A 54,333-nucleotide genomic window follows, 5' to 3' on the forward strand; every position below is an offset into this window, starting at 1 on the left:
AACGTCACGTGCCGTTCGATCGGGACGGGGCGCTCCTCGAACTCGATGAGCGTCGCGCGGAGGCGTTCGGCCAGCGATTCGGGGTTACCGACCGTCGCCGAGAGATAGACGTACTGCGCGCCGTCGTAGTTGTCTCGACCCTTCGCCCGCTCCTCGTTGTAGTATTTCAGCCGGCTGATGAGCCCGTCGAGTCGGTGCCCGCGCTCCTCCTCTTTGAGCGTGTGGACCTCGTCGATGACGACGGTGGCGACGTCGCCGAGGTCCTTGCCGGTCCGCAGCGCGTGGTCGATGCCCTCGTAGGTGCCGACGACGACGTCCGCGTTCGGGTTGAAGCGGTTCCCGTCGTCGTTGATCCGCGAGGCCCCGACGCGGATCGTCACGTCGAGGACGTCGCCGTAGCGCTCCTCGAAGTCCTCGTGCTTCTGGTTCGCGAGCGCGACGAGCGGGACCAGAAAGAGCAGTTTGCCCTTCCCTTTCAGCGCCCGATCGATCCCGGCGAGCTCGCCGACGAGCGTCTTGCCGGTCGCCGTCGCGCTGACGACGAGCTGATCGCGGCCCTCGAAGAGGCCGTTCTCGGCCGACAGCGACTGGACGGGAAGCAGCGTGTCGAACCGCTCTTCGACCCGCCGCTGGAGTTCGGGGTGGAGATCGAGCGTCGACGTCCCGACGAGGTCGACCTCGTCGGTCGTCGCGCTGACGGTGTCGAACTTCGTGAGGTCGGGGTCGAGCCCGCCCGAGAGGAGACTCGAGATCCGATCGAGGTCCCGCGTCTCCAAGAGCAGCTCTTCGAGTCGGTCCTGCGCCGCGCCGGTGAGCCGTCCCGACGCCGAGAAGTCGAGTTCGCGCTCCAGTTCGCGCGTCGCGCAGTCGGGACAGATGTACTCGCGGTCGGTCTTGATGGCCGTCTCCTCGGTGATTGGCGAGTAGCGCCCGTCGGAGGCGCAGTAGCGGCACGTCCGGACGACGAGCGCCTCGAGCTGGTAGCCGTCGAGCATCTCTTGGATCTCGTCGCGGCGCGGCTTCGACGTCTGCTGAGAGATGCGGATCCGCGAGGCGCGGCGCGCGAGTTCGACGAACTGGCTCGGATCGCGGGGCTCCTCGGTCGATCCGCGCTTGATACGGAACTTCGCGGGGCGCGGCCCGGCGTCCGTCTCCTTCAGTTCGAGCACTGCGCGAACGACGCGCTCGCCGTCCCGCTCGACCACGACGAGGACGTCGTCGCCGGTCTCGTGCAGGAAGAGCGTGTCCGCGCGACCGACCTGTTGAGACACGCTCGGCGCTACGTCGAGGAGGTATTTCAGCGGTTCGTCTGCGGCTGGACTTAAGTCCCGCCCGCGACAACCCCCTGCTATGCGCGGAATCCGCATCGGTAGCGCGTTCGGTATCCCGATCAAACTCGATCTCACGTTCCTGCTCGTTCTCCCCCTGTTCGCGTGGCTCATCGGGGCCGACGTCGGACAGCTCGTCGTCGTGATCAACGACCTGTTCGGCTCGGCGATCGACGAGGTACCGCTGACGACCGGGTCGATGCAGTGGGTGCTCGGAGCCGCCGCGGCGATCGGGCTGTTCTTCTGCGTCCTGCTGCACGAGTTCGGCCACTCGCTCGTCGCGATGCGCTACGGCTACGAGATCGACTCGATCACGCTGTGGCTCTTCGGCGGCGTCGCGAGCTTCGCCGAGATGCCCGAGGACTGGCGCCAAGAGCTCACGATCGCCGTCGCCGGACCCGTCGTCAGCGTGGGACTCGGCGCCGTCTCCTACGTCGCGTTTCTGGCGCTTCCAACGTCGCTCGATCCGGTGAAGTTCGTCGTCGGCTACCTCGCGCTGACGAACGTCGTCCTCGCGGTGTTCAACATGCTCCCGGGCTTTCCGATGGACGGCGGACGGGTCCTCCGCGCGCTTCTCGCTCGGACGCGACCGCACGCCCGCGCGACGCAGATCGCCGCGGAGGTCGGCAAGGTGTTCGCGCTCCTGCTCGGCCTGTTCGGGCTGTTCGCCAACCTGTTTCTCGTCGCGCTCGCGTTCTTCATCTACATCGGAGCCTCCTCGGAGGCCCAACAGACCGTGATGAAGGCGGCCTTTCAGGGAGTCACCGTCAGAGACGTGATGACGCCTCGCGGTGACCTCGACGTCGTGACCGAGTCTACGAGCGTCGCGGAACTCCTCGAACGGATGTTCACAGAGCGGCACACGGGCTATCCCGTGATGCGCGGCGGTCGGCTCGTCGGGATGGTCACGCTCGACGACGCCCGGTCGGTCAAGGAGGTCGAACGCGACGCCTACCGCGTCGAGGACGTGATGTCCGACGACCTCACCACCATCTCCCCGGACGCCGACGCGATGTCGGCCATCGAACAGATGCAGAAGAACGGCGTCGGACGATTACCCGTCGTCGACGAGGCCGGCGAATTCGTCGGACTCATCTCCCGCTCGGACCTCGTCACGGCGTTCAACATCATCCAGTCTCGCGGGACGCTGTCGCTCGGCGGCCGAGAGCGGTCGAGCCTCCCGAACGCGCGATAGGATCCGCGGTCGCGGAGCGCTCACCACAGACGGCCGGTCCCCGCTATCGGTTGTCGGTCCCCGCTATCGGTTGTCGGTCCCGGTCGACGCGTCGGGTCCGTTCGATCCGCCCGCGTTCTCGCCGTCCGCGTTCTCGCCGTCGTCAGTGGAAAGCGCAACAGCCGTGTGTTCGCGGAGCCACCGCTCCGCGTCGGCGAGAACTCCCCCGTCGTCGCCGCTGAGCTTGAGGCGCGTTCGCCCGGCCTCGCGGTTCGGATAGCTCCCGACGCGGACGCCGAACCGGTCTGCGACCTCGCCCAGCGGGGCCGCGAGCGCGCCCTCCGGCTCCGGCGAGTAGAGGATCCGCGTCGCGACGTCGCCGCCGAACGACTCGGCGACGTTCCCGAAGACGGCCCTCATCTCCTCTGGAATACCCGGGAGGACGTACACGTTGTCGGCGACGCAGCCGGGGGCGAGCCCCTCGGGGTTCGGAATCGACGTCGCGCCGGCCGGCATCGACGCGTACCACTCCGGCCGCAGCTCGAAGTCGAGGTCGGGGTTCTCCTCGAAGATCCGATCGAGCGTCTCCCGCACGTCGGCTTCCGCGACCGGGTTGACGACGAGTTCCCTATCGAGCCCGGCCGCGACGCCCTCCATCGTCAGGTCGTCGGGCGTGCCGCCGAGGCCGCCGGTGACGATCACGGCGTCGAACTGCTCGGACCACGAGCGGATCGTCTCGGCGATGATCGGCTCCTCGTCGGGGACGACGAGGACGCGGACCACCTCGACGCCGCGCTCGGTGAGTTCCTTCGCCAGCCACGTCGCGTTCGTATTCTCGATATCGCCCGCGAGGAGTTCGTTCCCCACCGTGACGATCGCAGCGTTCATATCCGTTCGTGGGCGCGGAAGCGGCTTAAACACCGTCCCGTTCGGCCGAAGCGAACGCTCGGCGCCCCTCATATGAACGCGTCAGAGACCGAGACGAGCGAGTGGCTGGGTATGGAATATAGTAGCGTTTGCAACTGATTGCTCGTTCGATCGCACGCAGTCGTGCGATCAGATGAGCGAAGACTTGCAAACGCTACTATAGTAGCAGTTGCAAACGCTACTATATCCGTTGCAGACGCCGCGCTAGTCGTCGGCGTGCGATTCGTCGCGCGTGAACGTGACGCCGTCGATCTCGATAGCGTCGGGGACGCTGCTCGTATCGTGCGTGCCGACCGGTGGCAGGTTCACGTCCGCGGCGGCGGACGCATCGAGGTCTGTTTCGGCGTCGAGCGCGCTCATCTCACCATCGGCGTCCCGTGCGTCCTGATCGATGCGCATCGAACAGAACTCGACGCCACACATCGAACAGAAGCGCGCCTCTTTGTAGTTGTCACCGGGCAAGGTCTGATCGTGGTACGCTTTCGCTCGGTCCGGATCGAGCGCGAGATCGAACTGCCGCTGCCAGTCGAAGTCGTACCGCGCCTCTGAGAGCGCGTCGTCCCAGTCCCGAGCGCCCGGGAGGCCGGTCGCGACGTCCGCGGCGTGGGCCGCGATCCGATAGGCGGCGAGACCGTCCCGCACGTCCTCTTTGTCGGGCAGGCCGAGATGCTCTTTGGGAGTCACATAACACAGCATTGCGGCTCCGGCCCGACCCGCCTCGGCGGCCCCGATCGCGCTGGTGATGTGGTCGTAGCCGGGCGCGACGTCCGTCACGAGCGGGCCGAGCACGTAAAACGGCGCCCCGTCACAGACCGCTTGCTGACGCTCGACGTTGTCTCGGACCCGGTCCATCGGCACGTGCCCGGGTCCCTCGACCATCACCTGTACACCGTGGTCCCGAGCGGTTCGCGTGAGCTCCCCGAGCGTGTCGAGTTCGGCGAACTGGGCGTCGTCGCCGGCGTCGGCGAGGCAACCGGGGCGGAGGCCGTCCCCGAGTGAGAACGTTACGTCGTGCTCGGCGAAGATCTCACAGATCTCCTCGAATTGCGCATAGAGCGGGTTTTGCATCCCGTTTTCTTCGATCCACTGCGCCAGAATGGACCCTCCCCGGGAGACGATCCCGGTTTTTCGACCGTCCGTGAGCGGGAGGTGTTCCAGTAACACGCCGGCGTGGATCGTCATGTAATCCACGCCCTGTGCGGCCTGTTTCTCGATAGTTTCGAGCAACAGATCGTGGGTGAGATCGGCCGGACTGTCGACGCGTTTGATGGCCTCATAGAGGGGGACTGTCCCGATGGGAACCGGTGAGTGGGCGATATTCGCTTCGCGGATGGCATCGAGATTTCCGCCCGTCGAGAGGTCCATCACCGTGTCGGCGCCGTAGTGCACGGCAGTGTGGAGTTTCCGCAGTTCTTCTCGGATATTGCTGGTCGTTTCGCTGTTCCCGATGTTCGCGTTGACCTTCGTGGCGAACTCCCGACCGATACCCATCGGATCGAGCGACTCGTGCGCGTGATTGTTCGGAATGACAGCCTGCCCATCCGCGACCTGCCGACGGACGAACTCCGGGTCGCGGTTCTCTCGCTCCGCCACGCGCCGTATCGCGGGTGTCACTTCGCCGTTTCGTGCTCGCTGAAGCTGTGTTGCTGTCATCAATTACCCAGTTATATCACCAGATAATAAGTGTGGGTGGAGACAGCGAGTACTGTCTTCTTATGCGACACGACAGCGCGCCTGCGTGATCAGCGTCGCGCTCCGAGTTGACCGGGGCGCCTCCATTGTACGTGCGGATACGCCTCGCCTTCCGGTCTCGCCGCTCTGCACTTCGGTCGTCGGGAAAAAGGTCCGGGTGCGAGAATCGAACCCGCGTCTCAGCCTCCACAAGGCTGAAGGATAGTCCACTACCCTAACCCGGACACGCACCTTCAGCTACCCCCGTCGAAGGCAAATACGTTACGACTCTGCGACGGGGTGCGCCGGTTTGACACGGTTCGGTCAGCGATCGTCGAGCGGCACAGACCGATCTGCGGGTGTCGGGCGCTACGGTCACGGAACGCCGGACGCCGAGGTCGATGGCGCAGAAACGGCATCGGGACGCTTTTGCCGCCGACACCCCTACGAGACGCCAACCGTGGCCATCACGGACAAGGTCTACCTCAAGAACCACCGGCAGATCGTCTCCCAGATCGACGTGAACGTCCCGAAGGGCGCGTTCAAGGGGGCGACCATCGACGTCCTCTACTCCGGCGAGGGGCTCGCGAAGCTCGACGACGCCACCCGCGAGCGCCTGCTCGACTTCGCGCAGGACTTCCTCGACCCGAAGAATCCCGACGATCTCTACACGGGCTACCCCGAGCGGCAGTTCGTGCGGTACCTTCTGGAACTCCGCGCGCAGGGGCTCGGCCCGGACGCCATCGTCGACGTGATGAGTGACGAGTACATGCTGTATGCGTACCCCGGCGACATCCTCTCGTTTCTCGACAGCGCGGTCCGAACGCTGGAGGCGGCCGAGACGCTCGCGGGCGTCGACGGCAACGAGGAGATGGAAGCGAAGATGCGGCGGGCGCGGAAGTCGCTCTCGCGATAACGATGGCGGCCGCACGGAGCCGACTCACCGATCGGCGAACTCGACGCCGGTTACCTCGAACCGCGCGCCGCCGGCCTTCCCCTCGTCAATGCGGAGCTCCCAGCCGTGGGCCCCGACGATCTGTGCGACGATACTCAAGCCGAACCCGCTCCCCGTCCGCGACGTGGAGTAGCCGGCTTCGAGCACGTCGCGCCGGATGTCTTCTGGAATCCCGGGACCGTCGTCCTCGACGTAGAACCCGGTGTCGAGCGCGTCCACGGTGACCCTCGGCTCGTCTCCGCCGTGTTCGACGGCGTTCCGAATCAGGTTCTCCAGCAACTGCTGGAGCCGGGATCGATCCGCTAACAGCATCCTCTGGGGAGGTGCCACAACCGTTGCGTCGCCCGTTTCCACGTTTCGCCAGCAGTCGGAGACGACAGACCGGAGTTCGACCGGTTCACAATCGAGAACCGCCTCTCGGTTGCGCGCGAGCGCCAGCAGTTCTTCGATCAGCGTTTGCATTCGGTCGTGCGCCCTGTCGACGGCGGGGAGGTGTTCGCTGTCGCAGTCCTCGATCGCGAGCTCCAGTCGCCCCCGAGCCACCTGCAGGGGATTCCTGAGGTCGTGAGAGAGCGCCCGGGTGAACTGATCGAGGCGCTCGTTCGTCTCCCGGAGCGTTCGTTCCCGCGCCTTCTGCTCTGAGATCTCTCGGGTGTTGACGACGTAATACCCCTCGGGAGTGGTGCTCGCCGAAGACACGGACTCGACCCAGCAGTACGTTCCGTCCGCCTTCCGGTGTCGATATTCGACCGATTCGACCGTCCCCTCCTCGCCGGAGACGACGGCCTGAAACGCGTCGGCCACCCGGGTTCGGTCCTCAGGGTGGAAGTAATCGGCCACTTGTTCGTGTACCAGATCCCCCTGTTCGAACCCGAAGACGTGCTCGATTGCGGGGCTCTCGAACTGGATGACGCCGTCCTCGTCGAGGACGGTGAGGAGGTTCGTCGAATGCAGCGGAATCGCCTCGAGAGAAACGCGTTCGCTGGGTGTGGTGGGAGACGGCGGACCGTTCACGTCGTCTACCATAGGAAGTGCTCAGATCGGTCGTATTTGATACCATCGCCCGAACCGACGGGCCCGCACGATGAACGGATCTGACGGAAGGTCCGCGAGTGCGTATTCACCCACCGTTCCCGACGCGGCCGACGACCTCGACGCACCTCAACCGAGCCGAAACGACGGCTCGTCCGCCTCCTCGGCGTCGAGGTCTTCGAGGTGGATGACCTCTTCGTCCTCGGTTTCGAGCTGTTCGCGGAGGTGGTTCACGTACTGTTTGTGCTCTTCGAGCTGCTCGCGGAGGTGGTCGGCCTCTAACTCGAGACGCTCGTGCTCGCGGATGAAGCTCTTGGGGACTTCGACCGTCGGCGGGAAGCGCTCGCCGTCCCCGCCGTTGCGTACCTGTTCGAGTTCGTGCTCGGGGACGACCTGCACTTGGCCGTCGTGGGCAACGAGCGTGTCGACGTAGTCGCGGAAGACCGCCGACAGCGAGATGTCGCGCTCCTCGGCGATCTCGCGGAGCGTCTCGAAGGCGTCTTCGTTGACGCGAAACGAGATGGTCTTGTTCTTGTTGCCCATTGTCTCGCTCACACGTCGTTCGCCGACGTACTTAACGCTTCGTCAGACGCTACCGAGGTTCGGCTCGAGCGTCGTTCGAAAAAAGCGACGGAAGAGGGAGAGACGGGCCGAGACGGCGGACTACTGTTCGGGCTGCAGGTCGGCCGCCCCGTCGCCCTCGTCGTCGATCACGTCCTCGTCACCGGACTCGCCCTCGTCGTCGCTCACGCCACCGTCGAGGCCGAGTTCGTCGCTGTCGGACTCATCGAGACTCTCGAGCGCCGACACCGCCGACTGCTTGTAGCGGTCGATCGGGAGGTCGTACTCCTCGCGGGCCATCCGCGCGTACTCGTTGCCCTCCTGCTCGAACGCCCCGATGCGATCGAGGGTCCGCTCTGCGGTCTCGACGACCCACCGATCCCGAGTCGCGGCGTCGACGACTTGGATCGACTCCGGCCTGACCGAGACGTTGACCGACCCGTCGTCGGTCTCGTACGTCCGCGGCTTGCCGACGACGGCGACGTACGCCGGCGCTTCGAGTTCGCGAAGCGTGCTCGCGGCCTCGGGCTGGTACTGGCCGGCGTAGACGAAGAACGTTCCCGTGGGGTCGACGATGCGCCCGCGCCAGTACTCGTTGTCCTCGCCCACGTCGTCTTTCTCGGTCAGCGTGCCGACGAAGAAGACGCGGTTCGCCTTCTCCCCCGTCGGGAGCAGGAGATACACCGGCGCGCGGTCGTCGTCGGACTCTTTGAAGGTGAAGGCGGCGTCGTTGAACTCGTCTGCGAACACACGTCGTGCGACTTCTCGGGACGGAATCTCGTTTGCGCTCATCTCAGATCGACCTCGCTTTGATCAGCACCGCTTCCGGATCCGCCGGCTCGGCGAGTCGCTCCACGTCGTCGGCGAGGACGTACCGACCGAGTTCGGGGCCCGAAACCCGGTAGTACCGGCCGATGAGGTCCTCGCGCATCTCCTCGACGACGACCGTCGTGTCGAGGGCGTCCATCGCCATCTGCTGGGCCTCGTCGAGTTCGATCCCGGTGAGCGCTTCGGTCATCTCGCGGCCGAAGATCACCTCGTGGACCTCCGCGCCGTCGTCGAGGACGCCCTTGATCCGCAGGTCGAACTCGCCGTCGACGTCGCCGTGCTCAGAGCAGCGGCCGTTCTGGAGGACGCGCGTGCAGCCCTCCTCGGGGCAGCGCTTGATCAGTCCGCTCCCGGACTGGATGTCGACGAGCGCGCCCTCGACAGTGACGGCGTCGTCGCCGACCTCGATGTCCTCGTCGAGTTCTTCGATGGACGTCGTCTTGTTGAGCTTCACCGAGAAGTTACCCTGGTACTCGTCGGTGACGACGTTTCCGAGGCGGTAGACCGCGCCCTCCTCGAGTTCCGGCAGGTCTGAGGTCTCGAAGGCGACGAACTTCGTGCGGCCCGACTCGTCGCCGAGCAGCCCCACCTGCGCGATGGAGTCGCTCCGGGGCTCCCAGAGTTCGACGACCTTCGCGGTCACGTCGATCCACTGCTCGTCCTCGTCGATGTCGGCGAGGCGGACCTCGTCGTTGCCGCCGCGTCCGATCTCCTCGCGGTCGAGGCCGGCCTCGTCGAGGTAGCTGTTGATCACCGATCGACGCGCCTCCTCGACCGGGACCCGGTACTCGTCGACGAGGTTCCGCAGTCGCTCTTCGACGTCGTCGTCGTCCACGTCGAGGTGCTCCGAGAACTGTTCGGCTATCTCCGCTGCGTGTGTTCGCAGGTCTGACATAGTTTCACTCGCCTCCACCTTGTTTTCCGTTGGGAGGCACAGGGCAGTTGGTTCCCGATGAGTAATAAAGTGTCGTAACCGGGGTGAAAGTGAAACGTCGGGGCGCCCGAGTAGTCCATACCGCCGCATTCCACCACACAACCGCCACGCCGCCGCATTCCACCGCGCCGCCGCACATCCGCCCTCGCCACCAACGGACCTATACCGGTCGCGACCCCATCTCCCGGCGATGAACGACCGCCTCGAACGGCTCTTCCGGCGTCAGTTCCGGGAGGCCGGCCGCCAGTACGCACGCGTCAGAGACGCCTACCGGGCGGGGCGGGACGGGTCCGATCGTGCTGCGGGGAGCGGAGACGAGGGGGCAGCGGAGAACGGGGGCAGCCACGCGGTCCCGGACTCGATCCCACGCGACGGCGCGGGGAACGTCCGAATCGTCTGTCGACGCGATGCCGAGCGCCGCGCCGCCGCCGTCGACGACGCCCGTCCGGCGTGCTTCGAGGCGGGCCACCCGGACTGTGAGGGCTGTGTCGAGGACCTCCGAGACGGCATTGTGGAGACGTGGTGATGCCGACGGAGTCCCTTCCCGTCGTCGCCGTCGTGCTCGCGGGCGGCACCGGCTCGCGACTGTACCCCGCCAGCCGCTCGGACCGCCCGAAGCAGTTCCTCTCGCTGGCTGGTGGGGCGCGCGCCGAGGCCGATGCCGACGCCGATGACGACACCGATGCCAACTCCGATGACGACACCGATGCCGACTCGGGCGCGTCGCTCCTCGAACGGACCGTCTCCCGCGCCCGCGCTGTCGCCGACGAGGTCGTGGTCATCACCCGCGAATCGTACGCCGAGGGCGTCAGGTCCCGCGTCCCCGATGCGGCGGTTCTCGTCGAACCCGCCGGACGCGATACCGGGCCGGCGCTCCTCTACGCGACACACCGGATCGGTCGGCGGTACGACGACTGCGTCGTCCTCGCGCTGCCCAGCGATCACCTCGTCGGCGAGGGGTTCGCCGAGGCCGTCGGCCGCGGCACCGACGTCGCCGCCGCGGTGGACCGACTCGTCACCTTCGGCGTCGAGCCCACGCGGCCCGAGACCGGATACGGGTACATCGAGCCCGCGGATCCGGACGGGGACGTCGGCCCGGACGGAGACACCGACTGGCTGCCCGTCGCGTCGTTCCACGAGAAGCCCGACGCCGAGACCGCCGAGGCGTACGTCGAGACGGGATACTACTGGAACGCCGGCCTCTTCGCCTTCCGGCCGGCGGTCTTTCTCGACGCCGCGTCGTCGTCGCCGCTCTCGCCACTGCTCGACGCGCTCCGGTCGGCGGAGAGCGGCGGACCGACCGGGGAAAGCGGACGTACCGAGGGGAACGGATCGATCCCGGAGGGCGAATCGGCCGCGGCCGCGGCGTTCAGATCGACTGACGCCGTGAGCGTCGACTACGCGATCTTCGAGACGTCGGAGGAGGTCGCGGTCGTTCCGGTCTCGTTCCCGTGGGACGACATCGGATCGTGGGACGCGCTGGAACGCGCCGCCGACTTCGACGCGGCAGCGGGTGTCGATGCCGACGACGCTGAGAACGTCGCGGTCGGCGACGTGACCGTTCGAACGCTCGACGCCGCCGACAACGTCGTGGCCGGCGACGGCGCACACGTCTCGCTCGTCGGCGTCTCCGATCTCGCCGTCGTCAGCTGGGACGATCGCGTGCTGGTCGTCCCGAAAGACCGCGCCCAAGACGTCAAATCCCTCGTTCGGTCACTGGAAGACCGCGGCGAGTTCTGAACTACTCCGCGGAGCGTCGCACCTGCACGCGCCCGCTGGCGGTCACGCCCACGAGCAGCGGCTCTCGGACCTCCCGCCCCTGAACCGCGTCACCGGCGGCGTCGGAGACCGACTTCATCAGCTCCGGGGCGGTCCGGTTCGCCTTCACGCCGGCCGCGTCGCACGCGTCGTACACCTGCTTCGGCACGTCGTAGAGGTCGGTCCCCTCCTCGACGGAGACCTGTACCGGCGCGGCCAGCGCCTCGGCGAAGGCGACGGTCTCGCGGGCCTTCTCGACGTTCCGTCGGGCGCTCGATTCGACGCTTGAGACGTTCGCCCGCGAGGTCCCCAACATCGAGGCGATCCGGGACTGCCGGAGGCCTCGTTCGCGCAGCGCCAGCACCTCCGCCTGCCGACGCGTCAGCACGCTCTCGTCGGGGTCGAATCCGGTCTCCGAGAGCACCGCGTCGACGTCGATCTCCGCATCGGCGTCGGCATCGCCGTCGACCGGTGCCGTCGACGCCGATTTCGATGCTGACGACGACGCTGACGACCCCCCCGACGACCCCTCGTCATTGACGTCCGACTCGTCGGCGTCGTCGACCGCCCCGCGTTCGTCGCCGTCTCGGTCGGCCTCGTCCATATGGGCTCGTCGACGGCCACCCGCAAAAAGCCTACAGAAGCGCGGCCTCGTCCGGAGGGGAAGCAGTCGATCGTCGACACCGCCGAATATCGCGGGACAAAAAGCGAACCCACCGAAAAACGCCCACCAGCAGTATGACTGTCCGTACCGCCTCGAACCGCCGCTCGCGCGTCGTTACCCGCCCCAGAAGTTGTCGCGGCTGCCGAGCGCCGTCGGTCGTCCCGGCCCGGTGTCGTCGCGACTGTCCGCGTCCTCGGTGTCGTCAGCGCTCGCGTCCGCGCCTCCGTCCTCGCTCGCGTCCTCTTCGGCGTCGCCCTCGCCGTCGAGGGGCAGCCGTTCGACGACCTTCTTCGCGGTCGCGTGGTTCGACTTCACGCGGTCGATTCGGACGACAGCGCGCGCCTCCGGCAGGAGGCCGTCGACGAGCACGATGAACCCGTCGTCCGTCCGGCCGACGCCCGCTCCGCTCTCGTGGATGTCGTCGACGTCGACGACGATCTCCTCGCCGGGCTTGACGGGTTGGGCCTTCAGGTCGCGGATGGGCTGCTCGTAGTTGTTACACCACTCCGCGCCGCCGCGGTCGCCGTAGTACTGACACCCCATCCCATCGATTCGCTCCGAATACCGGGGGCAGTCGTCGGCCAGCGGACAGTCAGACATAGCAAACTGTAGTTCGCGGCCTGTCTAAACGCTTGCGGGTTCGTGGATCGATCTCCCGTGTCAGCGCGTGTTCGCCGCCACCCGCAACGCTTTCGGGCGTCTCGAACCGACCCCGACTATGACCCGCCGCGTCCCCGAGTTCGCCGTCCTTATCGGCGTCTTCCTCGGGGTCTCCGTCGTCGTCACGGGAATCACCCTCGGCTGGAGCCTGTACGACACCGTCGTCGTCGCCGCGCTCGTCTCGTACCCCTTCGTCGGCTTCGGCGTCGTCCGCGACGACGACCCCGCGGCGACGATCCGACCGCGCTGGGTACTCGCCGCGGGCGGGACCGTCGCGGGACTCGGGGCGCTCTCCGTGCTTCTCGACCGGCCCGCGCTCGCCCCCGAAACGCCGCTCGTCGCGTGGCTGGTCGGGCTCGTGCTCTTTGCCCCGCCCGCGGCCTACGCCGTCCGGTACGGGGCAGACGTCAATCCGTTGTCGCCGGAGACGACCGTCCTCGTCGGTGCCGCCGTCGGTCTCGCGCTCGCCGTCGCCGGACTGCTCGTAGACAGTCCGCTCACGGGCGTCGCCGCCGGCGCCGTCTCGGGACTCGGCGCCGCGCTCTACGGGACCGCGCGCGGCGTCGACCCCGACGCCCGAACGAAGCGGCTCGCCGCGTCGGGCGGCGGGCTGATCGGCCTCGGAATCGTCGCCATCGGCGTCGTTCGCGGTGGCGCGCTCGGCGAGTGGCTGCTGGTGGGCGCGGCGGCCGCGCTCGTTCCGAGTCTCTATGCGGCGCTGACGGCAGAGTCGGGGCGGAAGCGAGCGAGTCGGCGCGGGGGGAACTGACGCGTAGCGAGCGGGAGTCCTCCCGCTCACGGTCGGCCGCTCGCACGCGACGCGCGATCGAGAACGGAGCAAGCACGTCCGCTATGCCAGCCGTTACAAGCGCATCCGCTACGCCAGCGGCGTCCGCTCGACGACTGTGCCGTCGGCCGTCGGATACTGCTCGACGATCTCGCCCTCGGCGACGTCGCCCGCCTCGATCATCTCCTCTAAGAGCCACCACGCGACCTCGACGTGGTTCGATTTGACCGTGTAGAACTCCTCGGCGACGCCGAGCGCGTCCAGCTCCTCGGGCTGGATCCACGTCTTCCCGTAGACGAGCGTCCCGTCGTCGGTGACCTCGTCGAACGGCCGGCGGATCGAGCGTGCCATCCGTTTGAGCCGGTTGCGGTGCTGGGCGGCGTCTTTGAACACCGACGTACAGAAGTACACGCGCTCGTGGTCGCCCATCGAGTCGAGAATCTCCTCTTTCGATCCGTCGACCGCGGACATGTGGCCCTCTTGGAGTTCGTACCCCGCCTCCTGCATCCGGCGGTAGTTGCCGTCGCTCATCTCGAACTCGTTGACGTTGCAGAAGTCCGCGGCGCCCTCGTCGAGGAACTCGAGGAACTCCGATTCCGCCCGGATCCCGGGGATCTCGAACGCGGGCGTGAGCCCCTCCTCGCGGGCGACGTAGAGGATCTCCTCCCACTCGGTGCCGTGGAGGTCGCCCCACAGCTCGTACGGCGGGTGGAACCGGATCTCGTCGAGGCCGGCTTCCGAGAGCCGTCGCATGTTCTCTCTCCCCCCCGTGATCCCGGTGTAGAGGTGCGTGTGGTGGTCCTCGCCGAACTCGTCTTTCAGAAGCGAGAGGTACCGACAGGTCTTCTCCATCGCCTCCTGGGGCTCTCCGCCCGTGATCGAGGTCCCGAGGGCGTCCATCCGCCGCGCCTCCTCGATGACGTCGGCGTCGGATTCGACGAGGCGCTCGTTCGCGTAGACGTCGGTGACGTTCTTGCGGTTCTCGCCGAGCGGGCAGTAAAAGCAGTCGCGCTGGTCGCAGTAGCCGTAGACGAAAAGCACCATCTTGCCGCCTTTCGCGCACTGCTCACAGCCCTTCGAGATCATTCGTTCTCCTACGGTACCGTCCCGAGACTCAAAAGTCGTGCTACTTGGACCGACGCCGATCGGTCGACCGTCTCCCGGGGCGGCCGGGCGCCCGTTTTTGGCGGCTTCTGAGTCCTGTCTCCTCCTGTCCGCGGCCGCGAGCGTCCCGAAAACAAATATACTCCGGCGGCGAAGGTCCCACAGATGCTGTTGGTCCTCTGTGTCGACCTCGACGACGACCTCGGCCGCAAGACCGGGCTGGACACGCCGGTCGTCGGCCGCGACGCCGTCGAGACCGCGGCTGTCGAACTCGCGACGGCCGACCCAGAGGACTCCGACGTCAACGTGCTGTTTCAGGGGATCCACGAGTACGACGACCTCAGCGCGGACCCCGGCGTCGAGGAGGACGTCGAGGTGGCTGCCGTCACCGGCACGCAGGGCGGCGACGTGAAGGCCAACCGGGCGATCGGCGAGGAGATCGACCGCGTGCTCGCCGGGCTGTCGACCGGCGAGAACGTCAGCTCGATCGTCATCACCGACGGGGCGCAGGACGAGTCGGTCCTGCCGATCGTCCGCTCGCGCGTCCCCATCGACAGCGTCCGCCGCGTCGTGGTCCGGCAGGCCCAGGACCTCGAATCGATCTACTACACGATGAAGCAGGTCCTCGCCGACCCGGAGACCCGCGGGACGATCTTGGTGCCGCTCGGCATCCTGCTTCTCATCTACCCGTTCGTCACGATCGCCAGCTTCTTCGACATCCCCGGCGCGGTCGTGCTGGGCGTCATCTCCGCGCTCTTGGGTCTCTACACGCTCTTTCGGGGACTCGGACTGGAGGACGCCGTCGACGACACGGCCGCCCGCGTCCGCGATGTCCTCTATGAGGGCCGCGTGACGCTCATCACCTACGTCGCCGCCGCCGCGCTGCTCGTCGTGGGCGGATTCAGGGGCTACGCGCTCGTCGAGACGCTCCGTGCGAGCCCGGCCGAGACGACGCCCCCGCTGGTCTTGGCCGCCCTCGTCCACGGCGCGGTCCAGTGGTTCGCCGCCGCCGGCGTCACGTCCAGCCTCGGGCAGGTGACCGACGAGTATCTGGCCGACCGGTTCAAGTGGCGCTATCTGAACGCCCCGTTCTACGTCGTCGCCATCGCCGTCGTCCTCTACGTCGTCTCGGGGTTCTTCCTGCCGCCGGGGATCGCGGGCGTCGAGTCGTTCTCGATGACCCAACTGGCGGTCGGCCTCACGGCGGGCACGCTCCTCGGCGTGTTCAGCACGCTCGCGTTCGCGATCGCGGAGTCGCGGTTCCCGACCGCCGCGGAAGCGACGCAAGGATAGCGTAGACCGCTCGCGGAAGGGCCGATCGAGAACCGAAGACGGGCTATCGCTCGCGGACGACGACGAATTCCGCGAGGTCCTGCAGGTAGCCGAGCGGTTCGCTCTCGTCGACGTCCGACGACGCGAGGGCCTCGAGCGCCCGGTCGGACTGCTCGTGGGCCCGCCCGTTGGCCTCCTCGGCCGACAGCTCGGTGACTTGGACCAGCGACGGCCGGTCCATCTCGGCGTCCTGCCCGGTCGGCTTGCCGAGTTCCGCCGCGTCGGCGGTCGCGTCGAGCACGTCGTCGCGGATCTGAAACGCCACGCCGACGCGCTCGGCGTACTCGCCGAACGCCTCGATGGTGAAGGGGTCCGCGTCGGCGGCCACGGCACCGAGTTCGGCCGCCGCCCGGAACAGCGCGCCGGTCTTCCGGCGGGCGAGCTCGACGTACTCGCGCTCGTCGGTCGGTCGAGCGACCAGTTCCGTCGCCTCGCCCTCGCCGAGTTCGACCATCGACTCCGCGACGATCTGGGTGGCGTGATCGTTCCGAGAGAGGAGCGCGAACGCCTCGCCGAGCAGCCCGTCCGAGGCGATGATCGCGGGGCCGTAGCCGTACGCTGCCCACGCGCTCGCCGTTCCGCGCCGGACGTCCGAGCGGTCGATGATATCGTCGATGACCAGCGAGGCGTTGTGAACGAGCTCGATCGCGACGGCGAAGTCGACAGCGTCCGCGGGGTCGCCGCCGCAGGCCTCACAGGCGAGGACCGTTACCGCGGGCCGAACGCGCTTTCCGCCCGCCAGCGCGACGTGGGCGACCTCGTCGGATAGCTCCGGAGGATCGATCGCCTCGATAACCTCTTCGAGGCGCGTTTCGACCATCGATACCCGACGCTCCAGATACTCCATTACCCGGTTCTCCGGATGGGACGGCAAAAGAGGTTCCGAAACCGAGGCTTCGAACGCGCCGACTGCGCGGGCCGGAGCGGGCGGTTAGTCCGTTCCGTCGGCGTCGGAACCGCGCCGATGGGCTTCCGCGTCGCCTTCGGACGGCCCTTCGAGGCCGCTTCGACCGGCTGCGGTATCGGCGGATTCCGCGTCGTCGGTGTCCGCCCCCTCGGGCAACGAGATGAGGTTCTCGCGGCCGAGCCGGAGCTTTTCGACCCGGCCCTCGTCGGCCATCGCCGACAGCAGCTGCGAGACCTTCGCGTCGGACCACCCGGTCTCGTCGACGATCGTCGCCTGCTTCATCCGCCCGCCGTTTCGACCCAGCAGGTGTTCGACGCGCTCCTCGTCGGAGAGCAGCGAGAGGTCGACGTCCGCGGCCGTCTGATCGGCGGGCGCTTCGTCACCGGAGCCCGCCGATCCGGCGGCGCCGTCTGCGCCCGCAGTCACGGAAACTGATCCGCCGGCGCCCGACGCGTCCACCGTCCCCGTTCCGGCGTCGGGGGCGGTTGCCTCCGATCCGGCGGCCCCGTTCGCCCCCGAGAACTCCTCACCACCGTTCTCGCGCGCCTCGGCGGCCGGTCCGTCGACCGCCGGGCCGCCGGGGTCCTCGGGTGAGGACGGCACCGAGTCCCAGCCGCCGTCGCCGCGGCGCCGGAACCACCACGCGCCGGACAGGAGCGCGAGGACGACGATCCCGCCGCCCGCGAGGAGGCCGATCGGCAACTGATCGGCCGGCCCGACGGTTGTGTAGGTGATCCGCAGTTCGCTGTCGCCCTCGAAGTCGGAGGGCTGTGCGAGGACGACCGCACTCTCACGCTGCTGGACGGGGATGCTCGTCCCCGTCACCGTGTAGCCGTCCGGCGGGTGGATGGCGATCTCCTGATCGGCGTCGAAGATCGACAGCCACGTCCGCTGTTCGTCGCTCTCGGCCGTCGGGAGCCTGAACACGTCGTCGAGGACGAGCGTCTCGTTGCCGCCCGCGCGGAGGAAGTTCGTCCAGCGGAACGAGAGCGCGAGCGTCCCGCGGTCGCCGGACTCCGAGACTGAACTGTGATACGCCACGTCCTCGATGGCCATCGACCGACCGGTCGCATCGCTCGCACGCTGCATCAGCGACTCGAAGAGCCGCACGTCGGGCCCCGCGTCGCCCTCGCCGTCTTCGTACTGCGCCGCGAGGGATCTGAACGCGCGCGTCTCGTTCTGCGATTCCAGCGAGTAGCGCGTCTGGACGCGCCACTCCGCGCTCCGATCGGGGCGTAGAGCGATCCTGACCGTAGTCCGGGGCCCTTCGTCGTCCCCGTCGTCCAACTGCGGATAGGCGGCCGAGTCGGTCAGCGCGTCGGAGACGCCGGCGCCCGGGTCGACAGCGAACGCCGAGGCTGGCACGACAGCGACGACGACGAGGAGGAGGGCAAACCCCAGCGCGGGCGTCCGCATTTGACGTGCAGTGCACGTGGAACGCTCAAAACGCTTTCCATCGGACCGGCTCACTGCGGGAGGCGACAATGACGTCGTTTTTAGTAACGCGCCGGCGTAGGCCAGTCGTATGCGTGCCGTTCCGATCGCAGTCGCCCTCCTCTTGATCCTCTCTTCGGTCGCCGGCGTCGTCCCGGCGCTCGGGGACACCGACACCGGCGGGAGCGCTGACACGCTCGCGTCGGAGACTCCGCCGGCGCTGGGACCGTCGGTTCCGGCGGGTCAGCTATCGACCGCGACCACGACGCCACCGGCGCAGGTGTCGGGACCGGACGGCGGTGAGACGCCGATCCACGTCCTCGGCATTCCGTCCGAGGAGGCCACCCGAAGCACGCTCGAAACCGAGTACGTCGAACTCGGGAGCGGTCTCTCCTTCGCCACCTCGACGGCCGACGTCCACCTGTCGACGGGGGCCGTGGTCGAGCGGGTCGAATCCGCGGAGTCCCCGGAAGCGCGCCAGCAGTTCCTGTTACAGGAAGTCAGCGCCGTCGAACAGCGGCTCGTCACGCTCCGCTCACAGCAGCGGCAGGTCGTCGAGGCGTACGGCGCCGGGGAGTTGCCGCCCCGACGGCTTCTCTACGAACTCGCACTGATCGACGCCGAGGCGAGGGACCTCGATGCGCGCCGCGAACAGCTCCAGTCGCTCGCGGACTCGACGCCGGAGTTCAGCATCTCGTCGTCCCGGTTCGGCAACATCGAACTCGAACTGAACACGCTCACGGGACCGGTGCGCGGGCACGCGGCGGCGGTCCTCCGCGGCGAGGCCGCCTCGGGGCGGTTCTTCGTTCAATCGGGCCCCGACAGCGTCACGCTGAGCGTCATCCGCGATGGGACGTACGTCCGCGAAACGTACCGCGGGACCCTCCGCGAGGGGAGCGGCGACTCGTTCTCGCTGGGCGACGCGGTGAACGCGACCGAGCAGGCGTACCCGACGATCGCGGCCCAGCGCCTCCGCGACGACACGCTCGGGAACCCCGACAGCGACAGCACGCGGGTGACCATCGAACACGAGCGCGGCCGGCTGGTCTCGTTCGTCGACAGCGGGAGCGCCCGCGTGTTCAAAGAGTTCCAGTACCGCCCGATCGATCAGGTGGCGACGCGCTCGCCGACCTCGGCGGTCAAAGACGGCCTCGAGCTGACCGCGCACCGGACCTACCCCGGCGGCCCCGTGCGCCTGCAGCTCAACAGCACCGCGACCGACGAGCCCGTCGACGCGCAGATCACCGTCGGCCCCGCCGGCGGCCGGAGTTCGGTCGTCGGGCGGACGGGACCGGACGGGTCGCTGTGGACGGTCGCCCCGAACGGCACCTACCAGGTGACCGCGATCGACGGCAGTTCGGTCGTTCTCCTCTCGGTCGATCCGACGCCGACTCCGTATGTCTACGGTAACATCAACGACAGTACGGGATCGAGCGGCGAGGGGACGGCGACGCCGACCGCGTGAGGCCGACTCGGCGCTGAGCGGTCGCAGTTCGAGACTGGACCGCGAGTCCGTCGGCGGCGAGCGTTTTTCCCCGATGACGGACCAGACGCCACGTGACAGCGCGCGCGACAGCACCCGTGATCGGTGTGGTACTGCTGCTCTTCGTCGGCGTCGCCCTCGGCGGCGTCGTCGCCGCCGGCGCGGAGGCCGTACAGGCGGCCGCGGGCGACGAACGGCTCGCGGGCGGCCCGGACCGCGGTGGGGGGTCGGGATCGGTCGCACTGTCGCTCCGGCTCGACGGCCGGACGGTCTCTCTCACGCACGAGGCGGGCCCGACGCTTCGGATGGCCGACGTTCGACTCGCCGTCGCGATCGACGGGGAGTCGCTCCGTCACCAGCCGCCGGTCCCGTTCTTCGCGGCGCGGGGGTTCCGCGGCGGGCCGACGGGGCCGTTCAACGTCGCGGGCGACGGGCGTTGGTCGGTCGGCGAGACCGGGTCGTTCCGGCTCGCGGCGACGAACGACCCGCAACTGTCCCCCGGGAGTGTCGTCTCCGTCACCGTCTCCGTCGAGGGGCGCCGCGTCGGCCGGGTGAGCGGGACCCTCGACTGACTGGGTATATTACGCGAGAAGAATCGGGCGTCACTCGTCCGCTCCGCGTCGGGCGCCACTCGTCCGGTTCGGATCGCCGAACTCAGTCGCCGCTCTCGTCTGACGCTTCCTCGGGAACGCGCGCGATGGTCGTGATCGCCCGCGGGCTCCACGGGTAGGCCTGCTGGATGTGGTGTTCGATGTCGACGAAGCCGGCCTCCTCGAACATCCGCTGGGCCTCCGTCTCGTCGTAGAAGAGCATAATCGCGTCCGCGAGGTGCTGGAAGACGCGGTTGTTCGGGTAGTCCGGCCCGACGACGAGGACGCGGCCGCCCGGTTCGACGACCCGGCGGAACTCCCGGAGCGCTTCGACCGGGTTCGGCCAGTACTCGATCGACCCCGACGACCAGACGACGTCGAAGGCGTCCTCGCGGAAGGGGAGCCGCTCGGCGTCGCCGCGGTAGAACCGGACGCGGTCGTTCGGGCCGAACTTCGCGAACGCCTTCTGCAGTTGGTGTCGGCTCTGGTCGAGCCCGTGAACGTCGTCGGTGTAGCGGAGCAGTCCCTCGGTGGCGAATCCGGTGCCGCAGCCGACGTCGAGGACGCGCTCGTCGGCCTCGATGGCGAGCCACTCCAGCGCCGCGTCGCGCATCTCCTCGTTCCAGATGAAGGGGTTGATCCGGTCGTAGACCTTCGAGAGGTACTTGTAGAACAGGCGCGCGTTGGCCTTGTCTTCGAGGACACCCATCGCGTCGCCGTTGGACCGGGTGATGCATAACGGTGCGGATCCGACGCGGCAGCGCCCCGGTTCCCGAGGGTGTTTCGCAAACACCTTATACGGCGTTGCGCAACGTTTCGGTGATACGAGTATGCCGAGACCAGAGGTTCTCGAACGGATCAAGGCGGCTGAGTCCGAGGCCGACGACATCGTCAGCGAGGCCGAGGAAGATCGCGACGAGCGAATCGAGGCGGCCCGTCGCGAGGCCGAGGAGATCCGCAGCGAGGCAGAACAAGCGGCCGACGAGTACGCAGCGGAGCGGCTCGCCGAGGCCCGCAAGGAGATCGAGGAGGAGCGCGAAGCGCGCCTGGAGGAGGGTCGAGAGGCGCGAAAGAAACTGGTCGCGTCGGCCGAGGAGAACACGGAGGAGGCGATCGAGTACGCGATCAGTCAGTTCGAGGAGGCGGTACATGCTCAGACCTGAGCAGATGAGCAAGGTCTCGGTGACGGGATCGAAGGCAGTGATGGACGAGGTCATCGAGACCGCCCACGACCTGCACCTCCTGCACGTCACCGAGTACGACGGCTCGTGGGACGGCTTCGAACCGGGGAGCCCCGTCGAGGGGGCCGAGGAGTCCTCGGACCGACTCGTCACGGTCCGCTCGCTCGAGAGCATCCTCGACGTCGACGCCGACGACGCCGGGCCGACCCGCATCGTCACCGACGACGCCCTCGACGCGGAACTCGAGGAGATCCGCACGCGAGTCAACGAGCTCGACGACCGCCGGGCGGACCTCCGACAGGAGATCAGAGAGGTCGAGGACCGACTCGACGCGCTCGATCCGTTCGTCGACCTCGGGATCGATCTCGACCTCTTGGGCGGCTACGACACGCTGCAGGTCGCCGTCGGTAGCGGCGACCGCGACGCGATCGAGCGCGCCACCATCGACGCCGAGGACCTGCGCTCCCACGAGATATTCGCCGGGGACGGCGTCCTCGCCGTCTTCGCGTACCCGACGTCCGGCGCCGACGACTCGGCGCTCACCGACGCGCTCGTCGGCGCCGACTTCGCGTCCGTCGAGGTCCCGGACGCTGACGGGAGCCCAGAGTCGTACGTCCGAGAGCTCGAACACGAGAAACAGCAGCTCGAATCGAAGCTCTCGACCGTCGAGAACGAACTCGAAGCCGAGAAGCGAGACGCCGCCGGCTTCCTCCTCGCCGCCGAGGAGAAGCTCTCGATCGACGTCCAGAAGACCGAGGCGCCGCTGTCCTTCGCGACGACCGAGAACGCGTTCGTCGCCGAGGGGTGGATCCCTGCCGAACGGTACACCGAGTTCAAGGGCGCGATCAAAGACGCCGTCGGCGAGCGCGTCGACGTCGAAGAGATCGAGCGCGCGACGTTCTCGCGGGACGGCAGCGACAACGTGCGCGAGGAGTACCCCGCCGCCGGCGCTGGCGGGGCAGCGGCCGCTGACGGCGGCTCCGACGTCGCGGCCCGCGCCGACGGCGGCAGCCCGGTCGTGATGAGCGACGACGAGCCGCCGACGGTACAGGACAACCCGGGCGCGGTCAAGCCCTTCGAGATCCTCGTGCAGGCGGTCAATCGCCCGAGCTACTACGAGTTCGACCCGACGATCATCCTCTTTCTCACGTTCCCGGCATTCTTCGGGTTCATGATCGGCGACTTCGGGTACGGAGTCATCTACACGGCGATCGGTTACTACCTCTACACGAACTTCGCGGACCGTCCGGCGTTCCGGAGTATGGGCGGCGTGACGATCGCCGCGGGGATCTTCACGGTCATCTTCGGAATCCTCTACGGCGAGATATTTGGACTCCACTCGATCTCGACGTACTTCTGGGAGGGAATGCTCGGGTGGTCACACCCGCCCATCGAGAAGGGGCTCTCGCCCGCCGGCGTCGACTGGGCCCGCGGGTGGCTCGTCGTGAGCGTCCTGATCGGCATCTTCCATCTCAACGTGGCGTGGATCTTCGGCTTCGTCGAGGACTTCCAGCTTCACGACCTCAAGCACGCGGTCTACGAGAACGGCTCGTGGCTGCTGATGATGAACGGGCTGTGGGTGTGGGTCTTCAGCGACGCGCTCAGCAGCGTCGCCCCCGGCTTCATCTACACGACGTTCTCCAGCGAGGGCGTGATCCCGCTCGGCTTTAGCGGCTTCCCGGCAATGGAGCTGTTCACCATTCCCGGCGTCGGCCCGTTCACCCTGCCGCTTCTCGTGTTCGTCGTCGGGCTTGTCCTTCTCGCGGTCGGCGAGCCCATCGAGGTCGTCGAGTTCCTGAACGTGCTCGTCAACGTCCTCTCGTACACCCGTATCGCCGCGGTGCTGCTCGCGAAGGCAGGGATGGCCTTCACGGTCAATCTCCTCTTTTTCGGCGTGTACGTCGACGACCACGGCGGCTGGCACTTCGGCCTCGGCGGGATGCCGGACGCCGCCGCCGTTTCGGCGCTCGGACCGAACGAAACGCTGAGTTATCACGGCTACGAGGTGACCGAGATCATGTTCGGCGGGCTCGTCCACGGGGACGCCGCGACGATCCTGATCGGCCTCCTCGTGCTCGTGCTCGGCCACCTGCTCGTGCTCGCGCTCGGCGTCACGAGCGCCGGCCTGCAGGCGGTGCGTCTCGAGTACGTCGAGTTCTTCAACAAGTTCTTCGACGGCGGCGGCCGCGAGTACGAGCCCTTCGGCTACGAGCGGCGCTTCACCACCGAAGACTGAGAGCGGGTCGGACGACGAACGCCCCGCGTCGATTCGGGTTTCGATCCCCCGCACACCTCGGCGGGGACAGCCGTGTTACTAATTCCCAAATCGCACGAATACCGGCGAGTCCGGGCGCTTCGCACCGATATGGCGAGTCAGTTTGGGAAGCTTTATGAGACGCGTACCTCCAATTACGCACGTTCGGAGACGAATCCGGTCAAACACACCAAAGACAATGTTCGAAGCACTCCTACAGCAGACACAGGCAGCTGCCCCGGCTCTTGAACCAACCGCCGCCGCCGCTATCGCAGTCGGTCTCGCCGCGTTCGGTGCGGGGTACGCAGAGCGCGGAATCGGCGCGGCCGCGATGGGCGCCATCGCGGAGGACGACAGTCTCTTCGTCAACGGTCTGATCCTGACCGTCCTGCCGGAGACGCTCGTTATCCTCGCGCTCGTCGTCGTATTCCTGGTCTGAACGCCTCTCCGACCTTTCCATTATGAGTTTGGACAACGTCGTCGAAGACATCCGAGACGAAGCCCGCGCGCGTGCGGAGGAAATTCGCGAGCAGGGTGAGCGCCGCGCCGACGAGATCACCGAGACGGCCGAGACCGACGCCGAGGAACTCCTCGAGGCGCGCAAGGCGGACGTCGAGCGCCAGATCGAACAGGAGCGGGAACAGGCGCTGTCGAGCGCGAAACTCGAAGCGAAGCAGGAGCGGCTCGAAGCCCGCCGCGACGTCCTCGAAGACGTCCGCAGCGGCGTCGAGGACGCGCTCGTTTCCCTCTCCGACGAGAAGCGCGAAGAACTGACGAGCGCGCTCCTGGCGGCGGCCGCGCCCGAATTCGAGGACGAGGAATCCGTGTCGGTGTACGGTCGCGCCGACGACGAAGCGATGCTCGAGGAGCTCCTCGAGGAGTACGACGGCTTCGAGTACGCCGGCGAGTACGACTGTCTCGGCGGTGTCGTCGTCGAGGGAATCGATTCCCGCGTTCGGGTGAACAACACCTTCGACTCCGTGCTTGAGGGCGTCTGGGAGGACAGCCTCAAGAACGTGAGCGAGAAACTGTTCGACCAATGAGTACCGCCGGCGGTTCCAACCCCGAGTACGTGACGGCTCGCGTCAGAGCGCGCCGAAGCGCCCTGTACGGGGACGAGGAGTACCGCAAGCTGATTCGGATGGGGCCGGCCGAGATCGCGCGGTTCATGGAGGAGTCCGACTACGAGGCCGAGATCAACGCCCTCGGCTCGCGTCACTCGGGCGTCGACCTCATCGAGTACGCGCTCAACCGGAACCTCGCAAAGCAGTTCGAGGATCTCCTTCGGTGGGCCGACGGCCGTCTGTACGACCTCATCGCCCGCTACCTGCGGAAGTTCGACGCGTGGAACGTCAAGACCGTCATCCGCGGCCGCTACTCGGAGGCCGAGCGCGAGGCGATCGAAGACGACCTCATCCGCGCCGGCGAGTTCGACGATCAGCTGCTCGATCAGCTGCTCGACGCGCCGACAATCGAAGACGTCGTCGAGCGGCTGTCGGGGACGATTTTCGGCCCCGACCTCGCGGCGGCGTACGACGACTACGAGGACGCCGGCGTGCTCGTCCCGCTCGAGAACGCCGTCGACCGCACGTATTACGAGCACCTGTTGGAGGGGCTCGTCGTCGACGAGGCGACCCAGCAGTACCGCGAGTTCTTGGAGGCCGAGATCGACTTCCGGAACGCCCGGAACGCGCTCAGACTCGCACAGAGCGGTGCGGACATCGACCCCGCCGACTACTACATCGACGGCGGGTCGCTGTTCAACGCGAGCGATCTCGCGACGCTGGCGCAGAACCGCGACGAGCTCGTCACGGCCATCCGCGAGTCGAAGTACGGGGACGACCTCTCGGAGGCGCTCGACGAGCTCGAATCGACCGAGAGCCTCATCGGCTTCGAGCGCGCGCTCGAAGCCGCCTTGCTGAAGTACACGGGCGCGCTCGGGAACGTGTTCCCGCTCTCGATCACGCCGATCGCCTCCTACATCCTCGAAAAGGAGCGCGAGGTGGACAACATCCGCGCGATCGCGCGCGGACGCGAAGCGGGGCTCTCCGAGGAGCAGATCGAACAGGAACTGGTGATCCTATGAGCCAAGAGATCGCCGTCGTCGGGAGCCCGGACTTCACGACCGGATTCCGCCTCGCGGGCGTCCGGAAGTGCGAGAACGTTCCCGACGGGCAGAAGGACGAACAGCTCGATGAGGCCGTCAGCGGGGTGTTCGAGGACGACAACGTCGGCATCGTGGTGATGCACGACGACGACCTCGATCACCTCTCCAGAGGGGTCCGCGAGACCGCCGAGACCAGCATCGAACCGACGCTGGTGACGCTCGGCGGCGGCGCGGGCGCGGGCGGCCTCCGCGATCAGATCAAGCGAGCCATCGGAATCGACCTGATGGAGGAGGAAGACTAAGTTATGAGCCAGACAGCACAAACCGTCCGCGAGGACGGTATCATCGCGAGCGTGAGTGGTCCCGTCGTGACCGCCCGCGATCTCGACGCCCGGATGAACGACGTCGTCTACGTCGGCGACGAGGGTTTGATGGGCGAAGTCATCGAGATCGAGGGCGATATCACGACGATTCAAGTGTACGAAGAGACCTCGGGGATCGGTCCCGGCGAACCCGTCGAGAACACGGGCGAGCCGCTGACCGTCGACCTCGGACCGGGACTTCTCGACACCATCTACGACGGCGTCCAGCGCCCGCTGGACGTCCTCGAAGACAAGATGGGAAGCCCCTACCTCGACCGCGGCGTCGACGCGCCGGGGATCGAACTCGACGAGACGTGGGAGTTCGAGCCCGAGGTCGCCGAGGGCGACGTCGTCGAGCCCGGCGACGTCGTCGGCGTCGTCGAGGAGACGGTCACCATCGACCACAAGGTGATGGTGCCGCCGGACTCCGAGGGCGGCGAGGTCGTCGCCGTCGAGTCCGGCGAGTTCACCGTCGAGGAGACGGTCGTCGAACTCGACAGCGGCGAGGAGATCCGGATGCGCCAGGAGTGGCCCGTCCGCGAGGCCCGACCGACGGTCGAGAAGAAGACGCCGCGGACGCCGCTGGTCTCGGGCCAGCGGATCCTCGACGGTCTCTTCCCGATCGCGAAGGGCGGAACGGCGGCGATTCCGGGGCCGTTCGGTTCCGGGAAGACGGTCACCCAGCACCAGCTCGCGAAGTACGCCGACGCGGACATCATCGTCTACGTCGGCTGCGGCGAGCGCGGCAACGAGATGACCGAAGTGATCGACGACTTCCCGGAGCTCGAGGACCCCTCGACGGGGAACCCGCTCATGGCCCGGACGTCGCTCATCGCGAACACGTCGAACATGCCCGTCGCCGCGCGCGAATCGTGCGTCTACACGGGGATCACCATCGCGGAGTTCTACCGCGACATGGGCTACGACGTGGCGCTCATGGCCGACTCCACCTCGCGGTGGGCAGAGGCGATGCGCGAGATCTCCTCGCGGCTCGAGGAGATGCCCGGCGAGGAGGGCTACCCCGCCTACCTCGCCGCGCGGCTCTCGCAGTTCTACGAGCGCGCCGGCTACTTCCAGAACATCAACGGGACCGAGGGGTCGGTCTCGGCGATCGGCGCGGTGTCGCCGCCCGGCGGCGACTTCTCGGAGCCGGTCACCCAGAACACGCTGCGCATCGTCAAGACGTTCTGGGCGCTCGACGCCGACCTCGCGGAACGTCGGCACTTCCCCTCGATCAACTGGAACGAGTCGTACTCGCTGTACCGCGAGCAGCTGGACCCGTGGTTCCAAGAGGAGGTCTCCGAGGACTGGCCCGAGGTGCGTCAGTGGGCGGTCGACGTCCTCGACGAGGAGACCGAGCTACAGGAGATCGTCCAGCTCGTCGGGAAGGACGCGCTGCCGGAGGACCAGCAGCTGACCCTCGAGGTCGCTCGCTACCTCCGGGAGGCGTACCTCCAGCAGAACGCGTTCCACCCGGTCGATACGTACTGTCCGCCGGAGAAGACGTACCTGACGCTGACGACGATCAAGACGTTCAACGACGAGGCGTTCGACGCCCTCGACGCCGGCGTCCCGATCGAGGAGGTCATCGACGTCGACGCCGCGCCGCAGATCAACCGGATCGGCGTCCAAGAAGACTACGAGGAGTTCATCGAGGACCTCAAATCCGACCTCACGGAAGAACTCAGGAGCCTCTACTAACATGAAAGAATACCAGACAATCACCGAGATCAGCGGTCCGCTGGTGTACGCCGAGGTCGACGAGGCCATCGGGTACGACGAGATCGTCGAGATCGAAACCGCACAGGGCGAGACGCTTCGCGGTCAGGTTCTCGAATCCTCCGACGGCGTCGTTGCCATCCAGGTCTTCGAGGGAACGAGCGGTATCGACCAGAAGGCGTCGGTTCGCTTCCTCGGAGAGACGATGAAGATGCCCGTCACAGAGGACCTCCTCGGACGCGTCCTCGACGGGTCGGGCCGACCCATCGACGGCGGCCCCGACATCGTCCCCGACGAACGGCGCGACATCGTCGGCGCGGCGATCAACCCCTACTCCCGGGAGTACCCCGAGGAGTTCATCGAGACGGGCGTCTCAGCCATCGACGGGATGAACACGCTCGTTCGCGGGCAGAAGCTCCCGATCTTCTCGAGTTCGGGACAGCCCCACAGCGAGCTGGCGATGCAGATCGCCCGGCAGGCGAGCGTGCCAGAGGAAGAGGAGGGCGACGGCGAGGGTTCGGAGTTCGCCGTCATCTTCGGCGCGATGGGCATCACCGCCGAGGAGGCCAACGAGTTCATGGAGGACTTCGAGCGAACGGGCGCGCTCGAGCGCTCCGTCGTCTTCATGAACCTCGCGGACGACCCCGCCGTCGAGCGGACGGTCACCCCGCGGATGGTCCTGACAACCGCGGAGTACCTCGCCTTCGACAAGGGCTATCACGTCCTCGTTATCCTGACGGACATGACCAACTACTGCGAGGCGCTCCGTGAGATCGGCGCGGCCCGCGAGGAGGTCCCGGGGCGACGCGGGTACCCCGGATACATGTACACCGACCTGGCGCAACTGTACGAGCGCGCCGGGCGGATCCAGGGTCGCGAGGGTTCGGTCACGCAGATCCCGATCCTCACGATGCCCGGCGACGACGACACGCACCCGATCCCGGACCTCACCGGCTACATCACGGAGGGACAGATCTACGTCGACCCCGACCTCAACAGTCAGGGACTGCAGCCCCCGGTGAACGTCCTGCCCAGCCTCTCTCGGCTGATGGACGACGGGATCGGCGAGGGCCTCACCCGCGAGGACCACGCGGACGTCTCCGACCAGATGTACGCCGCGTACGCCGAGGGTGAGGACCTCCGTGACCTCGTGAACATCGTCGGTCGCGAGGCGCTCTCCGAGCGCGACAACAAGTACCTCGACTTCGCCGACCGCTTCGAGGAGGAGTTCATCGACCAGGGCTTCGAGACGAACCGGCCGCTCGAAGAGACGCTGGACATCGGCTGGGAGCTCCTCTCGATGCTGCCGAAGGACGAGCTCAACCGCGTCGACGAGGAGTTCATCGAGACGTACTACGTCGAGGACGCCGCCGACGCCGAGACCGAGACGGAAGCGACGGCCGACTGATCCGCCGTCGACCGCGTTTTTTCCACACCGCTCCCGAAGAGCGCCCGCCGGATTCGACGCCTCCGGCCGCCGGAACACCACCTGACCGATGACGTCTCTCACGTACCTCCAGTTTCACGCCTTCTTTCTGCTCCCTCCGGTGGTGCTGCTGTTAGCGGTGGGGCGAACGAGCCGCCGGCGACTCCCCGGCCGGCTCCGAACACTCACCGGGTGGCGAGCGTACTGGGTCGGTGTCGGTATCGTCACCGCGGTCGCGCTGGCGTACACGACGCCGTGGGACAACCTCCTCATCGCGCGCGGTGTCTGGTGGTACGGGGAGGGAGCGACGGTCGCGACGGTCGGAAACGCGCCCATCGAGGAGTACCTGTTCATCGTGGTTCAACCGATACTGACCGGGCTGTGGCTCTCGAACCTTCCGTTTCGGGCGACGTGGCCGACGGCCGCGCGTCCGCGTCGGAGCCGCTTGTTCGGGCTCGCCCTGGCTGTCGCGGTCGGCGTCGTCGGCTGGCGGCTCCTCGCCTCGGAGGCGACCGTTTACCTCGGCGCAATCCTGTCGTGGGCCGCGCCGGTGCTGGCGTTGCAATGGACCGTCGGTGCGCCGCAGTTGTGGGCGCGCCGTCACGTCGTGGCGGTGGGGACGCTCGTCCCCACCGCGTATCTGTGTGCGGTCGACCGAGTCGCCATCGAAGCGGGCGTCTGGACGATTTCAGCGCGGTATACGACCGGACAGTCGCTCCTCGGACTCCCGGTGGAGGAAGCGGTGTTCTTCCTCGTGACGAATTTGTTCGTCGTGCAGGGGCTCGTCCTCTACCGGCTGGTAGTGAGCCGATGGGGGGCCGTACCGGGTTTCGGCGTATCGACCGAGCCGCGCATACCGCGACGCGGGGACCGAGACAACGCAGACACGAACCGGGGCACGGACGCCGACGCGGACACGAACGGGGGAACACGCGGGGACACCGACGACATCGATATCGACACCGACATAGAGACTGCTCGCGGGTCCGTCGACGGGGACCGCTGACGATGCACGGACCGCGAACGCCGGCGGAGCCCCACGTGCGGGCGGACGGTCGGAAAGAGCGCGAGAACGCGGACGTGGACGTGTCGCGTTCGGTACTGAGCACCGTCGGCGGGCATCCGGCTCGGCTCCCCGTCGGCATCGTACTGATCGTCGCTGTCGCGGTCGGCGCCGGTGAGATGGCCGGCCTCAGCGGCGCGCCGGCGCTTCCGGCGTGGGTCCACTACGTTCCGCTGGCCGCGAGTCTCGTGCTGTTCGGACTCCCCCACGGCGCGGTCGATCACCTCGCACCGGCCCGCGCGGCCGGGACGACGCCGACGCGCCGGTGGCTGCTACTCGTCGGCGCGGTGTATCTGACCCTCGCGAGCGCGTACGCGGTGCTGTGGCTTCTGGTCCCGGTCGCCGGCGCAGTCCTGTTTATCGCGCTCACGTGGTTCCACTGGGGGCAGGGCGACCTCTATGCGCTCGACGCGCTCGGCGCGGACCACCTCGACGGCAGACTCGTTCGTCTCGGAACGCTTCTCGTCCGCGGCGGGCTTCCGATGGTGGTGCCCCTGCTTCGGTTCCCCGAACGGTACCGCACCGTCGTCGATGGCTGGATCGCGCTGTTCGGGAGCGGCTTGGAGGCCGCGTGGCTCTTCTCGCCGACGGCCCGCGGCGCGGTAGCCGTGGGGTTCGCCGCTCTGACGGCCGCGACGCTGCTCGCGGGGAGGGGCCGAGGGAGCGACCGGTTCTGGCGGTGTGACGCCGGGGAGACCCTCTTGCTCTGGGCATACTTTCTGTCGGTCCCGCCGATCCTCGCGGTCGGGTTGTACTTCTGCACGTGGCACTCGCTTCGGCACATCGCCCGCCTGATCGCCGTCGATCCCGCGTCGCGGGCGCGCTTCCAGCGGGACGGCGCGGGAGCCGCGTTACTGCGGACCGGACGGGAAGCGCTGCCGCTCTCTGCGGTCGCGCTCGCCGTCTTGGTCGGGATCGGCATCCGTTCCGGTGTCGACGGGGACCTCGGGGCGTTAGCCGCCTTCTATCTCGTATTCGTCTCCGTCCTGTCGCTCCCGCACGTGGCGATCGTCACGTGGATGGACTGGGCGGAGAACGCCGGTGTGAGCCGCCTCGTCCGCGAACAGTAAAAGGTTAACAGGCTCGGATCACAAGGTGACGATAATGGCCAAAGACGTCAAGCCGACGCGCAAGAACCTGATGGCGATCGAGGATCGCATTCAGCTCTCAGAGCGCGGGCACGACACGCTCGAGCAGAAGCGAGACGGGCTCATCATGGAGTTTATGGACATCCTCGATCAGGCACAGGACGTCCGCTCGGAGCTGAACGAGAACTACGAGACCGCGCAGACGAAGCTCAACATGGCGCGGGCGATGGAGGGCGACGTCGCCGTCCGCGGGGCGGCCGCGGCGCTCAAAGAGCACCCCGAGATCACGACGCAGTCGAAGAACATCATGGGCGTCGTCGTGCCGCAGATCGAGTCCTCGCGCGTGCGAAAGAGCCTCGACCAGCGCGGCTACGGCCTGCTCGGGTCGTCGGCTCGGATCGACGAGGCGGCCGACGCGTACGAGGAACTGCTGGAGACGATCATCCTCGCCGCCGAGGTCGAGACCGCGATGAAGAAGATGCTCACGGAGATTGAGACGACGAAGCGCCGTGTCAACGCCTTGGAGTTCAAGCTTCTCCCCGAACTCAACGAGAACAAAGAGTACATCGAGCAGAAGCTCGAAGAGCAGGAGCGCGAAGAGATCTTCCGGCTGAAAAAGATCAAGAACAAGAAGGAAGCCGAAGAGAAAGCCGAGAAGGAAGCCGAGAAGGCCGCCGCGGCCGCGCCGGCGGACGACTGACTCCCGATCGCCAAGGTTCTTGTGCGTCTGTGGGCAGTGTTTTTCTCCGTTTTTGGTGCGACGAGGAGACGGTGTCGTCGATGGTAGGCCCTCCACTATAGCCGCAGCGGTCCCCGGACTCGACATCGGCACCGTACCTGTCGCTTCCACGCCGTCGGCCGCCGTCAGATGATAAGTCTTAATTAGACAACCGGGTTACGGAGAAGTGGAGCAAGCCCGGGTGGTGTAGTGGCCCATCATACGACCCTGTCACGGTCGTGACGCGGGTTCAAATCCCGCCTCGGGCGCTTGCTTGGCTCCGACGTGTGCCCGGGTGGTGTAGTGGCCCATCATACGACCCTGTCACGGTCGTGACGCGGGTTCAAATCCCGCCTCGGGCGCTTTTGGTTTTCAACCCCCAGCGAGGCGTCTCGTCGCCGAGCGACGGCGTTTTAAATCGACAACGACTACGCGGGATTTGAACACCAGCAGTCGCACGCCCGCACAGCGAACGGAGTGAGCGAGCAGGAACGTCTGTGTAGGGTTCAAATCCCGCCTCGGGCGCTTTTGGTTTTCAACCCCCAGCGAGGCGTCTTATCGCCGAGCGACGACGCTTAGAATCGACGGCTTGCCACAGTGTGAATGCTATGCGGACGCGAGTAGCCACCCCGCGCCGACACCGAGGAGCGCCGCGGCGAGCGTGCCGAGGGCGTCGGCGGCGGCGAGTCTGACATCCCCGCCCGCGAGCGACTCCGAGACGTTGACCGCGAACGACGAGAACGTGGTGAACGCGCCGCAGAACCCCGTTCCGGCGAGGGCCAGTGCCGAATCCGACGGCGACGAGGCCGCGAACGCGCCGAGCGCGACGCTCCCGATCACGTTGACCGCGAACGTGCTCCGGCGGCCGCCGCCGAGCGCCACGTCGACCGCGTACCGCCCGAGCGCGCCGAACGCACCGCCGAGGCCGACCAGAAGCGGGAGCGGGAGCCACCCGACCGCGGCGCTCACGCGAACCGCCTCCCGACGACGAGGCCGAGGAACGCGGCCGCGAAGCCGAGCGCGTAGTTGGCACCGACGTTCAGAATCCCCAACGGGAGGCCGAGCGAGGCGGTCTCGACGGCGAACGTGCTGTAGGTCGTGAACGACGACAGCAGGCCGGTCGTGAGGAAGATCCGGAGTCGCGTCGAACGGACGAGGCCGACGATGAGCGCGAGCGCGAAACTGCCCGCGACGTTGACCAGAAGCGTCCCGGGAGGACCGACGGCGACCGTTCCGACGGCGTACCGCGCCGTCGCGCCGAGAAACCCGCCGAGCGCGACGAGAGCGGGGACGAGTCTGTCGGCCATCGAGCGTGGATCACACGGCCGCCTACTCGGCTGTTTCGATCGAATCCGCCGCCGTCGACGCCCGCGGACTCGACCCGCCGTGGGGGGTCTCGCGAGATCGGACCGCGACCGTCCGCGTCGCCTCCGCGGTGTCGTCGACGACGAGCGCCTCGCCGGGCGCGGTCGGCATCGCGTCTGCCAGGTCACCGTCGAGGTAGGCGGGGTCCGCGGCGGCGAGCGCGCGGACGTCCGGCCCGGCCGTCAGCCGGTGGACGATCCGGAGGTCCGACTGCGAGACGGCCACCGACGGGAGCGCGCTCGGGCGCTGCGTCGCGGCGACGAGCGAGACGCCGGGCGCGCGACCGCGCGTGAGGATCGTCCGGAGAGACGCGCCGGCGATCCCCTCGAAGAAGACGTGCGCCTCGTCGACGAGGAGCCACGGGAGCCGCTCGATCGTGGGCGCCTCGGACGCTGACCCCGATTCCTGATCCGCGTCGGCGCGTCCGACGCGCCCGTCGTACAGCGCGGCGGCGACCCCCGCGACGACCGCGTTCGCCGGCGCGTCGTCGAGCCCAGAACAGTCCAGCACCGTGGCCTCGCCGCCGCCGAGCGCCCGCGCGTCGAGGCCGGCGGGCTCGAAGACGCCCCACGATTCGGCTCGCCGGAGGCGGTTTTCTGCCGCGCGCCGCGCGGCCGGGACGGCGTCGGCGTCCGCGACGACGTCGCGCATCCCAGAGAGCGTCGACGCCTCGACGGCGGCGTGCCAGACGAGCGCGCCCGCCGGGCTGTCCGGATCGCTGCCGACGAGGCGGGGCCACCGACCGGGCGGGAGGGCGTCCGCGCGGACCGTCGGGTCGTCGATCACGCGGGCCGAAACGGGGTCTGACGGCCGTCCGTCGACGCCGGCGCGGGCGTCCGCGGCGTCGTCCGCGAGGCCGCGAAATACGCCCATCGGGTCGACGACGACCGGGGCGAGTCCGGGTGCCTTCGCCGCCTCTTCGGCGAGAACGCCGAGCGTGTAGGACTTCCCGTATCCGCGCTTCCCGACGACGAGCGCTGCGTGCGGCCCGTCGAGGTCGACCGCGACCGGCGAGCCGAGGCTCCCGTCGCGGGCGCGGTGGTTGCCGAACCGCCCGAGGGGCGCGTCGGCGTCGACCGAGGTCGTTCGGTCGCCGCGACGACCCAAGACTTCAGTGTGCATCGGCGGGACTGGCCGCGGTCTCCGAGATAAACCCCGGGGCGATCGTTTATATACGGAGACGGGACCACGGCCGGTATGCTCGCAGAACTCCGTGAGTTCGCCGCAGACGACCGCGCGATCGAAGGACTGCCGATCAGACTCGTCATCGCCCTCGTCGTGGGCGTGGCCACGATGAGCGTGATGCTGAATATGCTCTCCGGCGTGCAGGGCCTCGCCGTCTCCGAACTCGACGTGCGACCGACGCCCGACGTCGTCGAACCGGGCGAGCAGGAGCTCGAGCTCGTCGTCGTCGACGACGACGGTGACGGCGTCGAGGGTGCGACGGTGATCGTTAAAGACGGCAGCGCCGAGATGGAGGGCGTAGTGACGGCGAAATCCGATGCGAACGGCGTCGCTTCCGTCACCGTCGACGCCGACACGCGCTCGAATCAGGAGACGGGAACGCTCGTCGTCGACGTGAAGCCGCCGTCCGGGAGCCAGTTCGTCGACCGGCGGGCGAACACGGAGATTCTGGTCGTCGAGGAGTAGTGGGAGCGTCCGGGTACCCGATCACCGCTCCGGGTGGACCGGCGCGTCGAAGCCGCCGCGGACCAGCGGCTTCGCGATGTGCCGGCGGGCGCAGGGCGGCACCTCGTACCATCCCGTCTCGAGGTCGCGGTCGACCTCGACGGTGTCGAGTCCGGGGGCGGTGGTCCCGCAGTCGCGACAGCGATACCCCTGCGCCCGACCGGCGCTCTTCATAGAGCGCCCGCACTCCCCGCAGGTCGGCGTCGTCTCTTCGACCCGCTGCAGCGACCGGACGGCGAACTTCTCCAGTTTGATCGTCCCGTTACTCACCTCGCCGCAGACGGTGACCTCGTCGCCGGGGCGCAGCGACCGGACGCGGTCGCGGAAGCGCTTGGTCGGCTCGAAGGCGACGCAGTCGACCGCGGGAGGGGAACTGGCGGCTGACGAGTCGGCGGCGCCGTCGGGTGCGGTCGTCGCACCACCGTCAGACCGCCCCCGACCGCGGAGCCCGAAGAAGACGTGGCCGCCCGCGCGGGTCTCGGGTGCGCTCGCGACGGTGCCGTCGACGCGGTACGCGCGGTCGTCGCGGAGATCGCCGACAGCGCCGTCGCGGAGGTGTGCGTCGGTCCCCTGATTAGTCAGGAACGTCGATGCGCGCTCGATCGGTTCGCTCTCGATCTGGTCGGCGAGCCGACGGGCGGCGTCAGCGTCGTCGCCGCGAATCCCGTAGAGGATCGGACCGGGGGCGTTCGGAACGCACACGGCCTGTCTCTCGCCGGTGTCGACCGTGTCCCACGCCCTCGGATAGAACGCCGCGGCGGCGTCGAACACGGACGCCTCGTCGACGTCGCGCGGCGTTCCGCAGCGGTCGAACCGGCGGTACGCGATGTGCTCGTGCGTCCACTCCTCGAAGGCGGCCCACGCGCCGACGGCGGCGAGCGCGCCGATCCGACCGCGGCCGCCAGCCCACCCTCGGTGGCGATAGCCGACGCGCTCTGTGAGTTCGACCGCCTCGGCCGGATCGAGAAGGTCGTAGATCGCCCGGCGCGCGAAGTCGGCGACGGAGCCCGGAACGCCGTCCGGATCGTCGGCGGCGACGACGACGCCCGGACTCGTTCGCGGGTCCTCCACCTCCGCGAGCGGCTCCAGTTCGTCGACCGCGAGCTCGAGTGCGGCGTCGGGATCGAGATCGACGTGAAGCGCGAGCGCGGCGTTGCCGCGGGTCTTGTGCTCGACCGCCGGGTTGAGTCGCACGAGCAGCCTGCGGTGGACCGTCCCACCCTCGGATTCGACGGCCTCGGCGAGTCGCGTCGCGAGATACGTGGTGCACATCCCTCGCTCGCGCGAATCGGTGTCGTCGAGCCCGATGATCGTCATCGGACGAGCGTAGTCGGCGCGGCGGCTAACGGCTTTCGGGACGGACCCGCGATTCGGGACGCGGTCGCGACGCCCGTCCGACGGATCGGCGGACACCGGGCGCCCGACGGCACAACGCATATATGCTCTGAATCGCTTACATTCGGTTATGTCTCGGTCCGCGCTCGTCGGAAACATCACTGCGATGCTCGAGGACGCCGGCTTCCTCGTCAGCGAGCGCTGTGCGATCCGCCCGAAGAGCTTCGATATCGCGGCGCGACGGGGTGAGGATCTGGTCCTCCTGAAGATCCTGGGCAACATCGACGCGTTCGACGGGACGACCGGCGAGGAGATGCGACGACTCGGCACCTATCTCGACGCGACGCCGATGGTCGTCGGGCTTCGAACGCGTGATGAGGATCTGAAACCGGGCGTGGTGTACTTCCGACACGGGGTGCCGGTGTTGAATCCGGACACCGCCGTGGACCTGTTCGTCGAGCGTGTCCCGCCGCTCATCTACGCCGCGCCGGGCGGTCTCTACGTCAACATCGACGGCGACCTCCTGTCGGACGAGCGTCGCGAGCGCGGCTGGAGTCTCGGCCAGCTGGCGACGGAACTCGGCGTCTCGCGGCGCACCGTCTCGAAGTACGAAGACGGGATGAACGCGAGCATCGAGGTGGCGATCCGGCTCGAAGAGATGTTCGATGAACCGTTCTCCAGCCCCGTCGAGGTGATGGACGGCGCGGAGGACGTCCGCGACGCCGAGCCGACGCCGGACGACCCGGACCCCGAATCGGACGACGAACACGTGGTTCACGTGCTGACGCGCGCCGGGTTCACGGTCCATCCGACCGCACGCGCGCCGTTCAAAGCGGTGAGTGAGGACGACGAGCGGCGCCGGGACGTCACCCCGATGCTCACCGGTCACTCCTCGTTCACGCCGAGCGCCGAAAAGCGCGCCCGGATCATGTCCTCGCTCGGCGAGGTCACGCAGACGCGTTCGGTGTACTTCACCGAGGGGCGCTCAAAGCGCGACGCCGTCGAGGGGACCGCCCTCGTGAGCTGTGAGGAACTGGCCGCTATCGACGACCCCGAAGCGATCCGCGACCTCATCCGCGAGCGGTCTCAGGAGCCGACCGAGGCCTAACAACCCACCTTTTTACTTCGTCGGGTGCGCCTGCGGCGCACCGCTCCTCGTAAAAATCTGGACCAAAAAGGGGCCGCTCGCTCGGCCTGCGGCCTTCGCTCGCGGTTCTACTGCTGGCCACAGTTTGAGACTGGCTGTTCGTACTTTGGCCGCTCCGGACCGAAACGCTCGCTCAGAAAGCTGAACGCCGCGACCGCGTCGCCACGCGTCCGCCGGAAGCGACGCGGCGACGATACACACGCGTCGTCGGGGTCGGCGACCGCCGAGACCGACGTCAGGCCGCGCCGTCACCGTATGTTTCGTCGAGGTACGCGACGATATCGTCGCTCTCGGGCATCCCCTCGACGCCGTTCGCCTCGTCGACGAGGACGGGAACACCCGTCTGACCGCTGACCGCTTCGACTTCGGTCCGCTCGCTGTGGGACGACGGTACCTTCACCGACTCGTACTCCAGATCGAGCTCTTCCAGTTTGGTGACTACTTTCGCGCAGTACGGACAGCCGCTGAGTTCATACAGGACGAGGTCTGACATCAGGAGTAGGTAGCGCCGCCGCCGTAAAGAGTCACGCGGTCCCGTGCGCGAGGGTCACACACCGGACCGGAGCGTGTGGGTGGGCCCGCCGCAGACTTCACCGATCGAACGCGCGCTGAACCCCGGCGGCGATCCGCTTTCGCCCGGCGATCAACTCGCCGACGCCCCAGACGACGCCGACGACCACCGCAGAGAGAGTCCACACCAAGTCCCAGCCGGACATCCAGACGGGGCGGAGCCACGGTGTCACGTGCGCCCAGCGGGTGGCGAAGCCGTTCATCGGTCCCTCGATGGGCGTGTCGGCGAACGTGGCGCGGATCCGCCCGTCGAAGCCGACGCTGTCGTTACCCCCGGCGGTGAGGTTCGCGCTCCCCGTGATGGCGTAGCTGCCGCTCGCGTTCATATCCCGGATTGTCGGCCCCGACGATTCGGGTTCGGTTCCCAACCGTTCGGCCTCGTAGGGCCCCCACGTCGCATAGTACTCCCAGACCACCTCGCCGGTCGGTGTGATCTCCATCACGCGGTGATTCAGCGTGTCGGTGACGAGCGTGTTCCCGTTCGGGAGGCGGTCGGCGTCGCGCGGCCACAGGAGCGATCCCGTCCCGACCTCCCACGTTCGGGTCCACTCTCCGTCCTCTTTGGCGTACTCGACGACGCGGTTGTTCTCGCTGTCGGCGACGAGGATCGTCGGCGTCCCGTCCTCACTCAGCAGCCAGTCGGGGTTGTGCTGCTCTCGCATCACCGAGTAGTCGCCGTCGCTGCCGAGCCGTTCGACGATCTCTCCGGTCTCCATGTCGACGACGATCGCCTGATCGAAGTTCCGCGGCGACAGGAGGAGGCGGTCCTCGCCCACCGGGTCGACGTCGTTGACGTGCGTCCAGTCCTCGCTGTGGCCGCCATCGGTACTCGCGGGGTAGTGGTTTCTGAAGTACCACTCCCACGTGATCTCCTCCGATGAGCGGTTGTAGACCACGATGCGGTCGTCGCTTCGGCCGGCGGACTCGTTCCACTCGCGCATATTCGCGATGGCGATGCGGTCGTCGCCGAGGTACGCGACGTCGTGGGTGTCGGTCATATCGAGGCGCTTCTCCCAGACCCGCTCTTGCGTGTCGGGGTCGAGCTCGAAGAGGACCGTGTCGCCCGCGCGCGGCGAGGAGACGAGTAGGTTCCCGTTCGGCAGCTGATCGACGTCGAAGAACCACGCGTTCCCGCCGACGGAGTCGTTGTGTGTCCACTCGAGGGCGCCGCGTTCGTCCACGGAGACGAGCCGAGCGGGCTTTTTCGCGTTCGTGTTGCCCCGGAACGTGAACCCTTGGACGCTGATGACCGTGGAGCCGTTCGCGGCGCTCGTGATGTTTCCGCGTTCGAGGTTCGTCTCCTCGGACGGGTCGTACGTCAGCGCCGACACGACGGATGGAGCGAGAAGCGAGACGACGAGCAAGAGCGCGACGAGTCGAACCGCGTTCGATCGTGAAATCGGAGGGAGAGGCACGTCCCCGTATGCGGAAGTGACGGATGAAGTTTTTGCGATCCCGAGAGCAAGCGGTAGGATCCCGTGTCTGTGGGAGACCCCCCGGGGGGTCGCTACACCTGCGCGGCGAGCACGCCGCCGGTCCGGACCACGAAGTAGACGACGAACAGCCCCGCGAGGACCCAGTGGCCGATCCGGACGTCCTCGCGTTCGCCCGCGGCGAGCTTGATAACCGGGTAGGAGGCGATGCCCGCGGCGATGCCGTACGCGATCGAGTACGTAAAGGGCATCACGAGGATCGTCAGTCCCGCCGGGATCACGTTCGTGAGGTCGTTCCAGTCGATATCGACGACGTTCCGGAGCATCACGACGCCGATGACGACGAGGGCGATGTGAGAGGCGTACTGCGGAATCGCGGTCGCCAGCGGCACGACCGCGAGCGAGGCGACGAACAGCGCGGCGACGGTGAGCGCGGTCAGGCCGGTCCGGCCGCCCTCCTCGACGCCCGTCGCGGATTCGATGTACGTCGTCACGGTTGACGTGCCGATCATCCCGCCGACGGTCGTCCCGACCGCGTCGGCCATCAGCGGCTTGTCGATATCGGGGAGGTTGCCGTTCTCGTCGAGGAAATCGCCGGCCTGTCCGACGCCGACGAGCGTCCCGGCGGTGTCGAAGAAGTCGACGAAGAAGAACGTGAATACGATGAGCGAGAACGTGAACGCCTCGACGTTCCCGAGACCGGCGATGAACGCGCCCGCAAGCGGCGTGATATCGTAGGTGACGGACGTTTGGCCGACGACCAGCCCCGCTTCGGCGGCGACCGGACCGAACGCGGTGACGAGCCACCCGAGGACCGTGGTCGTGACGATTCCGATAATGATCGATCCGGGGACGCCGCGCGCGTAGAGCGCGAGCGTCAGGAAGAGGCCGACGATCGAGACGATCGCGACCGGATCCGACGCGATCGATCCGAGCGTCACCATCGTCGCCGGGTCGTCGACGACGATACCCATCGCCTGCAGGCCGATGATCGCGAGGAAGAGTCCGATACCAGTCCCGACAGCGAACTTCACCGGTTCGGGGAACAGTTTGATCACGTACTCGCGCGCGCCGATCGCTGTGAGGATAATGAACAGGATCCCTTCGGCGACGACCGCGGCGAGCGCAGTCTGCCACGGGACGCCGAGCGCGCCGACGACAGTGAACGCGAAGAACGCGTTCAGGCCGAGTCCGGGGGCCTGTGCGAACGGCCGATTGGCGTAGACGGCCATAATGAAGGTCGCGACCGCGGCGGCGATGATCGTGACGACCGCGAGCATCGAAACCACCTGGGGATACGAGTAGCCGGTGATGAGGATGCCGGGCTTCTCCCCGTCGATGCCGGCGAGGATACTCGGGTTGACGACGACGATGTACGACATCGTCAGGAACGTCGTCAGTCCCGCGAGCAGTTCAGTTCGAACCGAGGAACCGTGTTCTTGTACATCGAAGTAGTCTCCGAGGGATTCACTGATGCCCATAATGCACGTCTGAGCATTGCCCAGATCCATACCATAAACGTTCCTATCGAATGGTACCCCGTATCACACGACCGAATGAATGCGGGACCGTCGCGGTCACCCAGTCGTGCGGTCGAGTGAGCGAAGGGTTGCAAACGCTCCTATCGCGACGATAGTGGCTCCGTCACTGTGCGTCGAACGTCGAGAGCGCCCCGACGGGCGCGTCGGTGAGTTCGCGGGCCCGGTCGATACCGTGGTCGCCGACGGCGATGAGCGCGAACACGCCGGAGACGGTAGCGTCCGCCTGCTTCGCGATGTCGAGGAGCAGCTCTTGGGTCTCGCCGGAGCGAATGAGGTCGTCGACGACGAGGACGTTCTCGCCGTTCGAGAGCGCCCGCGCGGGGAGGTAGTACGTCAGCTCGATACCGGACGCGAGACGCTGGCGCGACTCGATGAACTCCTCGACGGCCGTCTCCTTCGATTTCTTCGCGTACGCGACGCGGGCGTCGAAGTACCCTGCCATCGCCGCCCCGAGCGTGATACCGTCGGTGGCCGCCGTCAGGACGACGTCCGGGCGCTCGAACCCGAGCGCGTTGGCCGCGACGGGAGCGACGAGATCGAGGAACGACTGATCGAAGACGACGCCCGAGTTGTCGACGTACCCCTCACCGTCGACCTCGACGCGGGCCTTCAGTTCCGCTGCGAGCGCGTCGCGGCCGACGCCGTCGACGACGTCCCGAGCGCGTTCGACGCCGGGGAGAACGTGTCCGTTGACGTAGCGGTTGAGATCGCCCGCGGGGAGTCCGGTGAGCGCGGCGAGTTCATCGTACGTTCGCGTCTCCTTGAGCATCCGAAGGACCGCGACCGCCTGCAGTTGGAGGGCCGCTTTCTCCGCTCTGTTCATACATCGATCTGCGAAGTTGCGTAAGTATGAATATATCGAAACAGATTAGAGCTGAAAGAACCACGAACGTGGGATATATTGGAGCCGCAACGGTGGGGGGAGTGTGAGGCCCTACGGACGGTCTTCGTCGTCGAGAAGGTCGTCGGCGGTCACGAGTGCGTCAAGTTCGATGTCGGCCTCGGCGAGTCGCTCGCTCGCGCCCTCCTGTCGGTCGACGACGACGAGGACGCGGTCGACGACCGCGCCCGCGTCGCGAAGCGCTTCGACGGCGTCGAGAGCGCTCTTGCCAGTCGTCGCGATGTCTTCGAGTACGACGACCTCCTCGCCCTCGGAGAGTCGGCCCTCGATGCGGTTGGCCGTCCCGTACTCCTTGGTCTTCTTGCGGGCGATGACGTAGGGCGTGTCCGTTTCGACGCTCGTGACGGCGACGAGCGGGACCGCGCCGAGCGCGACGCCGGCGAGCTTCTCGCCCGACAGTTCCGCCGCGAACGCCGCTGCGATCAGCCGGAGGCAGTGGGGGTCAGTCTCGAAGAGGTACTTGTCGACGTAGTACTCGGAGGTGCCGCCGTGGGATAGCTCGAACTCGCCGAACTGGACCGCGTCGGCGTCGCGCAGCGCCGCGATGAGCTCGTCGTTCGTCATTAGGATGGAGAGTGGGGGCGAGGCGCTTAAACGGGGCGGTTCGGTGTGAAGCGGTGCGGAGCGGAAGCGGTGCGGATGCGGTTCCAGCAGTAGTACCGCGAGCGAGGCCGAAGGCCGAGTCTCGCGGCCTTTTTCCTCCAGGTTTTTGCCCCGAGGGGTCCGCAGGACCCCTCCGCGGAAAAAGGTGGAGGTGCCGTTAATAGGGCTCGTCTTTCAGCCCGAGGGCGAACGCGATGCCGTTGGTCAGGAGGTGAAGTACGGGCGTGAGGACGATCACGACGCCGAGCACGGGGAGCGTGAAGGTCGTGAGGAACCAGCCGAGATCGAGGACAGCGGCGCAGGCGAGCGCGCCGACGACGAAGTCCAACTGATCGACGCCGGGGAAGGCCGCGCCGCGTTGCCGACCCGTCCGACGCTTCACGAACGAGGCGGCGATGTCGCCGAGCATCGCGCCGAGCGCGAGACCGATCGCGGCGGCGAGCGGGAACACGGGCACCGAAACGCCGGTCTGCGCGGTCACCGTCGGCGCGAGAAGGTTCAACCCCTGCGCGAGGAGCGCACCCGCGAGCGTCCCGAACGCGGTGCCGCGCCACGTCTTGCCGTCGCCCAGCAGCCGGCGCCCGCCCAGCGTCCGGCCGCCGTCGATCGGTGCCCCGCCGCCGGCGAGCACGGCCACGTTGTTCGGGACGTACGCGGGCAACATCGCCCAGAAGGCGACGAGAACGAGATCTACGAGCATACGGGCGAATCCAGCGGAGGCGACAAAAGTGTCCCCGGTTCGGTTTCCGGCAACGAGGCGGCCACGGTGCCGAACGGAAGTCGTTCGACTGCGGCGTTCGTCGGCCGGGATTCTCACTCTCTCCGAGTCCGGTACCACGCCGGTGGACGCGAGAGGCGCTCGTAGCCGGGACAGCAGTCGTTTTAACCCACGGGGGATCGTATACAGTCGACACATGTCCTCTTGGAGACGCGATTTCGCGAGCGGGCTGATCGTCCTGACGCCGGTGCTCGTCATTCTGTGGGTTCTCAACTACCTCTACTCGAAAATCGTCGATCTGCCGGTCATTCGTCGGCTGGAAGAGCCGTTCGGTTTCTTCGTCGCGGTCATCGTTTTCGTGATGCTCGTTCTCTCTGTTGGCTACCTGATGCGGACTACGGTCGGCCGACTGTTCGAGACGTACCTCGACGCGGCGATGAACCGGGTGCCGCTCATTCGGGTGCTCTACAACGCGTCGAAACTGGCTGTCGAGACCGCGGTGTCCGGCACCGACGACCTCCAGAAGCCGGTCAAGGTCGAGCCGTGGGAGGGGATGCGAATGACGGCGTTCAAGACGGGGAAGACGACCGACGACGGGCGCGTCGTGCTGTTTCTGCCGACCGCGCCGAACATCACCACGGGGTTCGTGATCGAGATCGATCCGGGCGATATCACCGAGACGGACGAGAGCGTCGAGGAGGCGCTGACGCGCGTGCTGTCGGCCGGATTCGGCGACGAGGAGCGAACGGCGCCGATCGACATCGACGCGCGTGCGGACGAATGAGACGACGTACGCGTACCACGCGTCGAAAGTCGCTCTCGGCGTTGCGGTCGCGCTGCTGGCGTACGGACTCGCGGGGAACGCTTTCGTCGCCGCGGTACGCGTTTATCTTTAATTCACGGCCTGTCCACCGGCGTCGAAGCCGCGGTCGCGGCCGGGAGCAATCGGAACGGAATCGATGCGGAGTCGGAGTGACCGGTGCGTTGCGGCGGTGCAGTTAGCAAGCGCGTTGTACCGCGAGGCTCGCCGCGGCGAGCCTCGCGGCCTTTTTCCCTCCAGGTTTTTGCGCGGAGGGGTCCGCAGGGCCCCTCCGTGGAAAAAGGTGGGTTAGACGTACGTGAACCACTCGTCGTGCTCGTCGGTCCGCCGCTCGACGAGATCGAAGAACGCCTGCTGGAGTTCCTCGGTCACCGGGCCGCGCGAGCCGTCGCCGATGACGACGTTGTCGACCTTCCGGATCGGCGTCACCTCCGCGGCGGTGCCGCTGAAGAACAGTTCGTCGGCGGTGTTGAGCTCTCCGCGGGAGATCGTCGCCTGATCGTGGACGGTGTAGCCGCGCTCGCGGGCCAGTTCGATGACCGTGTTGCGCGTGATGCCGTCGAGAATGCTCTCGGAGAGCCCGGGCGTGAAGATCTCGCCGTCGCGGACGAGGAAGATGTTCTCGCCGGGGCCCTCGGCGACGTGGCCCTCCTTGTTGAGGACGATGGCCTCGGTGTAGCCGTTCCGGCGGGCCTCCTCGCCGGCGAGCAGCGAGTTGACGTACAGGCCGGTCGTCTTCGCGTTCGTCGGGATCTGACTGGAGGCGTGTTTGCGCCACGAGGAGATCATCACCTCGACGCCGCGTTCGAGCGCCTCCTCGCCGAGGTACGCGCCCCACGGCCACGCCGCGATAGCGACGTTCACCGGGTTGTCCTTCGGACTGACGCCGAGGGAGCCGTAGCCGTAGAACGCGACCGGGCGGATGTAACACGATTCCAGTTCCTCGCGGCGGAGCAGTTCGAGCGTCGCTTCCGTGAGCTCCTCGCGGGTGTACGGAAGCTCCATATCGTACGGCTGTCCCGACTGGAAGAACCGCTCGAGGTGCTCCTCCCAGCGGAAGATCGCCGGGCCCCGCTCGGTGTCGTAACAGCGGACTCCCTCGAAAATACCGGAGCCGTAGTGTAGACCGTGCGTGAGAACGTGAACCGTCGCGTCGTCCCAATCGACGAACGAACCGTCCTGCCAGATCGTGTCGACGTCCATCTCCTCGAATCCCATACCCCGTCGTTTACGTCCTGGAGTATAAAACCCTACAGGACGGTCTGGAGGGGTCTACACGGGATCACGACCGGAAATCTGTCGAAGTTCCCCCGCAGAACGCCTCGGTCTCAGCGAAGTCGTTCGACGATGTCTGCGCCTTCGACGTAGATGAGACCGTTCCGGCGGGCGTATTCGAGCGCCGCGGCGGGCGTGCGCGCGCCGCCGGTGTCGGCGTCGAGCATCTCGCAGACGACGACCGCGGGAGGGAGCCCGGCGGCCTCCGCGAGCGCGAGTCCCAGTTCCGTGTGGCCGCGCCGGTCGGCGAGTAACCCCGGCGCGCCGCGGAGGACGTGGACGTGGCCGGGCGTCCGGAACTCCGCGGCGAAGTCGTCGGCGTCGTACGCGCCGTCGGGGCGATGAACCGCAGCCGCCGCCGCGCCGAGGCGTCGGATCGTGAGCGCCCGGTCGTCGTCGGTGATCCCCGTGAACGTCTCGCGGTGATTCACCGGCAGCGAGAACGACGAGCGGTCGTCGTAGGCGAGGTCGTGGTCCGACGCGGCCGGGTGATCGAGCTCGTCCTCGAGAAACGGGAGGTCGACCGCGTCCGCGACCGCGTCCGAGACGGCGGCACAGATCAGTCCGCCGGCGTCCTGCCGGAGCCGGGCGACGGCGTCGGCGTCGACGGCCCCGGCGGGGTAGACGATGTCCGTCTCGCCCTCCCGGTCGGCGGCGTCGTGAATGAGCACCGGGGACCCGTCGCGAAACGCCGCCAGCGCGCGATCAACGGCGCTCTCGCCGGCCGTCTCGGTCGCGATGTCAGCCGTCGTGCGCGTCATCGAACCGACTCCACGCGGACGGAGACCTCGTCGCCGTCCGCAAGCCCGAGTTCGTCACGGAGCCGAGTTGGAGCGATGATCTCGAGTTGCGTCTCGTCGTGGTGGGTTCGCTCGGGGACAATGATGTGGGCCCGCTCGGCGGTCGCGTCCCCGCCCGTAACCGACGCGGCGTAGCACGTCGCCGGGCCGAACGTGCGCTCCTCGTCCTCCCACCCGTCGATAGAGACCCCGGCGAGAGACGACATCGCCGACTGGGCTCGAACGCTCACCTCGTCGAGGTCGACGTTGAGCGTGCCGGGGAACGGCTCATAGCCCAGCCGCTCCTCGAACTGCTCCATGTAGCCGGACAGCGAGATGTAGTGTCGGCCCTCGCCCATCCCGCTCGTGACGACGCCCTCGAGTTCGACCGTCGAGGCGTCCGGCCCCTCGAAGATCCGACGGTAGTGATCGTACTCGCGGTGCAGCGCCGCTTCGCCCGATTCCGTCAGCGATACCCACTGCCCGTCGGCGACGACATCGCGGTCGAGATGTCCCGCGCGTTCGAGTCGCTGCAGGCGTCGCGAGGCGGTCTGGCTCGACGCGTCGAGGCGGTCGGCGAGGCCCGAACAGGAGATCTTTACCGGGCCCGATCGGGCGCCCTCGAGCGCGACGAACTTCAACGCCGCCAGCTCGTCGTTCCCGACGGCGGAGACTGCCGATTCTGACATTAACGGGAGTTGGGATGCGTCCGTGTTAAGTATAACGCCTCTGGGATGCATCACAGATCTGTTAAAGAAAAACGTCCTCTGGTCGCCCCGGAACGCGGTAACGAATACGGTATTCGTTCCAGTTTTGTGAGCCCGCGGTCCTAAAGGCGTCGATGCCGGCGACCGCCGCTTCGGTCGGCCGGGCGGCCACAGCGTGTCGGGAGCGTTCGGAAAGGCCTTTAGCCGCCGTTCGAGAACGACGGGTATGTTCAGAGCCTTTCGTTCTGCGGTCGAGGACGCGGTCGAGGCGGCCCTCACCGCGCTTGATCTCCCGACGGACGATCTCGGCGTCGAGGAACCGCCGGAAGACGTCCCGGCCACGCTCGCCTCCAGTGTGGCGTTCCGACTCGCCGGCGAGGTCGGGGCGGCGCCGCCGTCGGTAGCGGCCGACATCGCCGCAGAGATCGATATCGATTCCTCGGAGTACATCGAGCGCGTCGACACGCAGGGCCCGTACGTGAACTTCTACGTCTCGGAGGCCTACTACGCCGACACGCTCTCGGCGGGCCGCGAGGCGACCCACGGGGCGCTGCCGTCCACCGGGAAGTCCGTCGTCGTCGAGCACACGAGCGCGAACCCGACCGGCCCCGTCCACGTGGGCCGCGCGCGGAACCCGATCTTCGGCGACGCGGTCGCCCGAGTGCTCGAGTTCGCCGGCAACGACGTCGAAACGCACTACTACGTCAACGACGCCGGCCGGCAGGTCGCCGTCTTCACGTGGGCCTACGAGACGTTCGAGGAATCGGACCTCCCGGAGCCAGAGCGGGACCGCGCGGACTACGATCTCGTCCGCTACTACCGGAGGGGGAACGAGTTCCTCGAATCCGCCGACGAGGTCGACGCCGAGGCCGCGGAGGCCGAGATCTCCGAGATTATGCAGGGACTCGAAGCGGGCGAGGAGGCGACGTACGACCGCGTCGCGGCCGTCGTCGATCAGGTGCTCGGCGGGATGCGGGAGTCGCTCGGGCGTCTCCCCGCCGAGTTCGATCGGTTCGTGAAGGAATCGAAGTTCCTCCGCAACGGCGACGCCGACGAGGTCGTCCGGCGGCTGAAGGCGTCGGACCACGCCGTCTACGAGGAGGACGCTTGGCAGCTCGACCTCTCGTCGTTCGGGTTGGAGAAGAACCTCGTCTTCCTCCGCTCGGACGACACGACGCTGTACACCACTCGCGACCTCGCGTACCACGAGTGGAAGTTCGCGAACTACGACGAGGCGGTGACGATCCTCGGCGAGGACCACAAACTGCAGGCCGAACAGCTCGAAGCGACCCTCGAGGTCCTCGGCAACGACACCGAGGCGCTCAGACAGACGTTCTACTCGTGGGTCAACCTCCCGGAGGGCGGGATGTCCACTCGCGAGGGGACCGGCGTCGACCTCGACGACCTGCTCGATGAGTCGATTCGACGCGCCCGCGAGGAGGTCGAGTCCCGCCTCGACTCCCGCATCCGCGACGACGAACTCACCGAGGACGACGTCGATCGAATCGCCCGACAGGTCGGCATCGGGGCCGTCCGGTACGACATCGTCTCGAAACAGCCGACGAAGGGAATCACCTTCGAGTGGGACCGCGCCCTCGACTTCGAGGCGCAGTCGGCCCCCTACGTACAGTACGTCCACGCGCGCTGCTGCGGGATCGAAAGCGAGGCGGCCGACGCCGGCATCGACGCCTCCGCGGACGCCTCAGTGCTCGACACGGACGCCGAACGCGCGCTCTTGGCCGACATCGCGCGCTTCCCCGCCGTGATCGAGCAGGCCGCAGACGACCTCGAACCTCACGTCGTCGCCACGTTCGCCCGCGAGTTCGCCGAGACGTTCAACACGTTCTACCGCGAGTGTTCGGTGCTCAACGCCGACGACCCCGAGGTCGCGGCCGCTCGGCTCGGAGCGGTCCAGGCTTCGCGGCACACGATCGCAAACGCGCTCGACGTCATCGGGATCGAAGCGCCCGACTCGATGTAGCGTCGCGCTCCGGCGCTTCGGCCCAATTGAGAGCGCTACCGCTCAAATCGAGACAGACGGAGCGGGTATCGCCGTGACGCGCGTGGTCAGAGTAGGGGTAACGCGATCATTCCGGGCATAAGCGATCCGCCGACAGCGATCACCGTCGCCGCCCCGGCGCCGAGCGCCAAGAGGAGGAACAGGACGAGCCACCAGAACGGAACGCGCGAGTTGTCGTCTGCCATATCGACAGCTCACCGTACCCACATAAAAGAAGCTCCCGCTTCCGACGCCGTCACCCGAAGAACCGGCTGAACAGTCCCTTCCGACCGCTGTCGCCGTCGTCCGCGGATTCATCGTCGCTCTCGGCGTCATCCCCGTCTCGCTCGTCGCTGTCGGTTTCGTCGCTGTCGGTTTCGTCGCCTCCCTCGCCCGCCTCCCCTCCGGTGGGTGCCGCGTCGCCGTTGTCGCTCGCGACCGGTTTCTCGCCTCCGTCAGAGTCGTCACGTTCGTCGGTCGCCTCGGGATCAGGCGCCGGTTCGCCCTCGTCGGCCGATACCGACGGCTCCCCGTCGTCGGTGAGCGACGTCCTGTACACCCCGGTGTCAGTGTCGCCGGCGTGATCAGGAGCGCCGGATCCGACCGACGTGATCTCGTCGGGATCGGCGGGCTCGACGAGCGGATCCGGACCGTCCGATTCGGGATCCGGATCGGCCGGGTCGGGGTCCAAATCGGTCGATTCGGGGGACGACTCAGCCGCGACGGTGGGCGTCCCTTCCCCGCTGGATTCGTCGTCCGATTCGGGCTCGGCCGCCGCGTCCGCAGTCGAGGGGGCGTCAGACGGCTCGTCGGTCTCCTCCGACGCGGCCACCTCCGGTGGGAGGTCCTCCTCGTGAGAGCCGGCCACGACGATGTCTTCTTCGGCGTCGCCAGCCGACGGCTCGGCCGTCGCTGACTCACCGGACTCGGTCCCGTCAGCCGTCTCGGCCGCTGCCGTTGCGTCCGGCGTCGACGCGTCCGAATTGCCTTGGTCGTCCGAATCGCCTTGGTCGTCCGAATCGCCCTGGCCGTTCGATTCGGCCCGGTCGTCCGGATCCGTCTGCTCGGACTCGGACGCCGACTCGATTCCGAGGTCCGCGCCGGTGAGCGTCGTCGCGAGAGCCCGAAATGCGGTCGCAGCGTCGCTCCCCGGAGCGAACGTCGTGAGCGGTTCGCCCGCGTCGGACGCGTGGCGGATCACGTCGGCGTCCGGAATCGCCACGAGGACCTCGACGTCGAGCAGGTCGGCGACGAGGTCGCTGTCGGCGTCTGACGGGTCGGCGCGCGTGAGCGCGACCCCGGCGACGGGGACGCCGAGGCGGTCGGCCACCTGTCGGCTCTTGTCGGTGTCTCCGAGGGCGTCGCGGGTCGGCGTCGAGACGAGGAGCGCCTCGTCGACGCGCGTCAGCGGCACCACGGTGTCGTTGCTCAGCCCGGCGCCCGTGTCGACGAAGACGTACTCGAACTCGTCGCCGAGCGCGTCGAGTACCGCCCCGAGTTCCTCCGGGTCCGCACGCGCGAACGCGTCGAGTTCGGGCGATCCGGGGACGACCGCCATCCCGTGTGGCCCCTCGTAGATCGCGTCCGCGACGTCCGCGTCCCCCGCGAGCACGTCGTGGAGCGTCACGTCGCCGACGCCCACGCCGAGCACGCTCGCGAGGTTGGCCATCCCGAGGTCGCCGTCGACGACCGCGACGCTCGACCCGCCAGCGGCCAACGCCGCGGCGACGTTCGCTGCCGTCGTCGTCTTGCCGACCCCCCCTTTCGCACTGACGACTGCGTACACCCGTCCCATAGTTTCGTTCCGAGTCTCCCGCGTCGGGGATATAAATCTGTCCGGGGGTCCGGGCGTCGGTCCACCGCGGCCGACCGACACTAACTTACCACCTGGAAGGACTAATACGGATAATGAGCACCGACGCCGACGAGGTGAACGAGGACCGCCGGAAGTACGAGTTCCGGAAGGTCATCGAGGAACTCAAAGAGTACGAGGGTTCCGGCACGCAGCTCGTCACGATCTACATTCCCCCCGATAAGCAGATCTCCGACGTCGTCGCCCACGTCACCCAGGAGCACTCGGAGGCGTCCAACATCAAGTCCAAACAGACTCGGACGAACGTGCAGGACGCGCTCACGTCGATCAAAGACCGGCTCCGCTACTACGACACCTTCCCGCCCGACAACGGGATCGTCCTCTTCTCGGGCGCCGTCAACTCCGGCGGCGGGCAGACGGACATGGTCACGCGGGCGCTCGATAGCCCGCCGGAACCGATCCAGTCGTTCCGCTATCACTGCGATTCGGACTTCCTCACCGAGCCGTTGGAGGACATGCTGACCGACAAGGGCCTCTTCGGCCTGATCGTCCTCGATCGACGCGAGGCGAACGTCGGCTGGCTGAAGGGAAAGCGCGTCGAACCCGTCAAGTCCGCGTCGTCGCTGGTCCCGGGCAAACAGCGGAAAGGTGGACAGTCAGCCCAGCGGTTCGCCCGCCTGCGGCTGGAGGCCATCGACAACTTCTATCAGGAGGTCGCCGGGATGGCCGACGACCTGTTCGTCCCGAAGCGCCACGAGATGGACGGCGTCCTCGTCGGCGGCCCCTCGCCGACGAAGGACGAGTTCCTCGACGGCGACTACCTCCACCACGAGCTCCGAGACCTCGTCAGGGGGAAATTCGACGTCTCCTACACCGACGAGTCGGGGCTGTACGACCTCGTCGACGCCGCACAGGAAGTCCTCGCCGACCAGGAGGTGATGAAGGACAAATCCCAGATGGAGGAGTTCTTCAAGAAGCTCCACACCGGCGAGGAGGCGACCTACGGCTTCGAGCCGACCCGTAAGAACCTGATGATGGGGTCGGTCGACCGACTGTTGCTCTCGGAGGACCTCCGCTCTGACGTCGTGATCTACGAGTGCCCGAACGACCACGAGGAGTACGAGGTCATCGATCGCCGGCACAACGACCCCGGGCACGTCTGCAGCGAGTGCGGCGAGGAGGCCGAGAAGGTCGACCGCGAGGACGTGATCGAACACCTGATGGATATCGCCGAACAGCGCGGCACCGAGACCAAGTTCATCTCCACCGATTTCGAGAAGGGCGAACAGCTCTACGACGCCTTCGGCGGGGTTGCGGGGATTCTGCGGTACTCGACCGGCGTCTAAACACGCACCTTTTACTGCGCTCGCCTTCGGCTCGCTGGTAAAAGCTGCACTAAAAGCCTGCGAGCCTCCCTTCGGTCGGCTCTGGGCTCGCCTTCGGCGAGTGAACCGGCGACCTTCCGGGCTCTTCGAGCCGCTCGGTCGCCGGATAACAGCTCCGACGATTACCCGATAGTTTTCGCCGTCCTGAGTGGTTCCTCAAACGTGATTTCAGGGTTATTCGGGACGAATTAGCTACGTAAATAAGTATAGTAGCGTTTGCAACTGAGTGCGCATTCGATCGCACGCCGTCGTGCGATCAGATGCGTGACGACGTGCAAACGCTACTATATGCAGATCTATAGTTTCGGATGACTGAATTCAGGTTGTATTTTTGAGTTCTGCGATCCCATACACGACTCCTTTCTGAATACTGGATAGATCCGCTTCATCCGTAGGCTTTTCAGTTAAGTGATGAACAGGATTTCTTATGGATTGGTCCTCTGTCACGCGATACCGCGGTGAGGCCGCAATCATCGTCGGCTTCATCTTGCTTCTGAACCCGCTAGTCGTGGGCGCGTTTGACATCGGTGACCCAGACAGGTATCGATACGAGGCCAGTGAAGTCTCGTTCGCCGCGAACGGCACCTACACGTTCTCCACCCATCCCGTTCCCCTTGACTCCGATGTGGCGTGTTTTGGTGATGAACCGAGTCGTTCCTGTGTTCTTGAGCGAGCTATCCATACCAACGGGGGTATCACGTACGATGGACCCACGAAACAGTTCATTAACAACAAATACAGTTATGTCCATATCTGGGAAGAAGGATTCTTCCGGCCCGTTAGCGAGGAGCGGCCAAACGGGACTGTCTGGTACGGGCTTGAGGCCGTCTCACAAGAGGAAGCACTCAGATATATCGCTACCCCTCTGGAAAGAACTAACAAAGGCGTCCGAACCGCGATCGAAACAGGCTCCTACGAAACATCCGACGAACTCTCAGGTGATCACGAACTCGTTCAGGCCGATAACAGCTACTACGTCGTCTCTCCGACCGTGGTTCAAGAACATCGGGGGACAGAGCGAAGCCTCACAGTCGTCGTATTCCAGTGGCTGCTGGGAATTACTGGTGCAATACTGATTCTCCGCGAACAACGTCACCGCATCGAATAACTCACTATCCATCAACTGGAATCCCGATAGACTACTACATACCTGTGCTATATTGATCGGTTCGGATTAACTGTCACTGAAACACACTGTTCGCTTTCCACACGGCCAGCCGATCAGTAATCGAGCAGCGATTCGAGCTGTCGGCGGCGACGCTCTAAGTCGGCGTGCGCCTCGACAGACCCGTCGGCCGCGAGTCGATCGAGCGCGAGGAAGACGTCGGCGCCGGTTGCCTCCGCGTATTCGACGAGCGACTGGATCGCCCGCCGATCGGTCGCGAGCGAGTCGAGACGGCCGAGAAGCAGGATCAACGCGGCGCCGCCGTCGCCGTCGGGGATCGCTTCCGGGAGGTCCGCTGCTTCCCCGCCGCCCTCGGCGACCGCGTCGTCAGCGGCGGCGTACGTCCGGAGACAGCGCGGGCAGCATTCGACGACAGCCGCCCCGTCGGGGCTGTGTGCGCGAAGCCGATCGGGGACGTCGACGCCGACGAGCGGACGGTCGCAGTTGGGGCAGTGCTCGGACATACGCGGCGCTACGGCGGCCGCGGTGAAAGGCGCTGTCACCGGCGGTCGTCGGGGCGTGTCCGATGCTCGGAGACGCGGCGCGTACCAGACCGGTACCCCTATTCGCGCCGGATCCGTACGCGGAGGCGAGAAATGGCCTCGGATGCACGCTCGGTCCCGCTCGACGATCCGCGGACGCACCTCCGCGCGCTCGGCGGCGCGTTCGTCGTCGTCGCGCTCGTCGTCCTCGTCGCGTCGATCACCGTCTCGCTTGGCTACCCGCTGCTCGACGCCGCCGGAATCGGCCGAGAGAGCGCGCTCGGACTGGCGCTGCAGAGCGCCTTTCAGTTCATCGGGTTCGGCGTCGCCGGCGTCGGGTACCTCCTCGTGACAGACCAGACCGACCTCGTCCCGATCCGGGCGCCGACGCGGCGGGACCTGACGTGGCTCGTCGGCGGATTCCTCGCGCTGTTGGCGATGTACGCCGGGATAGTCGGCGTGCTCACCGCGTTCGGGATCCAGGGCGGCGACAGCGTGATCGTCGAGCAGGGGAGCGGACAGCCCGTCTACTTCCTCTATCTGATTCCGGTGACGGTCC

The 54,333-nt window shown here is 67.2% G+C and carries 55 protein-coding genes and 3 tRNA genes (2 of these 58 cut by a window edge); 28 read left to right on the forward strand and 30 right to left on the reverse strand.

Features of this window, described 5'->3' with window-relative positions; genetic code table 11:
- Positions 1-1,271, reverse strand: the 5' portion of a protein-coding gene (locus ACT3HL_RS12405) for a DEAD/DEAH box helicase (protein ID WP_445087151.1). Its footprint begins 787 nt before the window's first position; the window shows 1,271 of its 2,058 coding nt (coding positions 1-1,271); its start codon is at positions 1,269-1,271; the stop codon falls past the left edge of the window.
- 79 nt (positions 1,272-1,350) lie between these two features.
- Between ACT3HL_RS12405 and ACT3HL_RS12410 the strand changes: the two genes are divergently transcribed.
- Positions 1,351-2,523: a CBS domain-containing protein gene (locus ACT3HL_RS12410; protein ID WP_445087152.1), complete on the forward strand. Its 1,173-nt coding sequence runs from the start codon at positions 1,351-1,353 to the stop codon at positions 2,521-2,523.
- A gap of 63 nt (positions 2,524-2,586) precedes the next feature.
- On the opposite strand, the gene ACT3HL_RS12415 is transcribed toward ACT3HL_RS12410, so the two are convergent.
- The 3 genes from ACT3HL_RS12415 to ACT3HL_RS12425 form a co-directional block, all read right to left on the reverse strand.
- Complete coding sequence (locus tag ACT3HL_RS12415; protein WP_445087153.1) at positions 2,587-3,390, reverse strand: molybdopterin-binding protein; 804 nt, start codon at positions 3,388-3,390, stop codon at positions 2,587-2,589.
- A 243-nt stretch (positions 3,391-3,633) separates the two neighbouring features.
- Positions 3,634-5,082 (reverse strand): phosphomethylpyrimidine synthase ThiC, encoded by a 1,449-nt coding sequence (gene thiC / locus ACT3HL_RS12420; RefSeq protein ID WP_445087154.1) that lies wholly within the window; start codon positions 5,080-5,082, stop codon positions 3,634-3,636.
- Positions 5,083-5,272: 190 nt separating this feature from the next.
- Positions 5,273-5,345 (reverse strand) — tRNA-His (locus ACT3HL_RS12425).
- A gap of 215 nt (positions 5,346-5,560) precedes the next feature.
- Between ACT3HL_RS12425 and ACT3HL_RS12430 the strand changes: the two genes are divergently transcribed.
- Positions 5,561-6,016, forward strand: a complete 456-nt coding sequence (locus ACT3HL_RS12430; protein ID WP_445087155.1) for a DUF5814 domain-containing protein — start codon at positions 5,561-5,563, stop codon at positions 6,014-6,016.
- Positions 6,017-6,040: 24 nt separating this feature from the next.
- Here ACT3HL_RS12430 and ACT3HL_RS12435 read toward each other — a convergent pair whose 3' ends face one another.
- From ACT3HL_RS12435 to ACT3HL_RS12450, 4 genes are all read right to left on the reverse strand, one after another.
- Positions 6,041-7,081, reverse strand: a complete 1,041-nt coding sequence (locus tag ACT3HL_RS12435) for an ATP-binding protein (protein WP_445087156.1) — start codon at positions 7,079-7,081, stop codon at positions 6,041-6,043.
- 135 nt (positions 7,082-7,216) lie between these two features.
- The gene (locus ACT3HL_RS12440) at positions 7,217-7,630 is read right to left on the reverse strand and encodes a ribbon-helix-helix protein, CopG family (RefSeq protein ID WP_445087157.1); all 414 of its coding nucleotides are present in this window, start codon (positions 7,628-7,630) and stop codon (positions 7,217-7,219) included.
- A 120-nt stretch (positions 7,631-7,750) separates the two neighbouring features.
- Complete coding sequence (locus ACT3HL_RS12445) at positions 7,751-8,440, reverse strand: RPA family protein (RefSeq protein WP_445087158.1); 690 nt, start codon at positions 8,438-8,440, stop codon at positions 7,751-7,753.
- Position 8,441: 1 nt separating this feature from the next.
- Positions 8,442-9,371: a replication factor A gene (locus ACT3HL_RS12450; protein WP_445087159.1), complete on the reverse strand. Its 930-nt coding sequence runs from the start codon at positions 9,369-9,371 to the stop codon at positions 8,442-8,444.
- 229 nt (positions 9,372-9,600) lie between these two features.
- Between ACT3HL_RS12450 and ACT3HL_RS12455 the strand changes: the two genes are divergently transcribed.
- Together ACT3HL_RS12455 and ACT3HL_RS12460 are read left to right on the forward strand one after the other, a co-directional pair.
- Positions 9,601-9,936 carry a DUF7091 family protein gene (locus ACT3HL_RS12455; RefSeq protein ID WP_445087160.1) on the forward strand — a complete coding sequence of 112 codons (336 nt, stop codon included), beginning with the start codon at positions 9,601-9,603 and terminating at the stop codon, positions 9,934-9,936.
- Positions 9,936-11,150 carry a sugar phosphate nucleotidyltransferase gene (locus tag ACT3HL_RS12460; protein ID WP_445087161.1) on the forward strand — a complete coding sequence of 405 codons (1,215 nt, stop codon included), beginning with the start codon at positions 9,936-9,938 and terminating at the stop codon, positions 11,148-11,150. The genes ACT3HL_RS12455 and ACT3HL_RS12460 overlap by 1 nt, the downstream gene beginning before the upstream one ends.
- Position 11,151: 1 nt before the next feature.
- Here the strand turns inward: ACT3HL_RS12460 and ACT3HL_RS12465 are convergent, their stop codons facing one another.
- Both ACT3HL_RS12465 and ACT3HL_RS12470 read right to left on the reverse strand, forming a co-directional pair.
- Positions 11,152-11,772 carry a Tfx family DNA-binding protein gene (locus tag ACT3HL_RS12465; RefSeq protein WP_445087162.1) on the reverse strand — a complete coding sequence of 207 codons (621 nt, stop codon included), beginning with the start codon at positions 11,770-11,772 and terminating at the stop codon, positions 11,152-11,154.
- A gap of 174 nt (positions 11,773-11,946) precedes the next feature.
- Positions 11,947-12,432 carry a TRAM domain-containing protein gene (locus ACT3HL_RS12470; protein WP_445087163.1) on the reverse strand — a complete coding sequence of 162 codons (486 nt, stop codon included), beginning with the start codon at positions 12,430-12,432 and terminating at the stop codon, positions 11,947-11,949.
- Positions 12,433-12,550: 118 nt separating this feature from the next.
- Here ACT3HL_RS12470 and ACT3HL_RS12475 point away from each other — a divergent pair, with 118 nt between their 5' ends.
- The gene (locus ACT3HL_RS12475; RefSeq protein WP_445087164.1) at positions 12,551-13,261 is read left to right on the forward strand and encodes a hypothetical protein; all 711 of its coding nucleotides are present in this window, start codon (positions 12,551-12,553) and stop codon (positions 13,259-13,261) included.
- A 108-nt stretch (positions 13,262-13,369) separates the two neighbouring features.
- Here the strand turns inward: ACT3HL_RS12475 and ACT3HL_RS12480 are convergent, their stop codons facing one another.
- A complete protein-coding gene (locus ACT3HL_RS12480) occupies positions 13,370-14,365 on the reverse strand; it encodes a radical SAM protein (RefSeq protein ID WP_445087165.1) in 996 nt (331 codons plus the stop codon).
- Between the two features lie 183 nt (positions 14,366-14,548).
- Here ACT3HL_RS12480 and ACT3HL_RS12485 point away from each other — a divergent pair, with 183 nt between their 5' ends.
- Positions 14,549-15,676 carry a DUF373 family protein gene (locus tag ACT3HL_RS12485; protein WP_445087166.1) on the forward strand — a complete coding sequence of 376 codons (1,128 nt, stop codon included), beginning with the start codon at positions 14,549-14,551 and terminating at the stop codon, positions 15,674-15,676.
- 43 nt (positions 15,677-15,719) lie between these two features.
- On the opposite strand, the gene ACT3HL_RS12490 is transcribed toward ACT3HL_RS12485, so the two are convergent.
- Together ACT3HL_RS12490 and ACT3HL_RS12495 are read right to left on the reverse strand one after the other, a co-directional pair.
- On the reverse strand, positions 15,720-16,562 hold the full coding sequence (locus ACT3HL_RS12490) for a polyprenyl synthetase family protein (protein WP_445087167.1): 843 nt from the start codon (positions 16,560-16,562) through the stop codon (positions 15,720-15,722).
- A gap of 84 nt (positions 16,563-16,646) precedes the next feature.
- Positions 16,647-18,038, reverse strand: a complete 1,392-nt coding sequence (locus ACT3HL_RS12495; protein ID WP_445087168.1) for a DUF7345 domain-containing protein — start codon at positions 18,036-18,038, stop codon at positions 16,647-16,649.
- A gap of 109 nt (positions 18,039-18,147) precedes the next feature.
- Between ACT3HL_RS12495 and ACT3HL_RS12500 the strand changes: the two genes are divergently transcribed.
- Together ACT3HL_RS12500 and ACT3HL_RS12505 are read left to right on the forward strand one after the other, a co-directional pair.
- The gene (locus ACT3HL_RS12500; RefSeq protein WP_445087169.1) at positions 18,148-19,521 is read left to right on the forward strand and encodes a DUF7096 domain-containing protein; all 1,374 of its coding nucleotides are present in this window, start codon (positions 18,148-18,150) and stop codon (positions 19,519-19,521) included.
- Positions 19,522-19,613: 92 nt separating this feature from the next.
- Positions 19,614-20,111, forward strand: a complete 498-nt coding sequence (locus ACT3HL_RS12505; RefSeq protein ID WP_445087170.1) for a type IV pilin — start codon at positions 19,614-19,616, stop codon at positions 20,109-20,111.
- A gap of 82 nt (positions 20,112-20,193) precedes the next feature.
- On the opposite strand, the gene ACT3HL_RS12510 is transcribed toward ACT3HL_RS12505, so the two are convergent.
- Positions 20,194-20,838 carry a methyltransferase domain-containing protein gene (locus ACT3HL_RS12510; protein WP_445087171.1) on the reverse strand — a complete coding sequence of 215 codons (645 nt, stop codon included), beginning with the start codon at positions 20,836-20,838 and terminating at the stop codon, positions 20,194-20,196.
- A gap of 121 nt (positions 20,839-20,959) precedes the next feature.
- On the opposite strand from ACT3HL_RS12510, the gene ACT3HL_RS12515 reads away from it, so the two are divergent.
- The 13 genes from ACT3HL_RS12515 to ACT3HL_RS12575 all read left to right on the forward strand — a co-directional run bounded on the left by ACT3HL_RS12515 (position 20,960) and on the right by ACT3HL_RS12575 (position 32,409).
- Positions 20,960-21,292 carry an ATP synthase archaeal subunit H gene (locus ACT3HL_RS12515; RefSeq protein WP_445087172.1) on the forward strand — a complete coding sequence of 111 codons (333 nt, stop codon included), beginning with the start codon at positions 20,960-20,962 and terminating at the stop codon, positions 21,290-21,292.
- Positions 21,279-23,546 carry a V-type ATPase 116kDa subunit family protein gene (locus ACT3HL_RS12520; RefSeq protein ID WP_445087173.1) on the forward strand — a complete coding sequence of 756 codons (2,268 nt, stop codon included), beginning with the start codon at positions 21,279-21,281 and terminating at the stop codon, positions 23,544-23,546. Before ACT3HL_RS12515 ends, ACT3HL_RS12520 begins: the two co-directional genes overlap by 14 nt.
- Positions 23,547-23,763: 217 nt before the next feature.
- Positions 23,764-24,003 (forward strand): hypothetical protein, encoded by a 240-nt coding sequence (locus ACT3HL_RS12525; RefSeq protein ID WP_445087174.1) that lies wholly within the window; start codon positions 23,764-23,766, stop codon positions 24,001-24,003.
- Positions 24,004-24,025: 22 nt separating this feature from the next.
- On the forward strand, positions 24,026-24,607 hold the full coding sequence (locus ACT3HL_RS12530) for a V-type ATP synthase subunit E (RefSeq protein ID WP_445087175.1): 582 nt from the start codon (positions 24,026-24,028) through the stop codon (positions 24,605-24,607).
- Positions 24,604-25,650 (forward strand): V-type ATP synthase subunit C, encoded by a 1,047-nt coding sequence (locus ACT3HL_RS12535; RefSeq protein WP_445087176.1) that lies wholly within the window; start codon positions 24,604-24,606, stop codon positions 25,648-25,650. The genes ACT3HL_RS12530 and ACT3HL_RS12535 overlap by 4 nt, the downstream gene beginning before the upstream one ends.
- Positions 25,647-25,973, forward strand: a complete 327-nt coding sequence (locus ACT3HL_RS12540; protein ID WP_445087177.1) for a V-type ATP synthase subunit F — start codon at positions 25,647-25,649, stop codon at positions 25,971-25,973. Before ACT3HL_RS12535 ends, ACT3HL_RS12540 begins: the two co-directional genes overlap by 4 nt.
- 3 nt (positions 25,974-25,976) lie before the next feature.
- On the forward strand, positions 25,977-27,734 hold the full coding sequence (locus ACT3HL_RS12545) for an ATP synthase subunit A (protein WP_445087178.1): 1,758 nt from the start codon (positions 25,977-25,979) through the stop codon (positions 27,732-27,734).
- Position 27,735: 1 nt separating this feature from the next.
- Positions 27,736-29,160 carry a V-type ATP synthase subunit B gene (locus tag ACT3HL_RS12550; RefSeq protein WP_445087179.1) on the forward strand — a complete coding sequence of 475 codons (1,425 nt, stop codon included), beginning with the start codon at positions 27,736-27,738 and terminating at the stop codon, positions 29,158-29,160.
- A gap of 88 nt (positions 29,161-29,248) precedes the next feature.
- The gene (locus ACT3HL_RS12555; RefSeq protein WP_445087180.1) at positions 29,249-30,184 is read left to right on the forward strand and encodes a lycopene cyclase domain-containing protein; all 936 of its coding nucleotides are present in this window, start codon (positions 29,249-29,251) and stop codon (positions 30,182-30,184) included.
- Positions 30,185-30,186: 2 nt separating this feature from the next.
- Complete coding sequence (locus tag ACT3HL_RS12560) at positions 30,187-31,311, forward strand: beta-carotene 15,15'-dioxygenase, Brp/Blh family (RefSeq protein ID WP_445087181.1); 1,125 nt, start codon at positions 30,187-30,189, stop codon at positions 31,309-31,311.
- 34 nt (positions 31,312-31,345) lie between these two features.
- A complete protein-coding gene (locus tag ACT3HL_RS12565) occupies positions 31,346-32,029 on the forward strand; it encodes a V-type ATP synthase subunit D (RefSeq protein WP_445087182.1) in 684 nt (227 codons plus the stop codon).
- A 214-nt stretch (positions 32,030-32,243) separates the two neighbouring features.
- Positions 32,244-32,316, forward strand: a tRNA-Asp gene (locus ACT3HL_RS12570).
- A 20-nt stretch (positions 32,317-32,336) separates the two neighbouring features.
- Positions 32,337-32,409, forward strand: a tRNA-Asp gene (locus tag ACT3HL_RS12575).
- Positions 32,410-32,653: 244 nt separating this feature from the next.
- On the opposite strand, the gene ACT3HL_RS12580 is transcribed toward ACT3HL_RS12575, so the two are convergent.
- From ACT3HL_RS12580 to ACT3HL_RS12590, 3 genes are read right to left on the reverse strand one after another with little or no spacing between them, the layout of a single operon-like run.
- Complete coding sequence (locus tag ACT3HL_RS12580) at positions 32,654-33,016, reverse strand: CrcB family protein (protein ID WP_445087183.1); 363 nt, start codon at positions 33,014-33,016, stop codon at positions 32,654-32,656.
- Positions 33,013-33,354: a CrcB family protein gene (locus tag ACT3HL_RS12585; protein WP_445087184.1), complete on the reverse strand. Its 342-nt coding sequence runs from the start codon at positions 33,352-33,354 to the stop codon at positions 33,013-33,015. Before ACT3HL_RS12585 ends, ACT3HL_RS12580 begins: the two co-directional genes overlap by 4 nt.
- A 22-nt stretch (positions 33,355-33,376) precedes the next feature.
- Positions 33,377-34,534, reverse strand: a complete 1,158-nt coding sequence (locus ACT3HL_RS12590) for an ATP-binding protein (RefSeq protein WP_445087185.1) — start codon at positions 34,532-34,534, stop codon at positions 33,377-33,379.
- 75 nt (positions 34,535-34,609) lie between these two features.
- Here ACT3HL_RS12590 and ACT3HL_RS12595 point away from each other — a divergent pair, with 75 nt between their 5' ends.
- Entirely contained in the window at positions 34,610-35,062 is a 453-nt protein-coding gene (locus ACT3HL_RS12595; RefSeq protein WP_445087186.1) for a DUF7382 domain-containing protein, read from the forward strand.
- A 21-nt stretch (positions 35,063-35,083) separates the two neighbouring features.
- On the opposite strand, the gene ACT3HL_RS12600 is transcribed toward ACT3HL_RS12595, so the two are convergent.
- On the reverse strand, positions 35,084-36,418 hold the full coding sequence (locus tag ACT3HL_RS12600; protein ID WP_445087187.1) for a TiaS agmantine-binding domain-containing protein: 1,335 nt from the start codon (positions 36,416-36,418) through the stop codon (positions 35,084-35,086).
- A 148-nt stretch (positions 36,419-36,566) separates the two neighbouring features.
- Between ACT3HL_RS12600 and ACT3HL_RS12605 the strand changes: the two genes are divergently transcribed.
- Positions 36,567-37,544, forward strand: coding sequence for a transcriptional regulator (locus tag ACT3HL_RS12605; protein WP_445087188.1), 978 nt, complete (start codon positions 36,567-36,569; stop codon positions 37,542-37,544).
- Between the two features lie 274 nt (positions 37,545-37,818).
- Here the strand turns inward: ACT3HL_RS12605 and ACT3HL_RS12610 are convergent, their stop codons facing one another.
- The 6 genes from ACT3HL_RS12610 to ACT3HL_RS12635 all read right to left on the reverse strand — a co-directional run bounded on the left by ACT3HL_RS12610 (position 37,819) and on the right by ACT3HL_RS12635 (position 43,331).
- Positions 37,819-38,076 (reverse strand): glutathione S-transferase N-terminal domain-containing protein, encoded by a 258-nt coding sequence (locus tag ACT3HL_RS12610; protein ID WP_445087189.1) that lies wholly within the window; start codon positions 38,074-38,076, stop codon positions 37,819-37,821.
- A gap of 97 nt (positions 38,077-38,173) precedes the next feature.
- Positions 38,174-39,568: an aryl-sulfate sulfotransferase gene (locus tag ACT3HL_RS12615; RefSeq protein WP_445087190.1), complete on the reverse strand. Its 1,395-nt coding sequence runs from the start codon at positions 39,566-39,568 to the stop codon at positions 38,174-38,176.
- A 92-nt stretch (positions 39,569-39,660) separates the two neighbouring features.
- Positions 39,661-41,067, reverse strand: a complete 1,407-nt coding sequence (locus ACT3HL_RS12620; protein WP_445087290.1) for a solute carrier family 23 protein — start codon at positions 41,065-41,067, stop codon at positions 39,661-39,663.
- A gap of 163 nt (positions 41,068-41,230) precedes the next feature.
- Positions 41,231-41,950: a phosphoribosyltransferase family protein gene (locus ACT3HL_RS12625; RefSeq protein ID WP_445087191.1), complete on the reverse strand. Its 720-nt coding sequence runs from the start codon at positions 41,948-41,950 to the stop codon at positions 41,231-41,233.
- A gap of 111 nt (positions 41,951-42,061) precedes the next feature.
- Positions 42,062-42,592, reverse strand: coding sequence for an orotate phosphoribosyltransferase (gene pyrE / locus ACT3HL_RS12630; protein WP_445087192.1), 531 nt, complete (start codon positions 42,590-42,592; stop codon positions 42,062-42,064).
- A 196-nt stretch (positions 42,593-42,788) separates the two neighbouring features.
- On the reverse strand, positions 42,789-43,331 hold the full coding sequence (locus ACT3HL_RS12635) for a CDP-2,3-bis-(O-geranylgeranyl)-sn-glycerol synthase (RefSeq protein WP_445087193.1): 543 nt from the start codon (positions 43,329-43,331) through the stop codon (positions 42,789-42,791).
- 214 nt (positions 43,332-43,545) lie between these two features.
- Here ACT3HL_RS12635 and ACT3HL_RS12640 point away from each other — a divergent pair, with 214 nt between their 5' ends.
- Positions 43,546-44,133: a DUF502 domain-containing protein gene (locus ACT3HL_RS12640; RefSeq protein WP_445087194.1), complete on the forward strand. Its 588-nt coding sequence runs from the start codon at positions 43,546-43,548 to the stop codon at positions 44,131-44,133.
- A gap of 324 nt (positions 44,134-44,457) precedes the next feature.
- On the opposite strand, the gene ACT3HL_RS12645 is transcribed toward ACT3HL_RS12640, so the two are convergent.
- The 3 genes from ACT3HL_RS12645 to ACT3HL_RS12655 form a co-directional block, all read right to left on the reverse strand.
- Positions 44,458-45,387, reverse strand: coding sequence for a branched-chain amino acid transaminase (locus tag ACT3HL_RS12645; RefSeq protein WP_445087195.1), 930 nt, complete (start codon positions 45,385-45,387; stop codon positions 44,458-44,460).
- 110 nt (positions 45,388-45,497) lie between these two features.
- Complete coding sequence (gene ribB, locus ACT3HL_RS12650; RefSeq protein WP_445087196.1) at positions 45,498-46,205, reverse strand: 3,4-dihydroxy-2-butanone-4-phosphate synthase; 708 nt, start codon at positions 46,203-46,205, stop codon at positions 45,498-45,500.
- Positions 46,202-46,912, reverse strand: coding sequence for a DUF120 domain-containing protein (locus ACT3HL_RS12655; RefSeq protein ID WP_445087197.1), 711 nt, complete (start codon positions 46,910-46,912; stop codon positions 46,202-46,204). Before ACT3HL_RS12655 ends, ribB begins: the two co-directional genes overlap by 4 nt.
- A 244-nt stretch (positions 46,913-47,156) precedes the next feature.
- On the opposite strand from ACT3HL_RS12655, the gene argS reads away from it, so the two are divergent.
- The gene (argS, locus tag ACT3HL_RS12660) at positions 47,157-48,911 is read left to right on the forward strand and encodes an arginine--tRNA ligase (RefSeq protein WP_445087198.1); all 1,755 of its coding nucleotides are present in this window, start codon (positions 47,157-47,159) and stop codon (positions 48,909-48,911) included.
- Between the two features lie 86 nt (positions 48,912-48,997).
- On the opposite strand, the gene ACT3HL_RS12665 is transcribed toward argS, so the two are convergent.
- Complete coding sequence (locus ACT3HL_RS12665) at positions 48,998-49,135, reverse strand: hypothetical protein (RefSeq protein WP_445087199.1); 138 nt, start codon at positions 49,133-49,135, stop codon at positions 48,998-49,000.
- Between the two features lie 50 nt (positions 49,136-49,185).
- The gene (minD, locus tag ACT3HL_RS12670) at positions 49,186-50,724 is read right to left on the reverse strand and encodes a cell division ATPase MinD (protein ID WP_445087200.1); all 1,539 of its coding nucleotides are present in this window, start codon (positions 50,722-50,724) and stop codon (positions 49,186-49,188) included.
- A gap of 113 nt (positions 50,725-50,837) precedes the next feature.
- Between minD and prf1 the strand changes: the two genes are divergently transcribed.
- On the forward strand, positions 50,838-52,088 hold the full coding sequence (gene prf1 / locus ACT3HL_RS12675; protein ID WP_445087201.1) for a peptide chain release factor aRF-1: 1,251 nt from the start codon (positions 50,838-50,840) through the stop codon (positions 52,086-52,088).
- 466 nt (positions 52,089-52,554) lie between these two features.
- A complete protein-coding gene (locus ACT3HL_RS12680) occupies positions 52,555-53,235 on the forward strand; it encodes a hypothetical protein (protein ID WP_445087202.1) in 681 nt (226 codons plus the stop codon).
- Between the two features lie 113 nt (positions 53,236-53,348).
- Here ACT3HL_RS12680 and ACT3HL_RS12685 read toward each other — a convergent pair whose 3' ends face one another.
- Positions 53,349-53,756 (reverse strand): DUF6276 family protein, encoded by a 408-nt coding sequence (locus ACT3HL_RS12685; RefSeq protein WP_445087203.1) that lies wholly within the window; start codon positions 53,754-53,756, stop codon positions 53,349-53,351.
- Positions 53,757-53,888: 132 nt separating this feature from the next.
- Here ACT3HL_RS12685 and ACT3HL_RS12690 point away from each other — a divergent pair, with 132 nt between their 5' ends.
- On the forward strand, positions 53,889-54,333 hold the 5' portion of the coding sequence (locus ACT3HL_RS12690) for a CPBP family glutamic-type intramembrane protease (RefSeq protein WP_445087204.1). 305 nt of this gene lie beyond the right edge of the window; 445 of the gene's 750 nt are visible here — the first part of the coding sequence; its start codon is at positions 53,889-53,891; the stop codon falls past the right edge of the window.

It is taken from the genome of Halobellus sp. GM3 (genome assembly GCF_052545375.1).

Excerpts from the sequence above, each read along its gene's own strand:
- ACT3HL_RS12665 (WP_445087199.1), bottom strand. The coding sequence starts at position 49,135 with ATGGCAGACGACAACTCGCGCGTTCCGTTCTGGTGGCTCGTCCTGTTC.
- ACT3HL_RS12495 (WP_445087168.1), bottom strand. The coding sequence starts at position 18,038 with ATGCGGACGCCCGCGCTGGGGTTTGCCCTCCTCCTCGTCGTCGTCGCT.
- ACT3HL_RS12490 (WP_445087167.1), bottom strand. The coding sequence starts at position 16,562 with ATGGAGTATCTGGAGCGTCGGGTATCGATGGTCGAAACGCGCCTCGAA.
- thiC (WP_445087154.1), bottom strand. The coding sequence starts at position 5,082 with ATGACAGCAACACAGCTTCAGCGAGCACGAAACGGCGAAGTGACACCC.
- ACT3HL_RS12620 (WP_445087290.1), bottom strand. The coding sequence starts at position 41,067 with ATGGGCATCAGTGAATCCCTCGGAGACTACTTCGATGTACAAGAACAC.
- ACT3HL_RS12645 (WP_445087195.1), bottom strand. The coding sequence starts at position 45,387 with ATGGGATTCGAGGAGATGGACGTCGACACGATCTGGCAGGACGGTTCG.
- ACT3HL_RS12510 (WP_445087171.1), bottom strand. The coding sequence starts at position 20,838 with ATGGGTGTCCTCGAAGACAAGGCCAACGCGCGCCTGTTCTACAAGTAC.
- ACT3HL_RS12500 (WP_445087169.1), top strand. The coding sequence starts at position 18,148 with ATGCGTGCCGTTCCGATCGCAGTCGCCCTCCTCTTGATCCTCTCTTCG.
- ACT3HL_RS12600 (WP_445087187.1), bottom strand. The coding sequence starts at position 36,418 with ATGACGATCATCGGGCTCGACGACACCGATTCGCGCGAGCGAGGGATG.
- ACT3HL_RS12560 (WP_445087181.1), top strand. The coding sequence starts at position 30,187 with ATGCACGGACCGCGAACGCCGGCGGAGCCCCACGTGCGGGCGGACGGT.
- ACT3HL_RS12530 (WP_445087175.1), top strand. The coding sequence starts at position 24,026 with ATGAGTTTGGACAACGTCGTCGAAGACATCCGAGACGAAGCCCGCGCG.
- ACT3HL_RS12445 (WP_445087158.1), bottom strand. The coding sequence starts at position 8,440 with ATGAGCGCAAACGAGATTCCGTCCCGAGAAGTCGCACGACGTGTGTTC.
- ACT3HL_RS12455 (WP_445087160.1), top strand. The coding sequence starts at position 9,601 with ATGAACGACCGCCTCGAACGGCTCTTCCGGCGTCAGTTCCGGGAGGCC.
- ACT3HL_RS12565 (WP_445087182.1), top strand. The coding sequence starts at position 31,346 with ATGGCCAAAGACGTCAAGCCGACGCGCAAGAACCTGATGGCGATCGAG.
- pyrE (WP_445087192.1), bottom strand. The coding sequence starts at position 42,592 with ATGACGAACGACGAGCTCATCGCGGCGCTGCGCGACGCCGACGCGGTC.
- minD (WP_445087200.1), bottom strand. The coding sequence starts at position 50,724 with ATGGGACGGGTGTACGCAGTCGTCAGTGCGAAAGGGGGGGTCGGCAAG.
- ACT3HL_RS12625 (WP_445087191.1), bottom strand. The coding sequence starts at position 41,950 with ATGAACAGAGCGGAGAAAGCGGCCCTCCAACTGCAGGCGGTCGCGGTC.
- ACT3HL_RS12680 (WP_445087202.1), top strand. The coding sequence starts at position 52,555 with ATGGATTGGTCCTCTGTCACGCGATACCGCGGTGAGGCCGCAATCATC.
- ACT3HL_RS12470 (WP_445087163.1), bottom strand. The coding sequence starts at position 12,432 with ATGTCTGACTGTCCGCTGGCCGACGACTGCCCCCGGTATTCGGAGCGA.
- ACT3HL_RS12635 (WP_445087193.1), bottom strand. The coding sequence starts at position 43,331 with ATGCTCGTAGATCTCGTTCTCGTCGCCTTCTGGGCGATGTTGCCCGCG.
- ACT3HL_RS12520 (WP_445087173.1), top strand. The coding sequence starts at position 21,279 with ATGCTCAGACCTGAGCAGATGAGCAAGGTCTCGGTGACGGGATCGAAG.
- ACT3HL_RS12540 (WP_445087177.1), top strand. The coding sequence starts at position 25,647 with ATGAGCCAAGAGATCGCCGTCGTCGGGAGCCCGGACTTCACGACCGGA.
- ACT3HL_RS12545 (WP_445087178.1), top strand. The coding sequence starts at position 25,977 with ATGAGCCAGACAGCACAAACCGTCCGCGAGGACGGTATCATCGCGAGC.
- ACT3HL_RS12590 (WP_445087185.1), bottom strand. The coding sequence starts at position 34,534 with ATGCACACTGAAGTCTTGGGTCGTCGCGGCGACCGAACGACCTCGGTC.
- argS (WP_445087198.1), top strand. The coding sequence starts at position 47,157 with ATGTTCAGAGCCTTTCGTTCTGCGGTCGAGGACGCGGTCGAGGCGGCC.
- ACT3HL_RS12550 (WP_445087179.1), top strand. The coding sequence starts at position 27,736 with ATGAAAGAATACCAGACAATCACCGAGATCAGCGGTCCGCTGGTGTAC.
- ACT3HL_RS12475 (WP_445087164.1), top strand. The coding sequence starts at position 12,551 with ATGACCCGCCGCGTCCCCGAGTTCGCCGTCCTTATCGGCGTCTTCCTC.
- ACT3HL_RS12535 (WP_445087176.1), top strand. The coding sequence starts at position 24,604 with ATGAGTACCGCCGGCGGTTCCAACCCCGAGTACGTGACGGCTCGCGTC.
- ACT3HL_RS12515 (WP_445087172.1), top strand. The coding sequence starts at position 20,960 with ATGCCGAGACCAGAGGTTCTCGAACGGATCAAGGCGGCTGAGTCCGAG.
- ACT3HL_RS12410 (WP_445087152.1), top strand. The coding sequence starts at position 1,351 with ATGCGCGGAATCCGCATCGGTAGCGCGTTCGGTATCCCGATCAAACTC.
- ACT3HL_RS12435 (WP_445087156.1), bottom strand. The coding sequence starts at position 7,081 with ATGGTAGACGACGTGAACGGTCCGCCGTCTCCCACCACACCCAGCGAA.
- ACT3HL_RS12555 (WP_445087180.1), top strand. The coding sequence starts at position 29,249 with ATGACGTCTCTCACGTACCTCCAGTTTCACGCCTTCTTTCTGCTCCCT.
- prf1 (WP_445087201.1), top strand. The coding sequence starts at position 50,838 with ATGAGCACCGACGCCGACGAGGTGAACGAGGACCGCCGGAAGTACGAG.
- ACT3HL_RS12640 (WP_445087194.1), top strand. The coding sequence starts at position 43,546 with ATGTCCTCTTGGAGACGCGATTTCGCGAGCGGGCTGATCGTCCTGACG.
- ACT3HL_RS12485 (WP_445087166.1), top strand. The coding sequence starts at position 14,549 with ATGCTGTTGGTCCTCTGTGTCGACCTCGACGACGACCTCGGCCGCAAG.
- ACT3HL_RS12415 (WP_445087153.1), bottom strand. The coding sequence starts at position 3,390 with ATGAACGCTGCGATCGTCACGGTGGGGAACGAACTCCTCGCGGGCGAT.
- ACT3HL_RS12460 (WP_445087161.1), top strand. The coding sequence starts at position 9,936 with ATGCCGACGGAGTCCCTTCCCGTCGTCGCCGTCGTGCTCGCGGGCGGC.
- ribB (WP_445087196.1), bottom strand. The coding sequence starts at position 46,205 with ATGACGCGCACGACGGCTGACATCGCGACCGAGACGGCCGGCGAGAGC.
- ACT3HL_RS12595 (WP_445087186.1), top strand. The coding sequence starts at position 34,610 with ATGCTCGCAGAACTCCGTGAGTTCGCCGCAGACGACCGCGCGATCGAA.
- ACT3HL_RS12465 (WP_445087162.1), bottom strand. The coding sequence starts at position 11,772 with ATGGACGAGGCCGACCGAGACGGCGACGAACGCGGGGCGGTCGACGAC.
- ACT3HL_RS12610 (WP_445087189.1), bottom strand. The coding sequence starts at position 38,076 with ATGTCAGACCTCGTCCTGTATGAACTCAGCGGCTGTCCGTACTGCGCG.
- ACT3HL_RS12685 (WP_445087203.1), bottom strand. The coding sequence starts at position 53,756 with ATGTCCGAGCACTGCCCCAACTGCGACCGTCCGCTCGTCGGCGTCGAC.
- ACT3HL_RS12450 (WP_445087159.1), bottom strand. The coding sequence starts at position 9,371 with ATGTCAGACCTGCGAACACACGCAGCGGAGATAGCCGAACAGTTCTCG.
- ACT3HL_RS12585 (WP_445087184.1), bottom strand. The coding sequence starts at position 33,354 with ATGGCCGACAGACTCGTCCCCGCTCTCGTCGCGCTCGGCGGGTTTCTC.
- ACT3HL_RS12440 (WP_445087157.1), bottom strand. The coding sequence starts at position 7,630 with ATGGGCAACAAGAACAAGACCATCTCGTTTCGCGTCAACGAAGACGCC.
- ACT3HL_RS12655 (WP_445087197.1), bottom strand. The coding sequence starts at position 46,912 with ATGTCAGAATCGGCAGTCTCCGCCGTCGGGAACGACGAGCTGGCGGCG.
- ACT3HL_RS12480 (WP_445087165.1), bottom strand. The coding sequence starts at position 14,365 with ATGATCTCGAAGGGCTGTGAGCAGTGCGCGAAAGGCGGCAAGATGGTG.
- ACT3HL_RS12605 (WP_445087188.1), top strand. The coding sequence starts at position 36,567 with ATGTCTCGGTCCGCGCTCGTCGGAAACATCACTGCGATGCTCGAGGAC.
- ACT3HL_RS12525 (WP_445087174.1), top strand. The coding sequence starts at position 23,764 with ATGTTCGAAGCACTCCTACAGCAGACACAGGCAGCTGCCCCGGCTCTT.